This is a genomic window from Actinokineospora pegani, assembly GCF_009745975.1.
GTDB lineage: Bacteria > Actinomycetota > Actinomycetes > Mycobacteriales > Pseudonocardiaceae > Actinokineospora > Actinokineospora pegani.
Window position 1 is genome coordinate 1 of the sequence record NZ_WHOL01000072.1, and the last position, 53,358, is coordinate 53,358.

The window sequence follows — 53,358 nt, forward strand, 5'->3', positions numbered from 1 at the left end:
CGGCGTTGTTCTGCAGCACGAGCATCACCTGGAACAGCGGGTGGTGCGCGGTCGAGCGGGCCGGGTTCAACTCCTCCACCAGCAGGTCGAATGGCAGGTCCTGGTGCTCGAACGCGGCCAGGTCGGCGTCGCGCACCCGGGCCACCAACTCACCGAACGTCGGGTCACCGGAGACATCCGTGCGCAGCACCAACGTGTTGACGAAAAACCCGACCAACTCGTCCAACGCCTCATCCAGCCGGCCCGCGACAGCGGCGCCCACCGGGACGTCCTCGCCCGCGCCCATCTTCGACAGCAGCAACGCGAGCCCGGCCTGCACGACCATGAACACCGTCGCGCCGGTCGCCGAGGCCAGTGCCCGCAGCCTGGTCAGCGCGACCGCGTCGAGCACGAACGGCACGACGTCACCGAGGTGCGAGGCCGCGGCGGGCCGCGGCCGGTCGGTGGGCAGGGTCAGCACCTCGGGCGCCCCGGCGAGCGCTGCCCGCCAGAACGCCGTCTGTGCCGGGCGCAGGCCGGCGAGCAGGTCGCGCTGCCAGAGCGCGTAGTCGGCGTACTGCACCGGCAGCGCGGGCAGCCCGGCCTCGTTCCCGGCGTAGGCGGCGGCCAGGTCGCGCAACAGCGGCGCCATCGACCAACCGTCCCCGGCGATGTGGTGCACCAGCACGACCACCACGTGCTCACCCGGCGCGACGCGCAACACGGTGACCCGCACCGGCAGCTCGACACCGAGGTCGAACACGTGTCCGGTCGCGGTGTCCACAGCGGACTCCACAGCGTCCGGGGCGCAGTCGCGCACCTCGACCACCGAACGCGCCCGCTCCACCGGCACCACCACCTGCACCGGCTCGCCGTCGACCGACGGGAACACCGTGCGCAGCACCTCGTGCCGGGCCACCACCCGCTCCACCGCCCGCGCCAGCGCGTCGACGTCGAGCCCGCCGGTCACCCGCAGGACGGTGGAGGTGTTGTAGGTGTGGCTGGTCCCCTCCAGCTCGGCCAGGAACCACAGCCTGCGCTGGGCGTACGACAGCGGCAGCACGTCCGGCCGGTGCTGTCGGACGAGCGCGGGCCGCACCGGCGCACCGGACAGTTCCGCCACCCGCGTGGCCAGCCCGGCCGCGGTCGGCGCGCGGAACAGGTCGCGCACGCCCACCTCGACGCCGAGCATGGCCCGCACCCGGCCGATGAGCCGCACCGCCAGCAGCGAGTGGCCGCCGACCTTGAAGAAGTTGTCGGACGGCGCCACCGGGTGGCCCAGCACCTCGGCGAACAGACCGCAGAGGATCTCCTCCCGCGGCGTGCGCGGGGCACGGCCAGTGGCGGCGAGCTCGGACTCGGGCAGCGCACCCCGGTCGAGCGTGCCGTCGGCGGCGACCGGCATCCGCGCCAGCGGCACCACCGCCGAGGGCACCAGGTGCTCCGGCAGGGCCCCCGCCGCCCAGGTCCGCAGGTCGCGGCCGACCACCGTCGAACCGGGCCGGGCCACGACGTAGGCCACCAGTGCCCCGGTCCGCCTGGCCACCACAGCCACCTGGGCGACATCGGGGTGCCGCGCCAGCACGGCCTCAACCGCGGCGGGCTCCACCCGGAGCCCGCGGATCGTGACCTGCTCGTCCGCCCGCCCCACAAGGTCCAACACCCCGTCGGCCGTCCACCGCGCCAGGTCCCCGGTGCGGTGCATCCGCTCACCGGCCGCACCCAGCGGGTCAGCGATGAACCGCTCCGCCGTCGCCCCGGGCCGTCCGGCGTATCCACGTGCCAAGCCGCCGCCGAGGTAGAGCTCGCCCACGACACCGGGGGCCACCGGCCGCAAGTGCGCGTCGAGCACGTAAACCCGCTTGTCGACCACGGCCCGGCCGATCGGCACGGCGCCGTCGACATCGGCGGGAACGGCGTGGGTCGTGGTGAGACCCGCCGACTCGGCAGGCCCGTACGCGTTGGCGACGCTCAGACCCGGGTGCCGGGCCAGGATGCGGGCGACGTGTGCGGCGGAGACCGCCTCGCCACCGGTGAAGACCGTCCTGACGCCGTCGAACGCCTCGGGGCACTCGTCGGCGAACTGGTTGAACAGGCTGGATGCCAGGTGGAGCATCGTCACACCGTGGTCGGACACCAGTCGCCGCACCACCGCGGGCTCCGGCCGCTGCCCCGGGTACAGCACGCACGTGCCACCGAAGGCCAGCGCGCCCCAGAACTCCAGGGAGAATGCGTTCTGGGCCACCGGCGAGGACTGCAGGAACACCGCATCCGGCCCGAAGGCGGCGTACTGCTGTCCAAGCAGGCTGCCGACCACCGTCCGGTGGGTGGTCAAGACCGCCTTCCCGGAGGCGACCACGACACAGGCGAGGTCGTCCGGCGACAAGGGCAGGTTGAGATCCGCCTCGGACAGCTCGGGCACCTGCGCGATGTCCACGGTCCTCGGCCCGCGCACCCGCTGCGCCAGCGTGGCGTCGGTGACGACCACACCGAGCCCGGTGTCGGCGACCAACTGGTCGGACAAGCCCGGGTCGAGCACCGCGTATCCGGCGCCCGCCTTGACGACCGCGACCACCGCGACGGCGAGGTCGATGCCGCGTTCGATCAGCACGCCGACCACGTCGCCGCGCCGCACGCCCTGGTCGAGCAGGTGCCGGGCCAACCGGTTGGCCCGGGCGTTGAGCTCGGCGTAGCCCAGTCGCCCGTCGCCGGACACCAGCGCGTCGCCGACCCGGTGCCGCTGCACGAGGTCGACCAGCGTGACCCCGCCCAGCTCGACCGCCGCCGGGTTCCAGCCCGTGACGACCTCGTGCCGCTGCGCGGGGGTGAGCGCCTCGACCTCGGTGACCGGCCGCGCCGGGTCGGCGGCGACCTGTTCGAACAGGTGGGCCAGCGCCGCCGCGAACCGCTGCGCGGTGGTCCGGTCGAACAGGTCGGCCGCGTACTCGAGCACGCCCTCGACGCCGTCGGGGGTCTCGTGCACGGCCAGGGTGAGGTCGAACTTGGCCGTGCCGGTGGTGAACGGCTCGTCGGTGGCGACCAGGTCGGCGAAGGCGGCGGGCGCGGGCGCGTCGTTGAGCAGCAGCATCACCTGGACCAACGGGTGCCAGGCCAGTGAGCGGGTCGGGTTCACCGCCTCGACCAGCGCCTCGAACGGCAGGTCCTGGTTGTCGAACGCGGCCAGGTCGGCGTCGCGCACCCGGGCCACCAGCTCGGTGAACGTCGGGGCCCCGGAGACGTCGGTGCGCAGCACCAAGGTGTTGACGAAGAAGCCGACCACCTCGTCCAGCGCGGCGTCGGCGCGCCCGGCGACCACGGTGCCGATCGGCACGTCGTCGCCCGCGCCGAAGCGCGACAGCAGCAGCGCCAGCCCGGCCTGCAGCACCATGAACGGGGTCGCGCCCGCCTCGGTGGCGACCCGGCGCAGGGCGGCCTGGGTCGGCGCGTCGAGGGTGAACGGCACCGCGTCGCCGCGGAAGGTCGGCGCGGACGGCCGGACCCGGTCGTGCGGCAGCGCGAGCACCTCGGGGGAGCCGTCGAGCGCGGCTCGCCAGAACTCCGTCTGGGCGGGGCCGATCTCGGCGAGCAGGCCCGCCTGCCACAGCGTGTAGTCCGCGTACTGCACGGGCTCCGCGTCCCACTCCGGGGCGCGCCCGCGCCTGCGAGCGGCGTAGGCGGTGGCGAGGTCGCGCAGCAACGGGCCCATGGACCAGCCATCGGTCGCGATGTGGTGCACCATCACCACGAGCACGTGCTCAGTGGGGCTGACCACGAACAGCCAAGCCCGCACCGGCAGGTCGGCGGCGAGGTCGAAGGTGTGGGTCAACGCGCAGGCCACCTCGGCGGGCACGGCCACCGCCGGGCAGTCGCGCACGGCCAGCTCCGGGACCGCGTCGACGCGGATCTGCTGGCGTGGCTCGCCGTCGATCGCCGGGTAGACGGTGCGCAGCGCCTCGTGGCGGGCGACCACGTCGCCCAGGGCCGCCGCGAGCGCGGCGGGGTCGAGGGCGCCGGTGAGTCGGCGGACCACCTGGACGTTGTAGGAGGTGCTCGGCCCCTCCATGCGGTCGACGAACCACAGCCTGCGCTGGGCCGAGGACAGCGGCAGCACCTCCGGCCGCTCCCCGACGACCACGGCCGGGCGGACGGGCGCGCCCGCCAGCTCGCCGATCCGGATGTCCAGCCCGGTGGGGGTCGGGCTGGCGAACAGGTCGCGAACGGCGACCTCCACGCCCAGCACCGACCGGATGCGCGACACCAGCCGCACGGCGAGCAGCGAGTGCCCACCGACCTTGAAGAAGTTGTCCGATGGGGCGACCGGGTGCCCGAGGGTGTCGCCGAACAGCCCGGCGAGGATCTCCGCCCGCGGCGACACCGACGCGGCCGCGGTGTCCACCTGGACGGTTTCGGCCTGGCGCGGGGCGAACCGGGAGCTCTCCTGCGCTGTCAGCGGCGCCAGGGAGTCCACGGTGGTCTCCACATCTCCCATGGCTGTCAGAACCCGTAGGTAGAGACCGGCGATCGCCTCGACAGTGGGGGCGTCGAACAGGTCGGTGGCGTATTCGAACCACAGAGCCAGCCCGGCGTCGGTCTCGGTCGCCGACAGGGTCAGGTCGAACTTGGTCGAGGTCAGGTCGACCTGCTCCATCGCCGCGGGCACACCACCGAGCGCCAGTTCGGCCTTGGCGGTGTTCTGCAAGGTCAGCATCACCTGCACCAGCGGGTGCCAGGCGGGCGACCGGTCCGGGTTGACACCCTCGACGAGCAGGTCGAAGGGCAGCTCCTGGTGGTCGAACGCGGCCAGGTCGGCCTCCCGCACCCGGGCCAGCATCGCGCCCACGGTCGGGTCGCCGGAGGTGTCGGTGCGCAGGACGACGGTGTTGACGAAGAACCCGACCAGCTCGTCGAGAGCGCTGTCGCCCCGCCCCGCCACGGCGGTGGCGATCAGGACGTCGTCACCCGCGCCGAGCCGGGACAGCAGCACGCCAAGCCCCGCCTGCAGGGCCATGAACAGGGTCGCGCCCGCTTCGGCGGCGACCGCGGCGAGGCGCGTTGAGGCCGCCGAGTCGAGCGTGACCGCGAGGCCCTTGCCCGCGTGGGTCGGCGTCCGCGGCCGGGGGCGGTCAGTGGGCAGCGACAGCACGGTCGGCGCGCCGTCGAGAGCCGTGCGCCAGAAGTCGAGGTCCGTGGACCCGGCAAGCAGGTCACGCTGCCAGAGCGCGTAGTCGGCGTAGTGGACCGGCAGCGGCTCCCAGCGCGGGGCCGCGCCGAGACGGCGGGCGTCGTAGGCGGTGGCCAGATCACGCAGCAGCGGGCCCAAGGACCACCCGTCGGCGGCGATGTGGTGCAGCAGCACGACCAGCGTCGAACCGGTCAGCAGCGCGCGCACCGGCGGTTCGGTCGCCAGATCGAACGGGGTGTTGGCGAACTCGTTGACGTCCCCGGCCCGGACCAGCTCAGGCCGGACATCAGGGAGCACGACCTGGGCGGGCTCACCGTCGACCGACGGGTAGACGGTGCGCAGCACCTCGTGCCGGGCGGTGACGTCGGCCAGCGCGGACTCCAGCGCCACCGGGTCGACCGGCCCGCCGAGCCGCAGCACCACCGGGACGTTGTAGGACGAGCTCGGGCCTGCCAGCCGGTCGACGAACCACAGCCTGCGCTGCGCGTACGACAGCGGCAGCGGGTCCGGCCGCCGCACCGGGGCCAGTGCGGGCCGCGCAGGCGCCCCGCTCAGCTCCCCCACCCGGGCGTCCAACCCCACCACCGTCGGCGAGCGGAACAGGTCGCGAACCCCCACCTCCACCCCGAGCACGGCCCGGACACGGCCGGTGAGCCGCACCGCGAGCAGCGAGTGCCCGCCGACCTTGAAGAAGTTGTCGGACGGCGCCACCGGGTGTCCCAGCACGTCGGCGAACAGACCGCTCAGGATCTCCTGCCTCGGCGTCAGCGCGCGGTCTTCTCCCCCACTCTCCTGCGCCGACAGCCGCTCCACCACCGCCAGCGATTCCGCGCGCACCGCGGCGCGGTCGTCCACCAGCAGCAGGCGCTCCTCCTCGGTGAGCACGCGCAGGTCGGCCATCGTCGCCTCCGGCGTGGCGGCCATCGCCGCGAGGACGCGGCCGAAGACGTCGGCGAGCAGCTCGACGGTCCACTCGTCGAACAGGTCGGTCGCGTACTCGAACCAGGTGTCGAGCCCACCATCGGCGTTCTCCACGCAGGTGACCGACAGGTCGAACTTGGTCGACTCCAGCCGCGAGGGCTCCTCGACCGCGGTGAGGTTCGCGAAGTCGAGTCGGACGGCGGCGTTGTTCTGCAGGACGAGCATCACTTGGACCAGCGGGTGCCAGGCCAGCGACCGCGCCGGGCTCAGCGCCTCGACCACCAGGTCGAACGGCAGCTCCTGGTGCTCGAACACGGCGAGGTCGGCGTCGCGGACCCGGTCGAGCAGCCCGGCGGCGCTCGGGGCGCCAGAGGTGTCGGTGCGTGTGACCACGGTGTTGACGAAGAAGCCGACCAGGTCGTCGAGGGCCTCGTCACCGCGCCCGGCAACCGCCGTGGCGATGGGGATGTCCTGACCCGCGCCCACCTGGTCCAGCGTCACCGCGAGACAGGCCTGCAACGCCATGAACAAGGTGGCGCCACGCGAGCGGGCCAGCTCGGCCACCCCGCGGCGCACCTCGGCGCCGACGCTGTGGATGACCCGGCCGCCCCGGCCGGTGGGGTTCTGCGGACGAACCCGGTCCACCGGCAGCGGCAGCACCGGCGGTGCCCCCGCCAGCGCCGCACGCCAGAACGCCGCCTGCGCCCCGGCCAGCGACAAACCATCCTCTTCGGACTCCAGGACTTCGCGCTGCCAGAGCGCGTAGTCGGAGTACTGCACCGGCAGCGGCTCCCACCCCGGGGCCGCGCCTGCCAGCCGCGCCGCGTAGGCCTGCGCCAGGTCCCGCAGCAGTGGCGCCATGGACCAGCCGTCAGCGGCGATGTGGTGCAACAGCACGACGAGCACGTTCTCCTCGTCGCCCACGCGGAACACCCGGGCCCGCACCGGGAGGTCCGAGGCGAGGTCGAACGCCTGGTTGGCGAAGTCCGCCACCTGCCGCCCGACCTCCGCCCCGTCGACCACCTCGAACTCCGGCGCCGTCACCGGGAGCACGCGCTGGACCGGCTCACCGTCCACCGCCGGGTAGACCGTGCGCAGCACCTCGTGCCGGTCGACCACGTCGGTCAGGGCCTCGCGCAGGGCGGCGAGGTCCAGCGCCCCGGTCAGCCGCAGCACGACCGGGACGTTGTAGGCGGAGTTGGGTCCTTCGAGCCTGTTCACGAACCACAGTCTGCGCTGCGCGTACGACAAAGGGAACATGCCAGCCTCCGGCTGTGGATAAGTGGACGGCGACCCGGAAACAGTTATGCCTGAATGGTTTCGATGACCCGAGCCAGGTCACGCAGGCGGGGGTTCTGGTAGACCGCCTTGACCGGCAGCGCCACCTTCAACTCCGCCCGCACCCGGGCCACCAGCTTGATCGCCAGCAGGGAGTGCCCGCCCAACTTGAAGAAGTTGGCGTCGGCGGACAGGCCGTCGACACCGAGCACATAGGACCAGACCTCGGCGATCAACCGCTCCGCCGCGCTGTCCAGGCCTGAACCTGCTGTCTGCGCTGGAGTCGTCTCGGGCAGCGGCAGAAGTTCTCGATCGAGCTTGCCATTAACCGTTCGAGGGAAAGCGTTCACCTGAACGAGGACCGACGGGACCATGTACCTGGGCAGGACATCGGCGAGCCGACCAGCGAGGGCGTCGGCGGAAACGCTTGCGGTGGCACGGTAGTAGCCCACGAGCGCCGTCCCGCTCGGCAGGTCGTCGCGCAGCAGCACGGCCGACTCGACCACGTCGGGGCAGCGGGTCAGCGCCGCCTCGACCTCGCCGAGCTCGATCCGGTAGCCGTGCACCTTGACCTGGTTGTCACGACGGCCGATGTACTCGATGTCGCCGTTGGAACGCCTGCGCGCGAGGTCACCCGTGCGGTACACGCGCGAACCGTCCGGCCCGGCGACGAATCGCTCAGCGGTGAGACCCGGTCGATTGCGGTATCCGCGGGCGACGCGCGCGCCCCGAAGGTGGATCTCACCGACTTCGCCGTCCTCGACCTGGCTGAGCTTCTCGTCGAGCAGCAGCAGATCGAGGCCGGGCAGAACGGTGCCGATGTGGGGGCTCTCCCCCTGCGCGATCCAACCTGCGGTGGCGTCGACAGTGCACTCAGTGGGCCCATAGAGGTTCACCGCCCGCACGTTCCGCAAAGACGCCATGCGCTCCCACAACGAGGGGCTGATCGGCTCGCCCCCTACAAGCAGCGTCAGCGGGCTCTCCAACTCGGTGAGCAGCGGAACAAGCGCCTCCGCGTGCGACGGGGTGAGGTCGAGGTCCGTGAGCCGCTGTTCGACAACCAGAGCGGCCATCAGCGCCGGGTCCGCGCGGGTCGCGTCGTCCAGGACGACCACCGCGTCACCCCGGCACAACCGGGTCCACTGCTGCACTGACGCGTCGAACGAGGCCGAGGCGTTCCACCCGACCCGCCCACCGTCGGTGGCCGAGATCCCAGCCTCCTCCAGGGCCTCGACCAGCAGGGCCGCGCTCCCCCGGGTGATCTCCACGCCCTTGGGCAGGCCCGTGGAGCCGGAGGTGTAGATGACGTACGCCAGGTTCCCCGGGCTGACCTCGACCGGGGTGAACTCCGCGCTGTGCCCCGCGCCGAGGTCGACGACGCTGACCGCCTCGACCTCACCGGCGGGCTCGCCGATGAGCAGGTCGGCGCGGGCGTCGGCGACCAGGTAGCGGCGGCGCTCGGCGGGCAGCGCCGGGTCGACCGGCAGGTAGGCGGCGCCCGCGGTGAGCGCGCCGAGCAGGGCGACGACCAGGTCGGTGCCGCGCGGGAGGCTGATCGCGACCAGGCTCTCCCGGCCGATGCCCCGCGCGGTCAGCGCGCCCGCGATCCTGGCGGCCTCGGCGCGCAGCTCACCGAAGGTCAGCTCGCGCCCATGGGCGACGAGGGCGGGCCGGTCCGCGGGGACGGCGGCGAGTCGGGTGATGAGGTCCATGTCAGGCCCCGTACCGGGTCGTCGAGGGCTGCGCGGTGGGCGCGCAGTCGGCCAGCGCGACCGGGTCGCCCATGCCGACCACGATCTTGCGGGCGCCGGTGAAGGCCTCGCGGCCGTGCGCGCACAGGATGTTGTCGACCAGCAGGAGGTCGCCCGCCTGATAGGTCTCGCGCATGGTCACCTTGTTGTAGACCTCGTTGAGCGCTTCAGCCTCCTCACGCGTGAGCGCGGTGCCGTCACCGACATAGGTCGCGAACGGGAGGCCGTCCTCCCCGTAGGTCTCCACGAGGACATCGCGGATGTCGGGGTCCAGGCTCCAGGAGTTCCAGAAGGCCATGTGGTTGAACCACACCCGGTCGCCGGTGACAGGGTGGGTCACGACCGCGGAGCGGCGCTGGGTGGTGCGGAAGGAGTCCTCGTCCACCCACTCGTAACCGATGGTGTTCTCCGTGCAGTAGGCCTCCGCGACCGCCTTGTCCTCGGTGGCGAAGGAGGTCTGCCACGGCAGGCCGGCCATCTCGGAGTAGTTGCGCACGAGCAGCCAGCCCATCTTCTCGCAGCGCTCACGCAGGTCCTCGGGCAGCAGCGCGAGGGCCTTGCGCATGTCGCCCACGGTGGTGGCGCCGCCGGTCTCAGGGGCGATGAGGCAGCCGAACAGCAAAGCGCCGGGGAAGTCCAGGGTGTAGCTGTTCTCGTTATGCAGGCGGATCGGCTGGACCGCGGGGAGGTCGGTGGAGGAGAAGACCCCGTCCCCGAAGTCGGACCGCGGGGTGGCCTTCTCCTTGTAGTTGGCGCGCTTGGGGAAGAGGACGTCACGCACCGCCGCGAACGCCTCGTTGGTGGTGACCGGGAGACCGCGCAGCATCAGGCAGCCGGAGCTGAGCAGCTCGGCGCGGATCGCGGGGAGGGCGCCGGTCACCCAGCGCACCGCCTCGTCCAGGTCCGCGGTCACGGGGGCGGTGGCGATCGGGGGCTTGCCGGGTTCGCGGCTGACCTCCAGCGCACGCACCGAGTTGTCGAGGGATGTCATCGTCTTGTTCCTCTCCTGGGTCAGCCGAGCAGGCTCTGGACGACCTGGCCGACCCGCGCGAGGAACGGGGGCAGGTCCTGCTGGAAGTAGAAGTGGTCCCCGGCGAACATCTCGACGTGCGCCGACGCCGAGGTCGAGGTGGCCCACTGCGGCAGCGTCGCCACCGGGACGATCGGGTCGGCGTCGCCACCGAACACGGTGACCGGGCAGGTCAGCGGGGTGGTCGGGCCGGTGTAGCGGTAGACGTCGTCGATGCCGAAGTCGGCCCGGATGGCCGGGACGATGATCTCCCGCAGCTCCGGCTCGTCGAGGATCTCGTCCTGGGTGCCGCCGCGGGCCTTGATGGCCGCCACCAGCTCGTCGTCGTCGAGGCGCTCGGCGCGCACCGGGGCGGGGTTGGCCAGGTGCGGGGCGCGGCAGGCGCTGACGATGAGGCCCTTGGGCGGGGTGCCGCGCTCGGTGAGCAGCCGGGCCACCTCGAAGGCGACCAGGGAGCCCATCGAGTGCCCCAGCACCACCAGGTCGCCGGTGTCCTCGGGCAGGCAGTCGACGACTGGGCCCGCCAGGTCGGCCACGCTCTCGGGCAGGTCGTCGACGAAGCGGGCGCCCCGGCCCGGGTATTGGCCGATGAGCAGCCGCAGGCTCTCCGGCAGGTGCTCCCGCCACTCGGCGTAGGCGTGGGCGTTGCCCCCCGCGTGCGGGAGCACGAGCAGGTCCGCGGTACCGGTGCCGAGTGCCCAGACCACGTCTTCGCGGTCGGCCATCGTGGGCGCGCTCATGGTTTCGCTCCATCTGGTCCAGGGTCACTGTCTGATGCGGAAACACTATGTGCGGCAATACTTTGCGAGAGGCACTCGCAGCGGCAGTTAGCGGCGGTATGGGCACTGCCGGTCCCGATACGCGCGGAGACCCCGCCGAGAGGTTCTCGACGGGGTCTTCCCGTAGCGGTTCAGATGGTTGTCTGCGTCCTGCGGCGGAGCATGGGCCTGCGCGTGGGCTTGCCCTTCGTGTCGATGACCTCCGCGAGCTGCGCGACGGTGGGGGCCTTAAAGATGTCCCGGATCGTCAGCTCGACGTCGAGTGCGTTGCGGACCCTGCTGATGAGGCGGGCGCCAAGCAGTGAGTGGCCCCCGAGGTCGAAGAAGCTGTCGTCGATGGTGGGGGTCTCTATGGACAAGAGTTCGGCGTAGAGCGCGCACAGGACTGTCTCGCGCGGGGTGCGGGCCGCACGCCCCCCGGCGTTGCCGTGCAACTCGGGTTCGGGGAGGGCTTTGCGGTCCAGCTTGCCGTTGGGGGTGATGGGGATGCGGTCGAGGACCGTGATGGCGGAGGGCACCATGTGCTCCGGGAGCCGGTCCGCGGCCCAGGCGCGAAGCTGCCTGCCGGTCGTGCTGCCGACGACGTAGGCGACCAGGCGGGCCGGCCCGTCGGAACGCCAGGCGAGGACGGCAGCCTGGGTGGTGCCCGGGTGGGCGGTCAAGACGGCCTCGACCTCGCCGGGTTCGACCCGGAACCCGCGGATCTTCACCTGGTCGTCTGCCCGACCGACGAAGTCCAACACCCCGTCAGCAGTCCACCTGGCCAGGTCACCCGTGCGGTACATGCGCTCACCGGGCGCGCCCAGGGGATCAGCCACGAAACGCTCAGCCGTGATCCCTGGACGCCCCGCATACCCCCGTGCAAGACCGACGCCACCCAGATAGACCTCTCCGACGACACCGGGCTGGACGGGGTGCAGCCACTTGTCGAGCACATAAGCGCGCTTGTTGGCGACAGCGCGCCCCACGGGAACAGGCCCCTCGATGTCCGCGTGCGCGGTGTGGGTAGTGGTGAAACCCATCGACTCGGCGGGCCCATAGCCGTTGGAGACGGTGAGACCAGGGTGTTTCGCGAGGATGCGGGCGACGTGGACCGCAGAGGCCGCCTCTCCGCCGGTGAAAGCGATGCGCAGCGGTGCGAACGCTTGCGGGCACTCGTCGACCAGATAGTTGAAGAGGCTGGACGACACCTGCAGCATCGTCACCCCATGCTTGCCCACCAGGTCTGCGACCACCGCGGGCTCGGGCCGCTGCCCCGGGTGCAGGACACACGTCCCCCCGAAGGCGAGGGCGCCCCAGAACTCGAGCGAGAACGCGTCCCACGACACCGGCGAGCACTGCAGGAAAACCTCATCCGGCCCGAAGGTCGCGTACTCCTGGCCCAGCAGCGTGCCCACGAGCGCGCGGTGTGGAGCGACCACGCCCTTGGGGCGGCCAGTGGACCCGGACGTGAACATCACGCAGGCGACATCCGCGGGCGAGATGTCGATGTCGAGATTCGCTGTCTCGCCCTCGCTCGGTTCCAACACTGGCTCGACGGTGACCCGCCCCTTGAGGCCCTCGGTCGTGACCACCACCCCCACCCCGGTGTCCGCGACGACCACGGCGAGCCGGTCATCCGGGAAATCGGGGTCCAGCACGGTGTACCCCGCTCCGGCCTTGACCACCGCGACGACGGCGACGGCGAAGTCGATGCCCCGCTCGACGAGCACGCCGACGACATCCCCTCGTTTCACACCTCGACCCATGAGATGCCGGGCGAGCCGGTTCGCCCTGGCGTTGAGCAGCCGGTAGGACAACTCCTCGCCGTTGAACACCAGCGCCGTCCGGTCGCTGTCGGCCACCTGCTCGAACAGCTCAACCACCGTGGCGTCAGCGATGTCGACCGGGGCGGGGTTCCATTCCCCGACAACGATCCCGCGCTGTGCCTCGTCGAGCACGACGACCTCGCCCACGCGCCGCCCCGGATCATCCGCGACCTGGTCGAGGACGCGGGCCACCGTGGCGGTGAGGCGCTCGACGGTGGGGGCGTCGAAGACGTCGGTGTTGAACACGACCACGCCGGTCATGTCCTCGCGCAGCAGGAACTCCAGGTCGAACTTCGCCGAGCCGGTCTCGGCGTAGGCCATGCCCTCGGGCGGCGTGCCCTCCAGCGCGAGGCAGACCTGGAACAGCGGGTGGCGGGCTAGCGACCTGGCCGGGTTGACCGCATCAATCACCCGATCGAATGGGATCTCCTGGTGGGAGTAGGCGTCCAGCCCGGTCGAGCGGACCCGGCGCAGCAGTTCGGCGAAGGTCGGGTCGCCGGAAGTGTCGGTGCGCAGAACTAGCGTGTTGACGAAGAATCCAACCAGATCGTCCACGGTGGACTCGGGACGACCGGCGACAGGGGAACCGATGGGGATGTCCTCGCCCGCACCCAAGCGGGTCAGCGTCAGCGCGAGCACGGCTTGCGCGACCATGAACGGTGTGGCGCGGTGCGCTGCCGCCAGCGCGGCGACCCGCTCCGCGTCCAAGGCGAACGGGATGGTCGCGCCCCGGTGCGAGCGGACCGGTGGTCGTGGCCGGTCGAAGGGCAGCGCGATCGCTTCGGGGAGGTCGTCGAGCGCTTTCCGCCAGAAGTCGAGACCGCGCGCGACCACGCTGCCCGGATCGTCCTCGGAGCCGAGGAGTTCGCGGTGCCACAGCGTGTAGTCGACGTAGGAGACGGGCAGTTCGGCCCACTGCGGCTCGTCACCCCGGCAGCGCGCCGCGTAGGCCGTGCGCAGGTCTTCCAGCAGCGGGCGCACCGACAGGCCGTCGGTGGTGATGTGGTGCAGCAGGATCAATACCCGGTCGGGGAACAACGTGACGCGGATGGGCGGTTCCACCGCCAGGTCGAAGCGGTGCTTGGCCGCGTCCTCGTCCTGCTCGCTTACCTGGAAGACGGTTGGGCCAGGCTCCGGCAGCACATGCTGGAACGGCTCGTCCCCGGCCATGGGGAAGACCGTGCGCAACGGTTCGTGCCGCATGGCGACGTCCCGGACGGCGGCGGCGAGCGCGTCGGTGTCGACCGGTTCGGTGAGCGGGAAGAGCATCGGCACGGTGTAGGCGGCGCCCGCTCCGTCGAACCGGTCGAGGAACCACAGCCTGCGCTGGGCGGCGGACAGTGGCGGGCGCCGTGGTCGGTCGGCGCGCACGAGCGCGGGCCGGTCCTGGGCGGTGACGTTCAGGTGCGGGTCGAGCGCGGCGACGGAGGGCGACTGGAACACGTCCCGGATGGTCAACTCGACGCCCAGGGCCTCGCGCACTCGCGCGACGAGCCGGGCGGCCATGAGCGAGTCGCCCCCGAGGTCGAAGAAGCCGTCGTCAACGGTCACCGCGTCGACCCCGAGCACCGCGGCGAAGAGACCGCAGAGGATCTCCTCACGCGGAGTGCGTGGGGCGCGGCCCGTGCAACCGGCGGTGAAGTCGGGCGCGGGCAGGGCCCGCCGGTCGAGCTTGCCGTTCGGGGTGAGCGGCAGCCGGTCCAGCACGACGACGGCCGCGGGCACCAGGTGGTCCGGCAGCCGAGCGGCCGACCACTCGCGCAGGGTCGCCCCGTCGACCGCACCCACGGCGTAGGCGACGATCCGGTCCGGGTCGCGCTGGACGACGATCGCGACCTGGGTGACCTCGGGGTGGCGGACCAGGACGGCCTCGACCTCGGCAGGTTCGACCCGGAACCCGCGCACCTTGACCTGGTCGTCCACCCGCCCGACGAAGTCCAGCACCCCGTCGGGGGCCCACCGGGCCAGGTCCCCGGTGCGGTACATCCGCTCCCCCGGCACGCCGAACGGGTCGGCGACGAACCGCTCGCCGGTCAACCCGGGCCGGGCAGCGTACCCCCGGGCCAGGCCGACGCCGCCCAGGTACACCTCGCCCACCACTCCGGCCGGTGCGGGGCGGAGGCGGTCGTCGAGCACGTAGGCCCGCTTGTTGACCACCGCACGGCCGATCGGGACCGCCCCTTCGACGTCCGCGGGCACGGTGTGGGTGGTGGTGAAGCCCATCGACTCAGCGGGCCCGTAGCCGTTCGCCACGCTCAGCCCCGGGTGCGAGGCGAGCGCCCGCGCGACGTGCACGGCGGAAGCAGCCTCACCGCCGGTGAAGGCCAACCGCACACCGTCGAACGCGCTCGGGTACTCGTCGACGAGGAAGTTGAACAAGCTGGACGAGACCTGGAGCATCGTCACCCCGTGCCGTCCCACCAGGTCGGCGATCACCCCGGGGTCGGGGCGCTGGCCGGGCTGGAGCACGCAGGCGCCGCCGAAGGCGAGCGCTCCCCAGAACTCGAGCGAGAACGCGTCCCACGACACCGGCGAGCACTGCAGGAACACCTCATCCGGCCCGAAGGTGGCGTACTCCTGCGCGGCCAACGTCCCCACCAGGGCGCGATGCGGGGCCAAGACCCCCTTGGCGCGCCCGGTGGAGCCGGAGGTGAACATGACGCACGCGACATCGTCGGCGGTGGCGACCATCCCCGGGTTGGTCCCGTCCCGGCCCTGGTCGACCACCACGACGGCAGAGGCCAACCCCTCCGCGCGGTCGCACTGCGCCGCATCGGCCACGATGAGCCGCACCCCGGCATCGGCGACGACGACACCCAGTCGCTCGTCCGGGAACTCCGGGTCCAACACCGCGTACCCAGCGCCTGCCTTCACAACGGCGACGACCGCGACAGCGAAGTCGATCCCGCGCTCGGCGAGCACACCGACCAAGTCCCCACGCTCGACCCCGGCCGCGCGCAGTCGCTGGGCGAGGTGGTTGGCGCGGGCGTTCAAGTCCCGGTAGGAAACCCGATCGGCGCCGAAGACCAGGGCGGTGGCGTCGGTGTCGGCCACGCGCTCGAACAGCTCGACCAGGGTGACGTCCTCGGCCGGGGCAGGCCGGGGGTTCCACTCGCGCAAGACTGTTTCCTGCTCGGCGGCTGTCAGGGCGTCGATGTCGGCGACGCGCACGTCGGGGTCGGCCGCGAGCGCGCCGACGATCTCGCGGAACGCGCTCAGGTGCGCCCGGAGATCGACCGGCAGTGCCTCGTCGACGGAGAACTCCACCCGCAAACCGCCCGCGAACCGGGTCACCATCACGGCCATCTCGTCACCGGTGCCGCCGATGGCGACGACCCGCGCCCGTGCCGCGACACCGTCGAACTCGATGCCCTGGGCGTCGGTAAGGATGTTGACCACCGGCCCGAACTGGCGGCGGCCCAGCTCCCGCAACAGCACGGCCGGGTCGAACCGCTGGTGCCGCTGCACCAACCGCACCTCGCCCGCCACGGCCGCGGCGAGGTCCGCGGCCCGGCAGGCGGGGTCAACGGGCACTCGCAACGGCATGACGGTCGACGACATCCCCGCCGCCGACCGCGCCCGCGCCGACCCCCGAATGCTGACCGGCAGGCTGAGCAGCACATCCCTGTCACCGGTCCACAGGTAGCGGTGCAGCACAGCCGCCGTGACGATGGCCTGCCGCCACGTCACTCCCGCGCGCTCCGCGAACGCCCGCAGACCGGCGAAGACCTCGTCGCCGAACTCGGCGCCCACCCGCGTGCTGCGGCCGCTCAAGGGCTGCTCGCCCCACGACACCGCCGCAGGCGCGTCGGCCACCCGCCGTCGCCAGAACTCGGCGTCGGCGGCCTGCTCGGCCGACCCGTCGTACTCGTCGTAGTCGTCCAGCACATGGGCGAAGGTGGCGATCGGCTCGCCCTCACCCCGGTACACCTCAGCCAGCCGCCGCCACATCAGCAACTGGGAGTGCCCGTCGTGAACGGTGTGGTGAAAGCGCTTGTGCCAGTAAACCCGGTCATCGGCGAGCCGGAGGAGGCAATGTCGGAACCGCGCACCCGCCCCGGTCTCCAAGTCGTTGAGCATGAACTCGTGCGCGGCCGCCGCCGAATCCGCCTCGCCCCGCAGGTCGATCACCTCCGGCTCGGCACCCACCACCACCCCGAACTCCTGCACCGGCTCCCCATCAACCTCTCGGAAGCGCAACCACAAAGCGTCGTTCTCCGCCGCGACCACCCTCGCCGCTTCCCGCAGCCGCCCCAGATCCACGGCCCCCCGCACCTCGAGGTACCCGCCGACGTTGAACGCCGGACTGGCCGGATCAAGCCGCTGCGCGAACCAGATGCCCCGCTGAGCCGGAACAAGCCGCCGCCCTGCCATGAGAACCCTCCGCTGCTCAAAGTCGGCGCCGGCCCACAAACCAGTCGGCGCCCCGGTCAACCCGCATTCGCGGTCGGATATCAGGACCACAGCCCTGCGCCGCCCCAGTGAACCGTCCCCCAAGCCCCCCAACCGGCAGTCCCACCGGCACTTGACAGGCGGCTCAAGCAGCCTCAAACCGCCCACCCGCTCCACGCCCGACCCGCCCAACAAGCTCAAGGAAGCCCAACAAGCTCACCCATCCACGCAGCCAAACCATGCCCACCCCGGCTGCAAGCAAGCACCATGCCGACACTTGCAGCCAACACCACCCGCAACACTCAAGACCCGCGAACCTCACACCAAGCCGACAATCGCCCACCGCACGCAGCGACACCGCATCCCACACAACCGTCCGACAATCGCTCCCGTACTCATGAGCACCACGCCGACAGCTCGAGCAGCACTGATCGCGACACCTGCCAACCATCCACCACCCGCAGCAACACCACATCCGCCGAAGCAGGCCGCGCCCCAACAACCCAGCCGCAAGCACCGAACCGACAACCCCAACCGATATCGCCCGCACAACCCAACACGCGGACGCCACCCACCACACGCGACCAGAAGCAGTCGCGCACCAACCACCCCACTCAAACAGCCACAACCACCAGATCAACAACCTGACCCAACACCACCCGCACAAGCCCCAACACCCGGAAGCCGTCCACCTCACGCGCCCGCACCACACCCCGCAGAAGGAGACCACGCACCACACGTCCGCACTCGGGCAGGCTCAACCCGCTGACCGCCACCACGTCGTCGAGGGTGAACTCGGCGGGCAACCGCCCGAGTAACCGCGGGTCGGGTAACTCCCGCACGCACCGGGAGACCCCCTCCCGAACCCCCGACGGGTTCAGCACACCTTCGACGTGGCCAAGCAGGTCGTCCCGCAAGGCGGTCTGCAACATCTCCACCCCATACACCGCCAACCACGACGCGGCCGCGATGACCGCCGCAGGCACCCCGTCCACCAGGCGACAGATCTCCGTCACCACGCTCCGGTCAGCCTCAGTCAGCACCCGCTCACCCCGCGCGCAGTGTTCAAACAGCTCTACAGCCTCCGCGTCACTCAGCGGCGACAACAAGAACAACCGCTCCCCAGCCACCTCCACAGGGGCAGGCGACGTGACCAGCACCCGCAGCCCCGGGCACTCACGCATCAGCCCCCGAACCCGCTCCTCATCGAACGCAACCCCCGGGTCGTCAACCACCAGCAACGTCCGCCGCCCCGCGATGACCTCAACGAGCTCACCCAGCGCTTGGCCATCCCCGCCCCGCCCCAACCCGGCAACCCCGGCCGCGACAACACCGGCAAGCACCTCATCCCGCATCGGGCACTCACCCCCAACCCACAGAACCGGCACGCCATCCCCGTGTAGCCGCCCAGCAACCTCAGCCACCAACCGCGTCTTACCCACCCCACGCAACCCCACCACGGTCACCAACCGCGCGCTCTCCAGCTCCCCCATCAACGAGGCAACTTCCCGCTCCCGCCCCACAAGAACCCCATCCACCACCGGCGCCGGAGCCATCTCCACCGGGTAGTCCGCACCCACGGTGACCCCCGCCCGCCCCTGATGCGCGGCCCTCTCCAACTCCCCCCGCGCTTGCACCCCCAACCGCAGCGCGTCAGACACCAGCCGCACCGTGTCCTGCCGAGGCTTCCGGGCCCGCCCCTGCTCCAGATCCCGAATCGCCCGCACGCTCACAGTCGACAGGTCAGCCAACTCCCGCTGTGTCAGACCCACCCGCGCGCGGTGCCCGTGCAGCAACCGACCGAACCGGGAAGCCCCACCATCGACCTCGGACACGACAGCTCCCTTCCGCGAGACCACAGCCCCGCAATTCCTCTTACCCCTCCAATACTCAAAATCCCGCTATCCCCTCGGCATCACCCAGACAACCCCTCAGCGATAGCTACAAAACCCCAGCTCAACCCCACCCTCCAGCTCACGATAATCCACCCGCCCCCCGTGATAGCGCCGCGATAAAGCCGGAGATAGCCCCGAGATTAGACAGCCACATAACTTTTTCCTCAGCACCCCGAAACACCCCAGCCCCCGAGCCCACGGAGCCCCAATGCGCACCCTCGCCACCACCGCCGCCCTCGCCACCACCCTCTTCCTCGGCATCACCGCCCACGCCGCCGCAGACACCACCCCCATCCCGTCCCCCGCCCCCACCACGACCACCACCCCGCCCTCCACCACCGACAGCAACCCCTGGGACTGACCCACCCCCACCGCACCAAACGCCAACCACTCCGCCGAGTCGACGCCCTCACCCACGCGACCACCGGGGCCCCGCAGCTTGTCACACGATCGAGCGCCCAGTCGGAAAGCCAAGGTCCCGAACCGCCGATCCCCCCACCGGCCACACACGAAACGCGCTCAACCGACGAACACAACGGCGGACTCCGCCCATCGGCCGTCGCGCCCCTGGCGGCAAGCACCATCATCCTCGGCGCATCCCTCTGGCCGGACATCCGATCCGAGTGCGTTCGGCGAGGCGACTCGCGAACCCCGCCTCGCGCCCGCACACAAGCAGGAGCGCAGTGGCCGCACCACATTGCCGCCGCTCGTAGCATTCGACGCCCACAGCGTTCGACGCCCAGCCCACTCAGCCGGCGCAGCCCCGGACCGTGTCACGGATCGGGCGGGGCGGGGCGGGGCATCGGCCCGCGAGCACGAGGTCGGCACAAGGCGGCAGGGGTACAGAGCTGGTCGCGCAACAGAGCGGGGCGCTCGCAAGGGGGCTGGAGGCGTGTCCGCAGGAGCGAGCCGAATTCGGGTTCTGCACACCCCGGGCATCGGGCTCACCGACCGCGGCACCGTCCACATCCCACAGGCCACACCAGACCTGGGCAGCCAGAGACCTGAGAAACCCGACCGCCCACTGCCTTCGCGCGCCATTCCGAATTCAGGCTACCAGAGACCCCCGACAATTCCCGTTCCAAGATCCGGAGTTGTCCACAGCCTCACCCGGCCACCACAACCGATGGTACCGAACCCTCCCCACGGATCGAGGACCCGATGGAGGAGTTGATCGCAGCGAGCGGGGCGGGAGGCAGGGCCGCCAGGTCGGACTGGGCGGCGGCTTGGTCTCGGGACAGGCCCCGGTCGGTGAAGGTGGTCAGGGCTTGTTCCAGGAGGAGGCGGGCTTGGGGGTGGTGGCCGGTGGTGGTGAGGAGCCGGGCCAGTTGGTGGCGGGTTCGGGCGGCGCCGGTGTGGTCGAGGATTGTCTCTCGGACGGAGAGGGCTTCTTCGTAGTAGGCGCGGGCTTTGGTGGGGTTGCCCGCGGCGGACCAGACTTCGCCGAGGTTGCAGAGGAGGTGGCCTTCGCCGATGACGTCGCGGGTGGTGCGGACCATGGTGAGGACCTTGGTCATGGTCTCGGCGGCGGCGGTGTGGTCGCCGGATTGGGATTGGACCTGGCCGAGGCGGCGGAGGGTGTGGGCCATGCCGTGGGTGTAGCCGACCTCGTGGTAGATGGACATGGCCTCGTCCAGGTGGGTGCGGGCTTCTGCCATGCGGTCGCGGCGGGTGAGTATGTGGGCGCTCTGGGTTCGGACGATGGCTCGGCCGACGATGTCGCCCGCGCGGTCGAAGTAGGACAGGGCTTTGTCGTAAAGGGACAGTGCGGTGTCGTCGTCGCCGGATTGGCGGCTGAGCAGGGCCAGGTCTCGGTGGCAGAGGCCTAGGCCGACGGGGTGGTCCAGGGCTAGGAACTCGGTGAGGGCGGCGCGCAGGGTCTGGTCGGCCCGGGTGGGGTGGCCGCGGTTGATGTGGAGGGTGCCGAGGGAGCCCAGCAGTGCCGCGGCGCCGAGGCGGTTTCCCGCGGTGCGGCAGGCGGTGAGGGCTTCCTCGTGGGTCTTCTCCCAGTCGTCGAGGTAGCCGCGGGCCTCGAAGAGGGTGGCGACGGTGACGGCGAGGTCCCAGGCGGCCTCGTGCAGGCCGCAGCGGGCGGCCTGGGTGATGGCGGCGCGGAGGTTGGCCTGTTCGCTGTCCATCCACTCGAGGGGGTCGGTGAGGACGGCGGTGACGTAGTCCTCCGGTGGTTGCCAGCGGGGTGCGGCGCCGTGCAGGACGGTGAAGTCGCCGCCGTAGATGCGGCGGTGGGCTTGTTCGGCGATGGCGAGCCAGCCGCCGATGACGCGTTCGACCGCGGGGGCGACGGGGTGGGGCAGCGTGGCGGCTTGTTCGCGGGCGAAGAGGCGGACGATGTCCTGGAAGCGGTAGCGGAACTCGCCGGTGGTCTCGACCGAGGCGACGTCGAGCATCTGCACGTCGACGAGGGGTTCGAGCAGGTCGGAGGGGAAGGGGCGGTCGTCGTCGAGGACGGCGCCCGCGGCCCAGCCGGGCAGGGTGGGGCCGTCGATGGCGCTGAGCAGGCCGAAGAGGGTGCGGGCGGCGGGGTCGAGGCCGTCGTGGGTGAGCGAGAGGCTGGCGCGGATGGTCATCTCGCCGTGGGCGAGTTCGTCGAGGCGGTGCCGTTCGCTGGCCAGGCGGGTGACCATGGAGGCCAGTGACCAGTGCGGGCGGGCGGCGAGCCGGGCGGCGATGATGCGCAGGGCGAGTGGGAGTCCGCCGACGGTGCGGACGAGTGCGGTGGCGGCCTCGGGCTCGCGGGCGACGCGCTGGTCGCCGATGACGCGGCGGAGCAGTTCGAGGGAGCGGGTGGGGTCGAGGGAGTCCAGTTCGATCTGGCGGGCGCCGGGGACGCCGGTGAGGCGGGTGCGGGTGGTGACCAGGACGGCGCAGCCGGAGCTGCCGGGCAGCAGCGGGATGACCTGGCTCTCGGCGACGGCGTCGTCGAGGACGACGAGGACGCGGCGGGTGGCGAGCAGGGTCCGGTACATCTCGCGGCGCTCGTCGAGTCCTTGCGGGATGACGGGTCCGGGGATGCCGAGGGCGACGAGGAAGCGGCCGAGGATGTCGGCGGCGGCGCCGGGTTCGCCCCGGGTGCCGCGCAGGTCGCAGTGCAGTTGGCCGTCGGGGAAGTGGTCGGCGGCGAGGCGGTGGCCGATGTGGGTGGCGAGGGTGGACTTGCCGACGCCGGGGCGGCCGACGATGACGACGACGCCGACGGCGGGGCCGTCGCCGGTGAGGGCGGTCTCGGCGGTGGCGATGAGGGCGGCGTCGCCGAGGAAGTCGGCGGTGTCGGCGGGCAGTTGGCGGGGGGTCTCGACGCGGTGCGGCGGTGCGGGTGGGTCGACGGGTTCGCGGGGCGCGGGGGCCTCGGTGGCGGGGCCGGAGAGGGCGGGGTCGCCCGCGAGGATGGCGCTCTCGAGCTTGCGCAGGTCCTCGCCGGGTTCGAGGCCGAGTTCGTCGATGAGCAGGTCGCGGCCCGCGCGGTAGAGGTCGAGGGCGTCGGCTTGGCGGCCGGAGCGGTAGAGGGCGAGCATGAGTTGGGCGCGGAGGCGTTCGCGCAGCGGGTGTTCGTGGACGAGGCGGGTGATCTCGCCGACGAGGTGGTGGTGGCGGCCGATGCCGAGTTCGAGTTCGAGGTAGGTCTCGGTGGCGGCGAGGCGTTCCTCGTCCAGGCGCAGGGCGCGGGTGCGCAGGGCGCGGTGCGGCAGGCCGCTGAGGCAGGGGCCGCGCCACAGGCCGGTGGCCTCGCGCAGGAGGCGGGCGGCTTCGGCGGCGCGGCCTTCCTTGGCCAGGACCCGGGCTTCGGCGACGGTGCGGGTGAAGTGGTGGACGTCGAGGGCGGTCTCGTTCACGCGCAGGAGGTAGCCGGGTGGGCGGGTCTCGATGGGGACCGCGAGGCCCGCGTCGCCGAGGCTCTTGCGGAGGCGGGAGACGCAGATCTGGACCTGGGTGCGGGCGGTGTCGGGTGGTTGGTCGTCCCAGAGGGCGTCGACGAGGTGTTCGGTGCTGACGACCTGGTTGGCCTCGACCAGCAGGCAGGCGAGGATGACCTGTTGGCGGCCGGGCGGGATGCGGACCTGGCCGCGGGGTCCGCGCGCCTCCACCGGGCCCAGCACGCGGAACTCGGCCCCCGTCACCGTGTCGATGGGGCACCTCCGCGTCGGTCACCGGGCAACGCGCTGAGCGTAATCACCGTTAATCCCCGCTGTATATCCGTCGGATGCCAGCGGGTTTCCGCCGTTCGGCGCTCGCGGGCGAGCGCCGAACGCAGGCACCGGGCCGGTTTGCGACGGTGGGCGACAGGTCGCTGAGCTGCGATGACGCTGGGTGCGCGGGTGTTGGCCAACGGCGGGATAGCGCGCGGATAGCGTTCGGTTAACCGATGGCGACAACCTCGTTGTCGGGCCCGGTGGTTTCCCGGTCCGGGCCACTGCTGGGAGGGAAGCCATGGTGGTCGAGGCGGTTCCGAGCGCGGCGGTGCTGGCTGTGGCGGTCGACCACGTCCGGCTGTCGTACCTGTACCTGGACGGCGGGGACCTGGACGGTTATGGGTCGTTGTTGCACGCTGACGCCCAGTTCCGCAGGCCGGACGCGGCGGACGCGCGGGGGCGGGCGGAGGTGTTGGAGATGTTGGCGGCGCGGCGGGTGGTGGGCGCGCATGAGTTGTTCAAGGTTGTCGCGGACGGGGACTGCGTGGCGGCGGTTGGGCGGCACGCGGGTGTGGATGGCGTGGGGGTGGAGTTCGCGGACTTCTTCACCATTGGCGATGACGGGCTCATCCTGGGGTGCAGGCGGTTCTATTACCTGTCCCCGTGACGCGGGGAGGGTTACGGCAGGATGGAGTCGACGTAGCCGCCGTCGACGCGCAGGGCTCCGCCGGTGGTGGCCGAGGCCAGCGGGGAGGCGAGGTAGACGCACATGTTGGCGATCTCCTCGGGTTCGATGAGCCTGCCGAGCAGGGACTGGGGGCGGTGCAGGCGCATGAACTCGCGCTGGGCCCGCTCCCACGGCAGGGACTTGTCGACGAGGCTGTAGACGAAGTCCTCGACGCCGCCGGTGTGCGTGGGGCCCGCGATGACGGAGTTGACGGTGACGCCGGTGCCCGCGGCGGCCTTGGCGAAGCCGCGGGAGACGGCGAGCAGGGCGGTCTTGCTCATGCCGTAGTGGATCATCTCCGCGGGGGTGGCGATGGCGGAGTCGCTGGCGATGTGCTGGACGCGGCCCCAGCCGCGCTCGGTCATGCCGGGCAGGTAGGCGCGGGTGAGGCGGACGGCGCTGAGGACGTTGACGTCGAAGTAGCGGCGCCACTGCTCGTCGGTGATGGACAGTGGGTCTTGGGCGCCGAAGATGCCGAGGTTGTTGACGAGGATGTCGACCTGGGGCAGGGCGCCGACGACGGCGGCGGCCCCGTCCTCGGTGGCGAGGTCGCCGGGGGCGGCGACGAACTCGGTGTCGGCGGCGGCGGCGAGGCGGTCGATGGTGGCGGAGACCTTGTCGGCGGTGCGGCCGTTGACGGCGACGCGGGCTCCTGCCGCGGCCAGTCCGGCGGCGATGGCCTCGCCGATGCCCTGGGTGGATCCGGTCACCAGGGCGGTGCGGCCGCCGAGGTCGAGTCGCATGTGTTGTTCCCGTCCCGTTCCTGGGCCGGGCCCGGTACCCGTCCCCCGTCGGCCATCCTGGCCCATCCGGGCGCTGCCCGCTGGGGTCGGGGCGTGGCCTCGGGGTGGCCGGCCAGGGTGGCTGCGTTGGCACCACTGGGCACAGCGGTCAGACGGCGGTCAGACGGCGGCGGCGGTGTGCCGGAAGTACGGGTCGAGCGACTGGTCGGCGCGCAGGATCGCCTGTTGCAGTGAGCGCAGCATGCGGCAGGGTTCGAGGCCGAGTTCGTGGTTGAGGGTGCTGCGGAGCTGGGAGTAGACGCGCAGGGCCTCGGACTGCCGCTCGGAGCGGTAGAGGGCGATCATGAGCTGGCGGTAGAAGGCCTCGCGGAACGGGTGCTCGCTGACCAGGGTGAGCAGTTCGCCGATGAGGTGGCGGTCGCGGCCCAGGGCCAGGTCCGCCTCGACGCGCATCTCGATGGCGGAGACGCGCAGCTCGTCGAGGCGGATGGCGGCGTTGCGCAGCACGGAGCTGTCGTGCAGGCCGTGCAGGGTGGCGCCGCGCCAGTGGCCGAGTGCGGTGGACAGCGTCTCGGTGGTGGCGGTGTGGTCCTCGGCCTCGAGCAGCCTGCGGCCCTGGCCGATGAGGCGTTCGGCGCGGAAGGCGTCGATGCCGTCCGGGTCGGCTTCGAGCAGGTAGCCGCCCGCGCAGGTCTTGACCGGGCTGGTCTCCGCCCCCTGCTCGCCGAGGAACTTGCGTAACTGGGAGATGTAGACGTGCAGCGCCGTGCGGGCGCTGCGCGGGCCGTGGCCGCCCCACATGGACTCCTGGAGCTGGTCGAGCGAGACCACCTCGTTGGCGCGCACGAGCAGGGTGGCCAGCAGTGTTTTGACCTTGGCCGCCTTCGGCGCGAACGCTCCGGCCGCGGTGGCGACCTGTAACGGTCCGAGAACTCTGTATTCCATTTCTCCGCACCCCGATTTCGACAGGAAAATTGGCGGATCAACCGCGATCCCGACCCCCTCGGCCCCGCTGGATCGCGCTCGTTTGATGTTTTCGGGTGCCCGATCCACTCCGGCGATCCCCTTAGCGCGCTGGCTAATGCCACTAGTCTGCACGTGATCCACCAGCACCGTAATCCGCCGACCGGCCTAACCTGAGTCGTACGCGGAGCGGCTAGATCTTGTTTTACACGCAGCTAACAGTGAGCGCAGCCCAGTGCTCCGGATTCGGCGCAAAACCCCTATCGGTTGCCAACAACAAGCAAGGGGAACCCCTACCGAACCCCCAGGGGCGGCCCCGACAAAGGAGCCGCGCGGCCGCACAGTCCATTCACGACGAAGAGATTAGAGCGTTACTTGTGATGTGTCCCGCACTTGCCGACGCGACGAGGCCGCCGCCCCGGGTCGGTGACCCGGGGCGGCGGCCTCGGTGGTGCTGGTGGTCCACCCGGTTTCAGACGGGCGCACCCGCGGGGTGCAACTGGTCGGCCACGGCGGCCCAGAGGGAGCCGGGGCTGGCGAAGGCGTCGGGGGTGAGCACGTCGTCGGAAATGGTCACGCCGTAGGCGTTCTCCAGCAGCACGAGCAGCTCCACGGTGGCCAGCGAGTCCAGGCCCGCCGCGCGCAGGCTGGTGTCGGCGGCGACGGAGGCGGTCAGGCGGGGCAGGGCGGCGCGCAACTGCGCCTCGAACTCGGTGTCCCACGGCATGGGCTGGGTTCCTTTCTCGGTGAGGGGTTCGCGCGCGAGGCGCAAGCGGGACGCGTGCAGGACCTGGTCGCCGCGGAGGAGGACCTCGGCGGGGGCGGGCCTGCTGAGGAAGCCGATGAGGCTGGCGGTGAGGCCGTAGGCGCCGACGTTCGGGATCTCCAGCAATTGCCCGGGTTCGGCGGGGGGAAGGGTGGCGTGGCGGTTGACGATGTCGGCGGGGGTGCACAGCGGGCCGACGAGGGTGGTGGTGACCGGGTCGCCGGTCGCGGGGGTGACCGGGCGGGCGGTCATGGGGCGCAGGCGGCCGATGCCGGAGAGCCCGCCGAGGTGGTGGATGCCGGTGTCCAGCACGGTGTAGGTGCCGGGGCCGCTGGCCTTGACCTCGGTGACGGTGCACAGCAGGGTGCCGCTGTCGCCGACGAGGTAGCGGCCGGACTCGAAGACCAGCTCGAAGCCGGGTGAGCGCCAGGCCGGGAAGTGCTCGTCCAGCGCGGCCTCCAGCGGGGCGCGCAGCGTGGTGTAGACCGGCCGCCGCCCCGGCCCGGCGTACGGGGTGGAGAAGCCGCCGCCGAGGTCGAGGTGGGTGACCTCGAGGCCCCACCTGGCGGCGAGGTCGGCGGCGACGCCCACGCTGCCGAGCAGCTCGGCGCGCAGGGTGTCCTCGTCGGGGCTGTTGGTCAGCGGGTAGAAGTGGAACCCGCGCACGGTGGCCCCCGGCACGGCCAGGTCGGCGCCGGTGACCTCGGGGTTGGCGGCGATGTCCAGGCCGAACTGGGAGGGCTGGCCGGTCATCCGCAGACCGGCGCCGCCCGCGTTCGACGGCGGGTTGACCCGCAGCAGGCAGGTGGCGTGCGCGTCGAAGCGCAGCGCGACCGCGCCGACGCGGCGCAGGTCGGCCAGCGACTCCACGGAGAAGGCGCGCACGCCCGCGGTGAACGCGGCCGTCAGCTCGGCGACGGTCTTGCCCGGTCCGCCGTAGAGGCAGTCGGCCCCGGCGAACCCGGCGGTCAGGGCGCTGGCCAGCTCGCCTGCGGAGGTGAGCTCGACCCGGCAGCCCGCGCCGCGCAGCACGCGGACCAGCTCGGGGTGCGGGTTGGCCTTGAGCGAGTACATGACCACGGCCCCGGTCGGCAGCGCGGCGCGCAGGTCGGCGGCGGCGGCCTCGACCTTCTCGGCGCGGTAGAGGTAGAGCGGGCTGCCGTAGCGGTCGACGAGGTCCTCAGCGGTGAGCACTGGCGTCCTCCCAGTCGGCGAGCAGGGCCTTCTTGTCGAACTTCCCGTTGGGGGTGAGGGGGAGGGTGTCGCGGACGAGGCACACCGGGGGGACCTTGGCCTGTTCGAGGCGGTCGGCGACGCCCGCGAGGACGACCTCGGCCGCGGTGGCGCCGGTGACGACGAGGACCATGTCGCGGTCGCCGTCGGGGGGCAGCAGGGCGGCGGCGGTGACGCCGGGGACGTCGGCGGCGGCGGCCTCGATCTCGATGGCGCTCATCCGGGTGCCGTGCCGCTTGAACTGGTCGTCGCGGCGGCCGGCGAAGTAGAGGTGGCCCTCGGCGTCGAGCGAGCCGTGGTCGCCGGTGTGCAGGCGGCGCCGCCCGGTCGGGCCGGTGCGGAAGCGGGCGGCGGTCAGCTCGGGGGCGTTCCAGTAGCCGGCCATGACGTGCGGGCCCTCGGCGACGATCTCGCCGACCTGGCCCGCGGGCAGTTCGGCGCCGTGCTCGTCGAGGACGAGCACCCGGGTGCCGGGCAGGGCGGGGCCGACGGAGCCGGGCTTGGCCAGGTCGCCGTCGGGTTCGCAGATGGTGACGCGCTTGCACTCGGTGATGCCGTACATGGGGACGACGGCGGCGTTGGGGAACGCCGCGCGCAGGCCCGCGGTGGTGGGGGCGGTGAGGGCGGCGCCGGTGTTGGTGAGCAGCCGGACGTGGGCGGGGGTGGCGCCGCGGCGGACGAGGCGGGTGAGCATGTCGGCCAGCGACGGCACGACGGGGACCACGGTGGCGCGGGAGGCGCGCAGGGTGGCCATGAGCGCGACCGGGTCGGCGGCGTCGGCCAGGCGCAGCTCGGCGTGCGCGAGGGCGGCGAGGAGGACCTGGTAGAGGCCGTAGTCGAAGGACAGCGGCGGGGCGGTGAGGATGGTGTCGTCGGCGCGGTAGCCCAGGCGGGCGGCGATGGCCGAGGCGGCGAAGCGGACCGCGCGGTGCGGGCAGACGACGCCCTTGGGGGCCGAGGTGCTGCCGGAGGTGTAGATGAGCAGCGCCAGGTCGTCGTCGCTGACCGCGGGCAGCTCGGTGGTCGCGGTCGGGGCGAGGACCTCGTCGGCGGTGGCGAGGCGGGCGGTCCCGGCGCAGCGGGCGGCGGTCTGGTCGTCGGCGGGGGCGACCACGAGGCGCGGAGCGGCGTCGGCGACGACCTGGGAGAGGTGGTATCCGCGCATGGCCGGGTTGACCGGGACGACCGCGGCGCCCGCGCGGAGGGCGCCGTAGAGCAGGGCGACGAACTCGCGGGTGTTGCCCAGGCGCAGCAGGACCCGGTCGCCCACCTCGACCCCGGCGGCCCGCAGCCGGTGCGCGGCGGAGGTGGCGGCGGCGTCGAGTTCGGCGTAGGTCCAGGCGCCCGTGGCGTCGGACACCGCGGGCCGGTCGGGCGCGGCCGCCGCGGCGGCGTCGAGCAGGGCGGCGACGGAACCCGTGTCCGGGGGTGCGCTCGCCGCGCTCAGCACAGGGGTCATGTCAGCACTCCGTCTTGTCGCGGTTTTCTGCCGCCACTTTCGACGAGCGGGCTAGGACGCTCCTTAAGCGCGGCCTACGAGCCGCCCTCTTTGCCGCGCAACGCTTTCCGAGCCGCTGCCCGCGGTGGGCATCTTGACAAAACCTCACCCAGCTATTCTACTTAGCCAAAGAGCTATGACCAATATCAAACCAGCCGGGGGTCACGAGCCATGCCCAGACGAGGCCTGTCGACGGCGTCGGTCGTGTCCGCCGCCGCGGAACTGGCCGACGCCGACGGGTTGGGCACGCTGACGTTGAGCAAACTGGGCGCGCACCTGGGCGTCCGGGTCCCCTCGCTGTACAAGCACATCGACGGCATCGCCGACCTGTTCCGCCGCCTCGCCGCCGACTCGACCAGCGAACTGGCCACCATCCTGCGCTCCGCCGCGGCGGGCCGCTCCGGCTCCGACGCCCTCGCGGCCACCTGCCACGCCTACCGCGAGTTCGCGACGACCCGACCGGGTCGGTACGACTCGATACAGCACCCGGTGGAGGTGTCGGACGAGTTGCGGCTGGCGCAGGGGGTGATGCTGCGGGTGGTGGCGGAGACGTTGCGGGGGTACCGGATCTCCGATGAGGACGAGTTGGTCTCGGCGGTGCGGATGCTGCGCAGTGTGCTGCATGGGTTTGTGTGCCTGGAGCGGGGGGCGGGCTTCCAGTTGTCGACTCCGTTGGGGTTGACCTTCGACGAGCTGATCGCCATGGTGCACAGCTCGCTGGCCGAGCGGGCGGGCGATGTCGCGGTGGCGCGGAACAGGCCCTAGAGAGCGGGCGTGTCCACGATCTCCACGACAGCGCAGGTCGCGGTGAAGCCCGCGCCGCCGCCGACGAGCAGGACCTTGTCGCCGACCCCCACGATGCCGGTGGCCAGCGCGTGGTGCAGGCCGGCGAACTGGTCACCGGCGCCGAGATGACCCGCGACCCGGCCGAAGGACCAGCTCGTCCTGTCCTCGGGGACGCCGATGAGCTGGTGAAGCTGCCACTGGAGCTTGGCTCGACCGCTGGCGGGGATCACGGCGTGGGCGATCTCGGAGATGTCGGTCTTGCCGTCGATGAGGGCCTGGTCGACGGACTCGCGGACGGTGGCGCCGAGGCGGGTGGCGGCCGCGCGGACGGCGCGCATGCCGCCGGGGTAGGCGGCGATGCGCTCGCCGATGGCGACCGGGCGGGCGCCGGGGGCGTCGTGCCAGTCGGGGCCGCGGACGACCTGCTCGAGGGAGTTGTCGGCGGTGGTGGCGGTCGACAGGAGGCGGGCGAAGCCGCGGTCGTTGCTGAGCAGGAGGGCGGTGGCGCCGTCGCCGTAGAGGATGCCGCTCTCGCTGCGCCAGCGGTCGATGCCGGGGGCCGCGAAGCGGTCGCCGGTGGTGATCAGGGCGGTGGTGGGGGCGGTGCGGGCGCAGAGCTGGGTGGCGGCCAGTTCCAGCGCGCCCATGCCGCCGTTGCACTGCTGGAGCACCTCGAAGGCGGGGACGCGGTCGTTGACGGCGTTGCGCGCCACGTAGGAGGCGGCCGGGGCCATGTCCACGCCCTGGAACCACAGGCTGGCGTGCAGCACGAGGGCGCACTCGTCGGCGGGGCGGCGGGCGGCGGCCAGGGCGGCGGCGCCCGCGCGGGCGGCCATCACCGGGGCCGGGTCGTCCCCGACCAGGACCGAGACGATGCCGTTGGCCTCGTGGTCGACGGCGTCGTAGTGCCCGTCGGCGACGGCCTGGGCGGCGCTGCGCGGTTCCGGGAGGTCGACCCCCAGCCCGGCGATGTAGGTGCTCTCCCAGTACATGGCTGGTCCCGCTTTCTTCAGTGGCTTCCCAGGCGAGGGTTCCCCGGGTGGTTCAGGGTGCTGCGACGGGCTGGGGCTGGTCCGGGGCAGGCAGGCGGGCGCTCGGACCGCGACCGGGCAGCCGGGTGGGCAGGGTCGCGAGGGCGAACAGCGCCCCCGCGAACACGACCGCCGCCGCCACGGTGAGCCCGAGGCCCACCGCGTCGGAGAAGGCGGCGGCGGCGCGGGCGGCGATGTCGGGCCGACCGTCCTGCTGGGACAACTGGGCGGCTCCGGCCAGCGACAGCCTGGCCTGTTCGGGCAGGTCGGCCAGCGAACCGGTGTAGAGGCGGTGGAAGACGGTGCCGACGACGGCGACGCCGAGGGCGTAGCCGAGTTCCTGCATGGTGTCGTTCATCGCCGAGGCCATGCCGCCGCGCTCGTCGGGGACGGTGCTGAGCATGGCGTCGGTGGCCGGTGCGAGCGAGACGCCGAAGCCCGCGCCGACGGCGATCAGCCCGGCGAGCACCTGCCCGTAGCCATCGGCCCAGGCGATGGTGAGGATGCCCGCCGCCGAGCAGGCCAGGCCGAGCGCGACGGCGAGGCGGGTGCCGAGCCGGTCGGTCACCGGGCCCGCGAGGCCGGAGGCGAGGATGGTGGCCACCGCGGTGGGCGCGACGCCGAGCCCGGACTCCAGCGGGCTGAACCCGAAGGCGAACTGCAGTTGCTGGGCGAGCACGAACAGGGTTGCGGCCAGGCCGAAGACCACGAGCAGGTTTCCGACGCTGGCGCCGAGGAAGGTCTTGCTGCCCAACACCCGCAGGTCGATCAGCGGGTGCTCGGCGCGGCGCATCCGCACCGCGAACCCCACGCCCGCGGCCGCGGTGGCGACGAGCGAGCCGAGCACGGGGGCCGAGGCCCAGCCCTGGGCGGGGGCCTCGATGATCGCGAAGACCAGCGCGCAACTGGCGACGGCGCCCAGCAGCGCGCCGGGCACGTCGACCGGGGTCGCGGCGGGGTCGCGCCACTCCGGGACGGTGGCCAGCCCGATCGCCAGGGTCACCACGACCAGGGGGATGTTGAGCACGAACACCGACGCCCAGCCGAAGGAGCCGACCAGCAGGCCGCCGACGACGGGGCCGATGGCCACGCCGAGCGCGGACACCCCGCCCCAGACGGCGATGGCCCTGGGCCGCTCGGGGCCGTGGAAGACCTGCGCGATGATCGACAGCGTGCCGGGCATGACGAACGCGGCGCCGAGCCCCATCACCGCGCGGGCCACGAGCAACTCGGTGACCCCGTCGGAGAACGCCGCCAGCACCGAGCCGAGGCCGAAGACCGCCAGGCCGCCGAGGGTGTAACGCTTGCGCCCGAAGCGGTCCGCGACGGCGCCCGCGGCCAGCAGCAGGCCCGCGAACACCAGGGAGTAGACATCGGCGATCCACTGCACCTCGGTGGTGGTGGCCCCGAGGTCGGTGATGAGCTGGGGGATGGCGACGTTGAGGACGCTGTTGTTCAACACGATCGCCAACAACGACAACGACATCACCGCGAGTATCCAGTGGCGCCGGGGGTGTGGTGCGCTGTCCACGACGACTCCTCGGGTGTGGGGTGCGCCCATGACAGGCCACACCGCTTAAGCAGGGCTAAGCGCCCGGTTGGCCCTGGCGGTGCGGGAGGGGTTCTCGTCGTGGTGATTGACACCGCCCCGGCCGGGGGGCACCATGGCTACTGTTGTTAGCTGCGCGGCTAGCCCTCCCGGCGAGAGGACTCAGGAGCATGGACCGGAGCACCTCGGCGGGTGTGCGCTTCCTGGACCGGCCGGGTGGTCGCCTGGCCTACTCGGTGCGCGGCGAGGGGCCCCTGGTGGTGTGCGCGCCCGGCGTCGGCGACCTGGGGCGGCGGGGGTTCACCGCGCTCGCCGACCGGCTGGTCGCCGCCGGGCACCGGGTCGCGGTCGCCGACCCGCGCGGGCACGGCCGCTCCAGCGCGGACTGGCCCAGCCACACCGAGAGCGACGTCGCGGGCGATCTGCTGGCCCTGGCCCGCCACCTCGGCGCCGACCGGGTGACGCTGGTGGGCAGCAGCTTCGGCGGCTCGGCCGCGGTCGTGGCCGCCGCCACCGACCCCGGCCTGGTGCGCGGTCTGGTGCTGCTCGGCGCGTTCGTCCGCGACCAGCCCCGCACCCCGCTCGACCGCGCGGGCACGCTGCTGCTGTCGGCCCCCTGGCTGGGCAGGCGGGTGTGGACGGCGTTCTGGGGTTCGCTGTTCGGACCGCGGCCACCGCTGGACCCAGGTCGTGTTTCGAAAGCCGCTGTCCGCGACAGCCGCGCCGGAGCGGCCCCTGACGGCACGGGGTGGAGGCACCGGTACAACACCGGTACCGGCACCTCCACCCCGCACCGCCAGGAACCACCCCGATCACGACTCTCATCGAACGGACTTCCGAAACACGACCTAGCCGAGCGCAAGCGCGAACTGGCCGCCTGCCTCGCCGAACCGGGTCGGATGGCGGCGCTGCGGGCGATGCTGGGCAGCGACCACACCGCCGCCCTGGCCGCGGTGGGCCAGGTGCGCTGCCCGGCGGTGGTCGTCATGGGCGAGCTCGACCGCGACTTCGCCGATCCGGCCGCCGAGGCCCGCTTCACCGCCGACGCGCTGGGCGGGGCGCCGACCGTGCTGGCGCCGGGGGCCGGGCACTACCCGCACGCCACCCACCCGGACCTGGTCGCGGGCGCGGTCCTGAACGTGCTCGACCGCGCGCGGCGGCCCGCATGCCGCGACTAGGGCTCAACACCGAGAAGGTGGTCCGGGAGGCGGCGGGCATCGCCGACGCCGAGGGTCTGGAGACGCTGACCCTGGCCCGGCTGGCCGGGTCCCTGGGCATCCGGGTCCCTTCGCTGTACAAGCACATCGACGGCCTGGGCGACCTGCACCGGCGGCTGGCCACCATCGCCAACGAGGACATGGCCGCGGCCATCCGCGACGCGACGGTGGGCCTGGCCGGGAGCGACGCGCTGCGGGCCTGCTGCCGCGCCTACCGCGCCTACGCCTGCCAGTGCCCGGGCCGCTACGCCGCCGCCCAGCGGGCCCCCGACCCCGACGACCCGGACCAGGCGCGGCTGCGCGAGACCGGCGCCGAGCTGACCTCGCTGGCGCTGACGGTGCTGCGCAGCTACTCGCTGGCCGGTGAGGAGTCCATCCACGCCGCCCGCATCCTGCGCAGCGCCATGCACGGGTTCGTGAGCCTGGAGCTGCTCGGCGGGTTCGGCCTGCCGACCGAGATCGAGGCGAGCTTCGAGCGCCTGATCGACCTGCTGGACAAGGGTTTGCGCTCAATGGGGAGCGCTCCTACCGCATAACCCACCCCCTAGACAACCGCATACCGGCACCACCCAGCCACCTCAGCACCACCGCGACGCGCGGCGGTGCTCCCCCGCCGTGACCGGAAGGCCACCGATGAACCCGCTGTTCCCCACCCGCACCGACAAGCCGTCCACCGCCAGCCGCGTATGCTGGGGCGCCGGAGGGGCGTTCCTCGCCGCGTTCGGCGTGTTCGAGATGGTCAAGCACGGCGGCGGCACCTGGGTCACCGGCCTGATCGGCGCGATCGGCCCGGATCTGGCCCTGTTCCTCGGGATCACCGCCAAGGGCCTGGCCCCGCGCCAGCTCAGCCCCAAGGCCGTCGCCGCCTACAACGCCACCCACCACTGGCTGCCGCCCACGGCGGTGCTGGTGTGGTTCACCGTCGTGCCGGAGACCAACGTGCAGGCCGCGACCGGGTTCACCCTGGGCCTGACGTGGCTGGCGCACATCGGCATCGACCGCGCGGCGGGCTACTGGCCGCGGGCGCGCGATGGCTTCCAGCGCTGGGAGTCCGCGCCCGCGGCGGCGCCGCAGCAGGTGTAGGCGGCGCTTAAGGGGCGGGCTAGGGCGCCGGTCGAGACTGGGTGGGAGCACCAGTGACGACACCGATCGGAGCCCAAGTGGACACCGCAGCCGAGCCCCGCGTGCCGCAGACGCAGGTCGCCGAGGAAGGGGTCGCCGAGGCCGCGCCCCCCGCGGGGAAGTGCCCGTACTCCTACCCCTTCCACCGACCGTCGGCGGTCGAGATCCCGCCGCTGTACGACAAGCTGCGGGCCGACGAGCCGGTCGCGAAGGTCTCGCTGCCCAGCGGGGACGAGGGCTACATCGTCTCCCGCTACGACGACGCCAAGGTGGTGCTGTCGGACCTGCGGTTCAGCCGGGCGGCGACGGTGGAGCCCGGCGCGCCGAAGCTGACCCACGTGCCGATGCCGCCCAACAGCCTGTTCACCCTCGACCCGCCGGAGCACACCCGGCTGCGCAAGCTCGTGGCGAAGGAGTTCACCAACCGCCGCATCCGCGAGCTGCGCCCGCGCGTCCAGGAGCTCACCGACGAGCTGCTGGACCGCATGGCCGAGCAGGGCGGTGTCGCCGACCTCAACGAGGCGCTGGCGTTCCCGATGCCGGTCGCGGTGATCTGCGAGCTGCTCGGGGTCCCGTTCGAGGACCGGGAGAAGTTCCGCAACTGGTCCAACGCCATCGTCGCGCTGACCACGCTGACGCAGGAAGAGATGATGGCCGAGCGGCTGGCCATGGCCGGCTACATCTGGGAACTGGTCCAGGTCAAGCGCAAGGAGCCGGGCACCGACCTGCTCAGCGCGCTGATCACCGCGCACGACGACGAGAACACCCTCGACGAGGGCGAGCTGGTCATGATGGCCATGACGCTGCTCGTCGCGGGCCACGAGACCACCGTCAGCATGATCGGCGCGTGCGTGCTGACCATCCTGCGCGAGCCGCGCCTGCGCGCGATCGTCGACGAGCAGCCGGAGAAGATCGGCGCCCTGGTCGAGGAGCTGCTGCGGGTCAACCCGATCGGCGACGGCGGCCCGCTGCGCATCACCCTCACCGACGTCGAGATCGCCGGGACGGTGATCCCCAAGGGCAGCGCGGTGATGGCGGCGGTGGCCTCGGCCAACCGCGACGAGCGCCGCTACACCGCGCCCGCCGAGGTCGACGTCGACCGGGAGAACTCCCAGCACCTGGCCTTCGGCAACGGCGTGCACTTCTGCCTGGGCGCCAACCTGGCCCGCCTGGAGCTGGAGGTCGCGATCGCGTCGGTGTTCCGCAAGTTCCCCACCCTGCGCCTGGGGACGGAGGTCGACCAGCTCCGGATGAAGAGCGGCATGCTGGTGCACGGCCTCGAGTCCCTGCCGGTCGCGTGGTGAGCCCAACCCCGTCTAGGAGAGGCTGATGAGTCCTGTGGCAGTGGATGTCTGCGTGGTCGGCGGCGGGCCCGCGGGGCTCGCGCTGGCCCTGGAGCTGGCCCGCGGCGGCGTCGAGGTCGCCGTGGTCGAGCAGAGCGGGCACTTCAACCGGTCCTTCCGCGGCGAGTCGGTGTCCCCGGACGCCGTGCTGGTCCTGGACCGGCTGGGCGTGCTGGACAAGATCATGGCCGAGGGGGCCCTGGTCACCACGCGGCTGGAGATCACCGAGGCCGGGCGGACGGTGCTCGACGCCGACTTCGCCGACTTCGACTACCCGCACCGGTACCCGTTGGAGCTGCCGCAGCCGACGCTGCTGGGCGTGCTCGACACCATCGCGTCCGGGTTCGACAACTTCACCATGCACCGGCAGTCCAAGCTGGTCGGCCTGCTGGAGGAGGACGACGCGGTGGTCGGCGTGCGGGTGAAGACGCCCGACGGCGAGAAGGAGATCCGCTCGAAGATCGTCGTGGGCGCGGACGGCCGGTTCTCCAAGACGCTGGAGATGTCGGGACTGGCGCACGAGCGGGTGCCGCTGGAGCGCGACGTGGTGTGGCTCAAGCTGCCGCTGCCGCCGGAGTGGGACACCGAGACCTACCGGGTGCGGATCAACGGCGACCGGCACGGGCTGTTCATCCCGACCTACCCGGACATGGTGCGGGTGGGCTTCAACATCCCCAAGGGCGGCCTGCGGGACCTGCGCAAGCAAGGGATCGGGGCGCTGCACGAGAAGATCGACGAGCTGGCCCCCGAGCTGTCGGACCTGGTGCGGGAGCGGGTGACCAGCTACTCCGACACGTCCATGCTGGACATCTTCACCTCCGTGGTGCCCCGGTGGTCCCGCGACGGGCTGGTGGTCATCGGCGACGCGGCCCACACGCTGACCCCGATCCTCGGCCAGGGCGTCAACCACGCGCTGATCGACGCGGTCACCCTGGCGCCGATGCTGGCCTCGGCGCTGGCCCAGGACGACCAGCGCGCGGCGCTGCGCGCGGCGACCGCCGAGTTCCAGGCCGTCCGCGAGCCGGAGATCAAGCGGTCGCGCGGGTTGCAGCTCCGGCAGGAGCGGATGTTCACCTTCGGCAGCAAGGCGGGCGTCCTGCTGCGCAGCACCCTCTACCGGGCGATGAACGCGAGCGCGTTCCTGCGGCAGCGGGTGCTGGCCGACGCCTACTTCCGCCTGCAGCGCAAGGAGAAGGGCGCCTGAGAGCGGTGCTGGCGCGGCCCCGGGCTCAGTCGGGTCCGGGGTCGCCCAGTTGGGCGGTGGAGACGTACCCGGTGACCAGGTGCACGATCTCGTCCAGCAGTTGGGCGCGGTCGGCGCCGGGCTCGTCGAGGACCCAGCGCAGGGTCAGGTTCTCGATGGCCAGGACGATCACCCACGCCTGCACGTCCGGGGAGCGGCCGGGGTCGCCGGGGCGGGCGGTGAGGACAGCGGTCAGCAGTTGGCGCACCCGCTGCTCCAGGGCCCGGCGCTGTGCGGCCAGGCGGCGCGGGGGCAGGTCCTCGTGGATGACGCGCAGCAGCGCGCGGTCGGTCTCCAGGGCGGCGAGGGCGGCCGCCGCGGTGGCGCGGACCATGGCGGGCCCGGTCTCCCCGACCCGGTCGGCGAGGGCGGCGGCGACCCGGTCGGCGACCTCGTCCCAGTAGCGGTCGACGATGACGTCGAGGACGGCGGCCTTGTCGGGGAAGTACTGGTAGAGCGAGCCGGGGCTGATGCCCGCGGCGGCGGCGACCCGGTTGGTGGAGAACGCGTCGTAGCCGCTGCCGACGAGCACCTCGCGACCCGCGGTGACGATGCGCTCGACCATCCGCCGGGAGCGTTCCTGCCTGGGGACCTTGCGCATGAACGCGAATTGTATGCGAGCTATCGCTCGCGTCACAGTGGAGGGCATGAGCGCAGAGCCGACGACCCGCACCCCGCCCACCCGCTTCCGCGAGGCCGAGGCCAGGGGCAGGCGGCTGGGCCGGGCGTTGCGGGTGCTGGGCCGGGTCCCGGCCGAGGCCGACGAGGCGCTGCTGGCCCGGCTGGGCGCGGCGCTGCTCGAGCGCGACGAGCCCGGCGCGGCCCTGGCCGAGGCGATGCGAACGCGAGTGGTCTCCCGGGCGGACCTGGGAGCGGCGCTGGCCGGGGACCTGCCCGCGGACGCCGCCCCCGCCCTGGCCGACTTCGTCGCCGAGATCTCCGCCGTCCCGGACTGGGTCGACTGGGACAAGGTCGACCACGGCACCCGGGTCTTCACGCGCCTGGGCCGCACCGCGGCGGACGTGCTGCTGCAACTGTCCTTGATCGGCGGATACCGGTTCGGCGGGCCGACGGACCTGCTCGTGCGGACCGGCGCGCTCACCGGCGGGCAGACTTTGCGCAGGCTCGGTGAGACGCAGCGGTGGGCGTTGTCGCTGTCCTCCGCGCGGGCGCTGCGGCCGGGCGGTGAGGGATGGCGGCTGACCGCGCACGTGCGGGCGATGCACGCCCTGGTCAACGCCGCCGTGGAGCCCACGTGGGATGTCGAGCGGTGGGGCCTGCCGATCAACCAGGCCGACCAGGCGGGCACGCTGGGGTTGTTCGACGGCGTGCTCCTGATCGGCTGTCGGGCGCTGGGGGTCCGCATCCCGGCCGCTGACGCCCACGCCGTGATGCACCTGTGGCGTTATGTGGGCTGGTTGTTGGGCGTGCACCCGGATTTCCTCACCGATGACGAGCACGAGCGCCACCGGATCAACTACCACGTCCTGTTGGCGGCGCCGGGTCTGTCCCCGGGCTCCGGGCCCGCGCTCGCCCAGGCCGCGGTGGGGGCCCAGGCGGAGCGGTTTGGCCGGGTGCGGGGGTGGGTGGAGCGTGAGCGCGTGTTGAGCATGTTGACCGGGTTCCTGGGGGCGCGGGGGATGCGGGAGTTCGGGTTGCCGGTGCGGGTGCCCTGGGCGTTCGGGTACCTGCTGCCGTTGAACCTGGTGCGGTACGGGGTGTTGGGGCGGACGGGGTGGGGGAAGCGGTGGTTGGAGGCCAGTGGTGGGCGGGTGCGGGATCGTGTTGTCGCCAGTCACTTCGTCGGCGTTGAGCAGGGGGTGGCTGAGTTGCCCGATTGACTGGCGGTTGTGGGGGGCTGTCCCGGTCGAGGCCCAGGATGACCGGCTGGGTTCGTGGGGTGTGGTGGTGGAGGGCTGGGGTAGGGGCGCTTAAGGAGTGGCCAAGCGCGATCTTTAGGCGTCAGGGGAACAGTGGTCTCCACACGAGCCGGACAGGGACGACAAAACGGGCTTGAGAGGGATCACCGTGAGCGAGCGCAGCGATTTCGTGGGCCACTTCCGGGACCGGGTCAGCGAGCAGGGGCCGAAGCAGGCCCTGGTGTTCCTCGCCGACTCCGGGTCCGGGGTGACCGAGCAGTCCTACGACTACATCGAGCTGGACCGGCGGGCGCGGCGGGTGGCCGTGTGGCTGGGTGAGCGGACCGAGCCCGGGGACCGGGCGATGCTGCTGTTCCTGCCCGGGCCTGAGTTCATGGTCGGCTTCCTGGGGTGCCTGTACGCGGGGGTGGTGGCCGTTCCGGCGCCGATGCCGGACTCCAACGGCCGGGGCATCACGCGGCTGGCCGGGATCGCCCGGGACGCCGACGTGCGCGCGGTGCTCAGCGAGAGCGCGGTCGAGCAGGCCATCGATGCCTGGATCACCGCGTCCGAGCTGACCGGCACGGTCGCGCACGCCGCTGTCGACACGCTGCCCGAGGGCGGCGAGGACGCGTGGGCCCCGGTGCCGTTGTCCGGCGAGTCGGTGGCGTTCCTCCAGTACACCTCCGGGTCGACCAGCGACCCCAAGGGCGTCATGGTCACCCACGCCAACCTGCTGCACAACGAGGCGGAGATCCACCGGGCCGTCGGGTCCACAGCGGACACCGCGGTGGGCTCGTGGCTGCCGCAGTTCCACGACATGGGGCTGATCGGGCAGCTCCTGCACCCGCTGTACCTGGGCAGCACGTCGGTGTTCATGTCGCCGCTGACCTTCCTCAAGCGGCCGTACCTGTGGCTGTGGGCGCTCAGCGAGTACAAGGTGCCGATCAGCGTCGCCCCCAACTTCGCCTTCGAGCTGGCGGTGCGCCGGATCACCGACGAGCAGCTCGCCACCCTGGACCTGTCGCACGTCAAGTGGATCCTCAACGGGTCCGAGCCGATCAACGCCGCGACCCTGGACGCCTTCACGGAGCGGTTCGCCGCGGCGGGTCTGCCCCGCGGCGCGGTGTTCCCCTGCTACGGCCTGGCCGAGACGACGTTGTTCGTCACCGGCAGCCGCGGCGGCCGGGTGCACACCGACATCGACCCGAAGGCGCTGGAGGCGGGCGAGGTCCGCCGCAGCTCCGAGCCGGGCGCGCGCACGCTGGTCAGCTCCGGCACCGCGGGCGGGCTCGAGGTGCGCGTCGTCGACCCCGAGACCCACCAGGTGCTGGCCGAGGGCCGCACCGGGGAGATCTGGGTGCGCGGTGGCAGCGTGGCCGCGGGCTACTGGAAGAACCCGGAGAAGACCGCGGAGACCTTCAACGCCGCCGCGATCACCGAGGACGGCGCCACCGCGGGCTACCTGCGCACCGGCGACATCGGCGCCCTGCTCGACGGGCAGCTCTACGTGACCGGGCGGCTCAAGGACATGCTGATCGTCAACGGCCGCAACCTCTACCCGCACGACCTGGAGCTCACCGCCCGCGGCGTGCACCGGGCGCTGCACAGCGGTGTGGGCGCGGCGTTCGTGGTCGAGGGCAAGCCGGAGAAGCTGGTCGTGGTGCACGAGGTCAAGGCCTCCGAGCTGGACGGCTCCACGCTCGACGACATCGCCAAGGCCGTGCGCGCGGAGCTGCGCGCCGAGTACGACGTGCACCTGCACGAGCTGGTCCTGCTGCCGCGCGGCGGCGTGTACCGCACCACCAGCGGCAAGGTGCGCCGCGGCACGATGCGGGACAAGTACGTCGCGGGCGCCCTGGAGCCGCTGCTGGTCGGGGCGGCCCGATGAGGTACGCGGCCTTCGGCGACGCCGAGCGGCTGGAGGGGGTGCTCGGCGACCCCGGCGACCCGGACTCGGTGTTCTCCCACCGGGCGTGCGCCGCGTACGACGACGCCGACGCCTTCCCGGCCGAGATCTGCGCCGAGCTCGACGGGTTCGACCTGGCCTCCCGGTACGTGCCGACGGCGTTCGGCGGTCGGCTGGCCGACTACCAGGACTGCGTGCAGACGATGCGGATGGTGGCGCGCCGCGACGTGACGGTCGCGGTGGCGCACGGCAAGACCTACCTGGGCGCGGTGAGCGCGTGGGTGGGCGGCAGCCAGGAGCAGGCCGAGCGGGTGGGCGCGCTGGTGCGCTCGGGCACGCCGATGAGCTGGGCGCTCACCGAGCAGGCGCACGGCAGCGACCTGCTGGCGGGCGGGGTGACCGCGACCCGCACCGAGACCGGGTACCGGCTCGACGGCGAGAAGTGGCTGATCAACAACGCCACCCGGGGCGGCGCGCTGTGCGTGCTGGCGCGCACCGACGTCAACGGCGGGCCGCGCGGGTTCAGCGTGCTCATCGTGGAGAAGGACAAGCTCGACCCCGCTTCGCACACCCCGGTGCCCAAGCAGCGCACGCACGGCATCCGCGGCGCGGACATCTCCGGTATCGCCTTCGACGGCGCGCTGGTCGGCCACGACGACCTGGTCGGCCGCGAGGGCACCGGCCTGGAGAGCGTCCTCAAGGGACTCCAGCTCACCCGGACCCTGTGCTGCGCGCTGTCGCTGGGCGCGAGCGACCACGCCCTGGGCATCGCGACCCGGTTCGCCGGGCAGCGCCGCCTCTACGGCCGCGCCCTGGCCGGGCTGCCCGCCGCCCGGCACGCGCTGGCCACCGCCTACGCCGACCACCTGCTCATCGAGGCGGTGTCGGTGGTGGGGTCGCGGGCGATCCAGGCGCTGACCGGGGAGATGTCGGTCATGTCGGCGGCGGTGAAGTACCTGGTGCCCACGCGCACCGAGGCGACGATCGCCGCCCTGCGCAAGCTGCTGGGCGCCCGGTCGCTGCTGCGCGACGTGCACGAGGACGGGGCGTTCGGCAAGAACGAGCGCGACCACCGGATCGTGTCGCTGTTCGACGGCAACACCCTGGTCTGCCTCAACGGGCTGGTCAACCTGTTTTCCATCCTCACCCGCACCGCCGAGCAGGGCGCCGTCCCCGACGCCGGGGGCCTCGCGCTGGCCGCGTCGGTCACCGAGCCGTTGGAGCCGGTCGACCACAAGAAGCTGTCGTTGCTGCCGCGCAGGGGTTCCAGCGTGCTGCTGGCGCTGCCGTCGGCGGTGGCCGAGGTCGAGGCCATGGCCGTCCTCGACGCGGACCTGGCCCCGCTGGCCGCGGCCGCGCGGTCGCTGCTGGACACCCTCGACGGGGTGTACGCGGCGATGCGCGGGCTGCCGCCCGCCCCGGTCAACGTGCCGCCCGCGTCGTTCGCGGTGGCCCGGCGGCTGGCAGCGTGCCTGGGCGGGGCGGCGGTGCTGCACCTGTGGCTGCGCAGCCACGCCGCCGCGCTGGCCGAGCCCGGCCCCAGCACCCCGCTGTGGCGCGGCGGGGTGTGGCCGACGCTGGCCCTGGACCGGCTGCTGGCCATGGCGGGCACGCCCACCCCGGCACCCGCCGCGTTCTACGAGACCGCCTGCGCCGTGCTGACCGAGCAGGTCGGGACCGGGCGGCTCACCTCCCTGTTCGACCTCGACCTGGCGGAGGCGCGATGACCACCCTGGAAGAGGCGTTCGGCGACCCGTACGACGACGGCAACCCGCTCGGGCACCGGTCGGTCCTGGCCGCCGACGAGCGGGCCGCGGTCGCCGACGGCGCCGAGGCCGTGCTCGACGACTACGGGCTCAACGCCGAGTTCGTGCCGGAGCGGCTCGGCGGGCGGCTGGTCGAGGTGGACGAGCTGGTGCGCCGCCTGCGCCCGGTGTTCCGCCGCGACGCCGCGCTGGGCCTGGGCTACGGCGTCACCTCGCTGATGGCCGGGCTGAACGTGTGGCTGGGCGGGTCGGACGTGCAGCGCAAGTGGCTGGCCGACCTGCTGCTCGGCGGCGGCAAGGCGTCGGTGGGCTACCACGAGCTCGACCGGGGCAACGACCTGAGCAACAACGCGTTCACCGCCACCCGCACCGACGACGGGTTCCTGCTGTCGGGGCGCAAGGAGGTCATCAACAACGCCGCCCGCGCCGACGCGGCGGTGCTGTTCGCCAGGACGGGCGAGACCGGCGGCGGCCGTGACCACTCGCTGCTGCTGGTCGACCTGCACCAGCTCGACCCCGACCGGTTCCGCAGGCTGCCGCGCTACCGCACGCACGGGCTGCGCGGGGTGGGCCTGTCCGGGTTCGAGTTCGACGGCTGCGCGGCGCCCGACAGCGCCCTGGTCGGCGACCTGGGCGCGGGCGGCGACCTGGCGCTGCGCTCGTTCCAGGTCAGCCGGTGCGTGATGGCCGGGACCGGGCTGGGCATCCTCGACGCCGGGCTGTTCGCCACGCTGCGGTTCGCCTTGGAGCGCAAGCTCTACGGGCAGGCCGTGGCCGACCTGCCGCACGCGCGGGCCACCCTGGTCGACGCGTTCACCGACCTGCTCACCGCCGACGCGCTGGTCACCACCGCCACCCGGGCGCTGCACGTGCTCCCCGCGCACGCCTCCGCCTACGCCGCCGCCACCAAGTACCTGGTGCCGACGCTGCTGGAGGAGGCGATGAACTCGCTGTCGGTCGTCCTCGGCGCCCGGTTCTACCTGCGCGAGGGCGCCTACGCCGGGTTCGGCAAGCACATGCGCGACCTGCCGCCGCTGGGCATCGGGCACGCGGGCGGGGTCTCCTGCCAGCTCACCCTGCTGCCCCAGCTCGCCCGGCTGCTGCGCAAGCGGGCCGACCCCGCGCCCGTGGAGCTGTTCGCCGCGGGGGCGCCCCTGCCCGACCTCGACCTGGCCGGGCTGCGGCTGTTCGCCCCCTCCGGCGACCCGCTGCTGGCCGAGCTGGCGGGCACCCGGATGGCCCCGCACCTGGCCGACCTCACCGCCGAGGCCGCCGCCCTGCCCGCCCGCGACACCGGCGTCGCGGCCCCACCGGCCGCGCTGGGCCTGACCGACCGGTACGCGGTGCTGCTCGCCGCCGCGGCCGTCACCGGGTACGCCCGGCACAACCCCACCCCCGGCGGCTGGGCCGACCGGGCGCTGGAGCGGCTGGCCGACCGGCTGGCCCCGGCCCCGGCGCTGCCCGGCCCGGCGAACGAGGCGCTGTTCGCCGACCTGCTCGACCGCGCCACCACCGGTCACGGCCTCGGCCTCGACCGCGACCCCGTCACCCGCACCCTCGCTTAAGGACGCCCGCCATGACCGCCACTCAATCCCAATCAGACACCCGCATCCCGACCGACATCGCCGACTGGCTGACCGAGCGCGTCGCGTCCTACCTGGACACCGACGCCGACAGCATCGACCGCGACCTGCCGCTGGCCGAGTACGGCCTGGACTCGGTGTACGCGCTGAGCCTGTGCGGCGACATCGAGGACACCCTCGGCCTGGTCGTCGAGCCCACCCTGGCGTGGGACTACCCGACCGTGACCGCGATGGCCGAGTTCCTGCGCGCGGAGGTCGGTGCCTGACATGAGCGACGACCAGCGTGCCCCGGGGGCGGCCGAGCCGATCGCTGTCGTGGGGATCGACTGCCGCTTCCCGGGCGCGGGCGACAAGGACGCGTTCTGGGACGTGCTGGTGCGCGGCGAGCACGGTGTCTCCCAGGTGCCCGCGCAGCGGTGGGACAGCGCCGACTTCCACGACGCGGGCGGCGGCGCGGGCAAGACCAACACCCGGTTCGCCGGGTTCATGTCCGACCCGGACGCGTTCGACTTCGAGTTCTTCGGCATCTCCCCCCGCGAGGCCGCCGCGATGGACCCGCAGCAGCGGATGCTGCTGCAGGCCGCGTGGCGGGCGGTGGAGGACTCCGGGCAGGACCCGGCGGCACTGGCCGGGTCCGGCACGGGGGTGTTCGTCGGGATGATGTCGAGCGAGTGGGCGACCCTGCACATGTCCGACTACGCCGGGCTCACCGCGCACCGCGGGTCCGGCAACGGCTACTGCATGGCCGCCAACCGCATCTCCTACCACCTGGACCTGCGCGGGCCGAGCACGGCGGTGGACACCGCGTGCTCGTCGTCGCTGGTGGCCGCGCACCTGGCGTGCAACGCGATCCGGGTCGGCGACTGCGACCAGGCGGTGGTGGCCGGGGTGAACCTGCTGCTCACCCCGGCGCTGTCGATCTTCTACACCCAGGCGGGGCTGTCCGCCCCGGACGGCCGGTGCAGGCCCTACAGCGGCGACGCGGTGGGCATCGGGCGCGGCGAGGGCGTCGGCGTGGTCGTGCTGCGCAGGCTGTCGGACGCGCTCGCGGCCAAGCAGCCGGTCTACGCGGTGATCGAGGGCAGCGCGGTCAACCAGGACGGGCGCAGCAACGGCATCACCGCGCCCAGCCGGTGGTCGCAGGAGAAGGTCCTCACCGACGCCTACGCCCGCGCGGGCGTGTCCCCCGGGGACCTCAGCTTCGTCGAGGGCCACGGCACCGGCACCACCCTGGGCGACATGATCGAGGTCAAGGCGCTCGGGGCCGTGCACGCGGGCGCCAAGCGCAAGCAGCCGCTGCTGCTGGGCTCGGTCAAGGGCAACATCGGGCACGCCGAGGGCGCGGCGGGCATCGCCGGGCTGATCAAGGCGTGCCTGGCGCTGGACAAGCGGGTGCTGCCGCCGACCCTCTACGCCGACACCGAGAACCCGGGGCTCAGGCTGGCCGAGAACGGCATCCGGCTGGCCCGCGGACCGGTGCGGCTGCCGCGCGGGACCGTGCGCGCGGCGGTGTCGAGCTTCGGACTCGGCGGCACCAACGCGCACGTGGTGCTGGCCAGCGCGCCGAGCGCGCGCAGGCCGGTCGAGCCGGGCGGGGTCGGGGTGCTGACCATCTCGGCGAACACCCTGGCCGGGCTGCACCGCAACATCGCCGCCGTCGCCGAGGTCGTCGACGGGGCGGTGCAGGACCGGCTGGGGCAGCTCTGCCACAGCACGAACCTGGTGAAGTCGTCGCTGCGCCAGCGCGTGGCCATCGCCGCCACCTCCGTCGAGGAGGTGCGGAGCGAGCTGCGCAGGCTGCTGCGCGACGGCTCCGGGAATATCACAGCGCTCGACCGGGGGAAACAGGCCAAGGCGGGGCGGCCCAAGGTGGCGTTCCTGTTCACCGGGCAGGGCGCGCAGTACGCGGGGATGGCCAAGGCGCTGCACGGCGCGTGCCCGCCGTTCCGGGACCGGCTGGCCGAGGCGGACGCGGCGCTGCGCCCGCACCTGGGCGCGTCGATCACCGCGATCGCCCTGGACGGGGCCGCGCACGACGGGCTCGACGTGGACGAGACCGCGCTGACCCAGCCCGCGCTGTTCGCCGTGCAGTACGCGCTGGGCATGGCGTTCGCCGACCTGGGCGTGCGCCCGGACTCGGTGCTGGGCCACAGCGTCGGCGAGTTCGCCGCCGCGGTCGTCGCCGGGGTGCTGACCCTGGACGAGGCGGCCCGCCTGGTCGCCGCCCGGGGCGCGCTGATGCAGGCGCTGCCCCGCGACGGGGCGATGATCGCGGTGCAGGCGTCGGAGGAGCGGGTCGCCGGGCTGCTGGCCGACGAGCCGCTGGTCTCGATCGCCGCGGTGAACGGGCCGGAGAGCGTGGTGGTGTCGGGAGCGGCCGAGCCTGCCCGCCGGGTCGCCGCCGCACTGGCCGCCGAGGGCCTGAAGACGACTGAACTGGTGGTGTCGCACGCCTTCCACTCGCCACTGATGGAACCGGCGGCGCGGGAGTTCCGGGCTGTCGCCGCGGACATCCCGGTGCGCGAGCCGCAGGTCGCGTTCGCGTCCACCGTGCACGGTTCGTTCGCGGCGGGCATGGACGCGGACTACTGGTCGCGCCAGGTCACCGCCCCGGTCCGGTTCACCGGGGCCATGGCGGCGCTGCTGGCCCGCAAGCCCACCCACCTGGTCGAGATCGGGCCCAAGGGCGTCCTGGTCGGCATGGCCGCGCGCGGCGGGCTCACCGGCGGCGCCCGGCGGCTGACCCCGATCCCCGGGGACAAGGCCACCGGCGCCGAGTTCGCGGCCACCCTGGCGGCGCTCTACACCGACGGCGCCAACCCGGACTGGGCCGCGCTCTACCCGGTGGGCCAGCGCACCCCGCGCAGGCTGCCCGGCTACTCCTTCGCCGACACCGAGCGGTTCTGGGCCAGCGCGGCCACCGTGCGCGGCACGGTCGCCTCGGTGGTCACCAAGGAGCAGACGGTGGTCGCGCCGGTGGCGGCGGAGCCCAAGCAGGTCGCCGGGGACGTCGGCGGGGTGCTGGCGCTGGTCGCCGAGATCGGCGACTACGACCCGGCCGACCTGGACCGGGAGGCGAAGCTGCACGAGGACCTGGGCTTCGACTCGATCATGGTCATGCAGTTGGGCGACCGGCTGACCGGGGCACTGGGGCTGTCCGAGCCCATCCCCGTGGAGGAACTGCTCCCCCGCGTCGCCACCGTCGGCGAGCTGCTGGCGTTCGCGGGCGAGGTACTGGCCGAAAAGGAGAGGAACCGATGAGCACCGACGAGACGTTCGTCCTGTCGACCGGCGCGGCGCTGCCCGGCGACCCGATCGACAACACCGCGCTGGCCAAGCGGTTCGGCGTCAACGCCCAGTGGGTGGAGCTGTTCGTCGGCACCCGCACCCGGCACTTCGCCGTCGACCTGGACACCGCCGCGCAGACGCACACGCTGACCGACCTGGCCACCGCCGCCGCCGAGCAGGCCATGGTCCGGGCGGGCGTGGAGGCCGCCGACGTCGACTTCGTGGTGCTGGGCACGGCCACCCCGGACATGCTCATGCCCGCCACGGTCAACCTGGTCGCCGACCGGCTCGGCCTCGACCAGGTGGCCACCTACCAGTTGCAGTCCGGCTGCGCGGGCGCGGTGCAGGCGCTCGACCTGGGCCGCCGCCTGCTCGACGGCGGCGATGACACGGGCAACCGGACGGGAATCGTGATCGGCGGCGACGTGTGCGCCAAGCACCTGGTGCTCGACCGCGACACCACCGGCCAGCCGCCCTCGGAGCTGATCAACTACGTGCTGTTCGGCGACGGGGCGGGCGCGGTCGTGCTCAGCGCCGAGCCCGACGGCGCGCGGATGCGGCTGGACTCGGTGCTCAACCGCTTCACCGGTCTGGGCCGCGACCCGGCGCAGGTCATCCACTGGTGGGGCGAGACCGGCCCGGCTGAGGGCGTGCAGGCGGTCACCGAGGACTACAAGGCGATCGAGGAGCGGGTGCCCGGCATGGCCGTCGAGGTGCTGCACGAGCTGCTCGACGCGCGCGGCTGGGACAAGTCCGACCTGTCGTTCCTGCTGCCGCCGCAGCTCTCCGGGCGGATGACGCAGAAGATCGTCAAGGAGCTGGGGGTCGACGGCGCGGCCGAGGTCAGCGTGGTCGCCGACACCGGCAACAACGGCAACGCGCTGCCGTTCCTGCAGCTCGACGCGCTGGCCCCGCTGCTGGGCGCCGGGCAGCGGGCGGCGGCGGTCGCGATCGAGTCGAGCAAGTGGCTCAAGGGTGGATTCACCGTGGAGGGGCTGTGAGCCTGGACCGGCTGAGGGAGCTGTCCCGCGCGGGCGGGCTCGCCGAGAACTACACCGAGGTCGCGCCGCTGCTGGCGGGCCTGGACGACACCGGACTGCGCCGCGCCGGGATGCTGTTGTCCAAAGTAGACGCATCGGTTGTCGACGGGCCGCGGTTGACCGTGGCGGTGGTGGGGTCGTCGGCGCTGCAACCGATCGAGGCCCCGTTGACCGCGCAGCTCGCCCGGCACGGGTTCGTCCCGGACGTGCGGCTGGGCGGGTACGGGCAGTACGGCATGGAGCTGCGCGACCCGGGCAACCCGCTGTGGGACGTCGAGCCGGATCTGACCGTGTGCGTGCTCGACGCCGACGAGGTCTTCGACCACCTGCCCACCCCGTGGACGGTCGACGACGTGCGCGCCGCCCTCGACGAGCACGTCGCCCAGGTCGAGTCGCTGGTCGCCGGGTACCGGGGCGACCACGTCGGCGCGCTGGTGCTGACCACCCCGCCGCTGCCCCGGCACTGGGCGGCGCAGGTCGTCGACCTGCGCGGGCGCGCCGAGCTGGGCATCGCCTGGCGCGGGTTCGAGTCGCGGCTGCTGGGCTTGGGCGTCGAGCACACCGGCGTGTTCGTGGTGGACCTCAACCCGCTGGTCGGCGAGCACGGCCCGCTGCGCGACCACCGACTGGCCGCCTACACCAGCGTCCGCTTCACCGACCCGGTGCTGACCGCGCTGTCGCGCGAGGTCGGGCACATCGCCCGGGCGCTGCGCGGCAAGACCAGCAAGGTGCTCGTGCTCGACCTGGACAACACCACCTGGGGCGGGGTCCTGGTCGAGGAGGGCCCACTGGGCATCACGACCGGCGCGGGCCCGGTCGGCGAGGCGTTCACCGCCGTGCAGAAGGCGGCCAAGCAGCTCGCCTCACAGGGCGCGCTGCTGGCGGTGTGCAGCAAGAACGACGAGGACAAGGTGCGTGAGGCCTTCGCGACCAACCCGGACCTGACCCTGCGCGAGGACGACCTGGTGGCGCTGGTGGCCAACTGGGGGGCCAAGCCGGACAACCTGCGCCAGATCGCCGAGCAGCTCAACCTGGGCGTCGACTCGCTGGTGTTCATCGACGACTCCCCCAGCGAGCGCGGCCTGGTCGCGGCGAACCTGCCGGGCGTCCCGGTGATCGCGGTCGAGGCGGGCGAGCCCGCCTTGCACCTGCACCGGCTGCTGGCCGACGGCTGGTTCACCACCCAGCGGGTCACCGACGAGGACCGGGTGCGCGGCGAGCGGTACCGCACCGAGCGCAGGCGGTTGGAGTTCAAGGAGCGCGCCGACTCCCTCGGCGACTACCTCGCCCAGCTCGGCACCGAGGTCGAGCTGTTCGCCCCCGGGCCGGGCGAGGTGGGCCGGATCGCGCAGATCACCCAGCGCACCAACCAGTTCAACCTGACCACGGTCCGCCTCGACGTCGCGGCGGTCACCGGGGCGCTGGCCGACCCGGGCCGCGAGGTGCTCGGGGTGCGCTGCGCCGACCGGTTCGGCGACCACGGCGTCGTCGGCGCGGTGTTCACCTCGACCGAGCCGGACGGGGCGCGCCGGGTGGACAACTTCCTGCTGTCCTGCCGGGTGCTGGCCCGGGGTGTCGAGGACGCCGTGTTGCGCGAGCTGGTGCTGGGCGCCCGCGACGCGGGGGCCACCGAGCTGCGCGCCGCCTACCGCCCGACCGCCAAGAACGGCGCCGTGGCCGGGTTCTACGCCAAGGGCGGCTTTAGCCTGGTCGCCGAGGATGGCGGTGCCAGGGAGTTCGCGCACGACCTGGCCGAGGCGCCCGCCGAGATCCCGCACGTCGTCGTCCGCGCGGCGACCACAGTCTGAGGAGACCGCCATGACCGAGAACGACTTCGCCGAGCTGGTCGAGGCCGAGACCGGCCTGCCGCTGACCGCCGACGACCTGGCCACCCGGTTCGACGACCTGCCCGGCTGGGACTCCGTGCACCTGCTCAAGGTGCTCTCCGCGCTGGAGTCCGAGCACGGCATCACGCTGCGGATCGCGCACCTGCTCGACGCGACCAGCCTGGCCGACCTGTACACCGCCGCCGCGGTGCCGGCATGACGGTCGAGGTCGTCCCCGTCCCGGCGGCCCGCAGGCAGACGCTGCACTTCCTGCGGTTCGCCGAGGCTGCGGCCCCGGTCCACCTCGACACCGAGGTCGACGCCACCGCGCTGCTCGCGCACCGGGTGCGGGGCCGCCGGTACTCCGTCGTCAGCTACGCCATGCGCGCCCTGGGCGAGGTGATGCCGGGGTTCCCCGAGGCCAACGCCGCGTTCGCCGGGTCGCTGCGGCCCAGGGTCGCCCGGCACGCCGCCGTGGACGTGAAGCTGACGCTGGACAAGAAGGTCGACGGGACGCGGTCGGTGCTGTCGGTCGTGCTGCCCGACGTGGACGGCTGCACCCTCGACCACCTGCAGAACGCCGTCGAGCGGCTGCGCGACACCCCGGTCGGCGAGATCCGGGAGCTCGACGGGGCCCGCGCGTTGCAGAAGCTCCCGCTGCTCGTGGGGCGGCTGGCGTTCGCGCTGGCCAACCGGCTGCGGGGCAGGCACACCCGGATGGGCACGGTGGCGCTGACCTCGCTCGGGCACGCCCCGGTCCGCCGCTTCTTCTCCCACGGCGGGACGACGGTGACCATCGGCCTGGGCCGCATCGCCCCGACCCCGGTCGTGGTCGACGGCGAGGTGGTCGTGCGGCCGGTGCTGCCGCTGAGCCTGACCTTCGACCACCGGGTGATCGACGGCGCGATGGCCGCCGACCTGCTGACCGCGCTCAAGACGACCTTGGAGGCCACTGGTGCGGGGGACGTGGACGGTGTGGGCGCGGGCGACCGCGCAGGAACCGCCTGACCTGCGGGACCTGCTCGGCGCGGAGTTCGACCGGTACGCGCGGGCGACCGACGCGGGGTTCCGGGCCCGGATGCTCTCGTCCCGGGTGCTGGCGCTGCGGCTCGCCTCCGCCGTCGTGGGCGGGCCGGTGCGGCTGGTCAAGGACGCGCTGGGCAACCCCGGCCTGGCGCGGCCCGACGGCGCCCCCGTGCGCGGGGTGGACGTCAGCCTCGCGCACACCGGCGGGGTCGTGGCCGCGGCGGTGTCGGTGGCCGGGCGGGTCGGGGTCGACGTGGAGCCGCTCGGCCGCGACCTGGGCGCGGCGGGCGACCGCGCGTTCCACCCCGAGGAGTGCCGGGCCGACCCGGTGCGCGGGTGGACGGTGAAGGAGGCCGTCGCCAAGGCGGTCGGCCGGGGACTGCTGCTGGACCTGCGCACCGTGCGGGCGGACGCGCCGCCGCCGGGGTGGCGGGTGCGATCGGAGGCCATCGGGGCCTACCGGCTGACGACGGCGCTGGGGCCGTGGGAGGGGTGCACACCGTGACAACGGTTGAGAAATCCTATGTGGACGAGGTCGCTGACCTCGTGCTGCTGCACGCCCGCGCGCAGGGCATGACGCCCGCGCAGGCCCAGGCGGTGTTGGCGGGGGTCGACCGGATCGACTCGGACGGGCCCGGCTCGTGGTCGCACGCCTGGACCGCCGCGGGCGACGCGGCGCTGGCCGCGGGCGACCCGCTCAACGCCTGCCGCCGCTACAACCTGGCGCGCTTCCCCTACCCGGCGACCGACGGGCAGCGCGTCGCGCTCGCCTCCTGCGTCGCCGCGTTCGATGAGTGGCGCGCGGCCCAGGGCGGCATCGAACGGCGTGAGCTGGACGTGCTCGGGGTGACGCTGCCGGTGTGGGCCGGCGGCCTGGACACCACCCGCCGCAAGCCGCTGCTGCTGATCACCGGCGGGATCGTGTCGATCAAGGAGCAGTGGGGCCAGTTCCTGGTGGCCGCCCGCAGGCTCGGGATGGCCGTGGTGGTCACCGAGATGCCCGGCGTCGGCGAGAACCCGTTGCGCTACCGCCCGGACTCGCACCGGATGCTGGCCGCCGTGACCGACGCGGTCGCCGAGATCACCCCCATCACCGACGTGTACTCGGTCGCCATGAGCTTCGGCGGCACCATGGCCCTGGGCTGGGCCGCCCGCGACCCCCGGGTCAAGGGCGTGCTCACCGTCGGGGCGCCGGTCCGCCCGTTCTTCACCGACGCGACCTGGTGGCCGGGCGTGCCCGAGACCACCAAGCGCACCCTGGCCCACGTCACCGGCCGCCCCGACATCACCGACGCCCTGCCCGCCTACGCCCTGACCCGCGACGAACTGGCCGACGTGCGCGCCCGCGTCGGCTACGTCGTCAGCCGCCGCGACGAGATCGTCCCCGCCGCCGACAGCACCCTGCTCGCCGCCTCGGTCCCCGACGCGGCCCTGCTGGCGTTCGACGACGTGCACGGCTCGCCCGCGCACCTGACCGACACCAAGCTGTGGATCACCAGGTCGCTGCTGACCTGGAGCAAGGGCCCCAGCGCTGTCACCGCCGCGCTCGGCCTGGTCTCGAAGCTGCGGAACAAGGGCCGCTCAGGCCGTGTTTCGAAAGCCGCTGTCCGCGACAGCCGCGCCGGAGCGGCCCCTGACGGCACGGGGTGAAGGCACCGGTACAACCCCGGTACCGGC

At 72.8% G+C, this 53,358-nt stretch carries 34 protein-coding genes; 20 read left to right on the top strand and 14 right to left on the bottom strand.

Annotation, left to right across the window (positions count from 1 at the left end; translation table 11 throughout):
* The 6 genes from GCL84_RS10860 to GCL84_RS10885 form a co-directional block, all read right to left on the bottom strand.
* On the bottom strand, positions 1-7,303 hold a 7,303-nt coding region (locus GCL84_RS10860; RefSeq protein ID WP_235926146.1), incomplete at its 3' end, for a condensation domain-containing protein.
* Positions 7,304-7,386: 83 nt separating this feature from the next.
* Complete coding sequence (locus GCL84_RS10865; protein WP_156755301.1) at positions 7,387-9,072, bottom strand: non-ribosomal peptide synthetase; 1,686 nt, start codon at positions 9,070-9,072, stop codon at positions 7,387-7,389.
* Between the two features lies 1 nt (position 9,073).
* The gene (locus GCL84_RS10870) at positions 9,074-10,102 is read right to left on the bottom strand and encodes a TauD/TfdA family dioxygenase (protein WP_156755302.1); all 1,029 of its coding nucleotides are present in this window, start codon (positions 10,100-10,102) and stop codon (positions 9,074-9,076) included.
* A 20-nt stretch (positions 10,103-10,122) separates the two neighbouring features.
* On the bottom strand, positions 10,123-10,881 hold the full coding sequence (locus tag GCL84_RS10875) for a thioesterase II family protein (protein ID WP_156755303.1): 759 nt from the start codon (positions 10,879-10,881) through the stop codon (positions 10,123-10,125).
* Positions 10,882-11,051: 170 nt separating this feature from the next.
* A complete protein-coding gene (locus GCL84_RS10880; RefSeq protein WP_156755304.1) occupies positions 11,052-17,102 on the bottom strand; it encodes a non-ribosomal peptide synthetase in 6,051 nt (2,016 codons plus the stop codon).
* 632 nt (positions 17,103-17,734) lie between these two features.
* The gene (locus GCL84_RS10885; protein ID WP_156755305.1) at positions 17,735-18,955 is read right to left on the bottom strand and encodes a helix-turn-helix domain-containing protein; all 1,221 of its coding nucleotides are present in this window, start codon (positions 18,953-18,955) and stop codon (positions 17,735-17,737) included.
* A 268-nt stretch (positions 18,956-19,223) separates the two neighbouring features.
* Between GCL84_RS10885 and GCL84_RS10890 the strand changes: the two genes are divergently transcribed.
* The gene (locus tag GCL84_RS10890) at positions 19,224-19,376 is read left to right on the top strand and encodes a hypothetical protein (protein WP_156755306.1); all 153 of its coding nucleotides are present in this window, start codon (positions 19,224-19,226) and stop codon (positions 19,374-19,376) included.
* A gap of 745 nt (positions 19,377-20,121) precedes the next feature.
* Here GCL84_RS10890 and GCL84_RS10895 read toward each other — a convergent pair.
* On the bottom strand, positions 20,122-23,151 hold the full coding sequence (locus GCL84_RS10895; protein WP_235926147.1) for an AfsR/SARP family transcriptional regulator: 3,030 nt from the start codon (positions 23,149-23,151) through the stop codon (positions 20,122-20,124).
* Positions 23,152-23,461: 310 nt separating this feature from the next.
* Here GCL84_RS10895 and GCL84_RS10900 point away from each other — a divergent pair, with 310 nt between their 5' ends.
* Positions 23,462-23,830 carry a nuclear transport factor 2 family protein gene (locus tag GCL84_RS10900; RefSeq protein ID WP_156755307.1) on the top strand — a complete coding sequence of 123 codons (369 nt, stop codon included), beginning with the start codon at positions 23,462-23,464 and terminating at the stop codon, positions 23,828-23,830.
* An 11-nt stretch (positions 23,831-23,841) separates the two neighbouring features.
* Here the strand turns inward: GCL84_RS10900 and GCL84_RS10905 are convergent, their stop codons facing one another.
* From GCL84_RS10905 to GCL84_RS10920, 4 genes are all read right to left on the bottom strand, one after another.
* A complete protein-coding gene (locus GCL84_RS10905; protein ID WP_156755308.1) occupies positions 23,842-24,633 on the bottom strand; it encodes an SDR family NAD(P)-dependent oxidoreductase in 792 nt (263 codons plus the stop codon).
* A 159-nt stretch (positions 24,634-24,792) separates the two neighbouring features.
* The gene (locus GCL84_RS10910) at positions 24,793-25,578 is read right to left on the bottom strand and encodes an AfsR/SARP family transcriptional regulator (RefSeq protein ID WP_156755309.1); all 786 of its coding nucleotides are present in this window, start codon (positions 25,576-25,578) and stop codon (positions 24,793-24,795) included.
* Between the two features lie 490 nt (positions 25,579-26,068).
* Entirely contained in the window at positions 26,069-27,556 is a 1,488-nt protein-coding gene (locus tag GCL84_RS10915; protein WP_156755310.1) for a phosphopantetheine-binding protein, read from the bottom strand.
* Complete coding sequence (locus GCL84_RS10920) at positions 27,543-29,054, bottom strand: class I adenylate-forming enzyme family protein (protein ID WP_156755311.1); 1,512 nt, start codon at positions 29,052-29,054, stop codon at positions 27,543-27,545. Before GCL84_RS10920 ends, GCL84_RS10915 begins: the two co-directional genes overlap by 14 nt.
* Positions 29,055-29,264: 210 nt before the next feature.
* Here GCL84_RS10920 and GCL84_RS10925 point away from each other — a divergent pair, with 210 nt between their 5' ends.
* A complete protein-coding gene (locus tag GCL84_RS10925) occupies positions 29,265-29,858 on the top strand; it encodes a TetR/AcrR family transcriptional regulator (protein WP_156755312.1) in 594 nt (197 codons plus the stop codon).
* Here the strand turns inward: GCL84_RS10925 and GCL84_RS10930 are convergent.
* Both GCL84_RS10930 and GCL84_RS10935 read right to left on the bottom strand, forming a co-directional pair.
* A complete protein-coding gene (locus GCL84_RS10930; protein WP_156755313.1) occupies positions 29,855-30,871 on the bottom strand; it encodes a ketoacyl-ACP synthase III family protein in 1,017 nt (338 codons plus the stop codon). The genes GCL84_RS10925 and GCL84_RS10930 overlap by 4 nt on opposite strands.
* A gap of 52 nt (positions 30,872-30,923) precedes the next feature.
* The gene (locus tag GCL84_RS10935) at positions 30,924-32,441 is read right to left on the bottom strand and encodes an MFS transporter (RefSeq protein ID WP_197523164.1); all 1,518 of its coding nucleotides are present in this window, start codon (positions 32,439-32,441) and stop codon (positions 30,924-30,926) included.
* A 188-nt stretch (positions 32,442-32,629) separates the two neighbouring features.
* Here GCL84_RS10935 and GCL84_RS10940 point away from each other — a divergent pair, with 188 nt between their 5' ends.
* The 5 genes from GCL84_RS10940 (at position 32,630) to GCL84_RS10960 (ending at position 37,345) form a co-directional block, all read left to right on the top strand.
* Positions 32,630-33,637: an alpha/beta fold hydrolase gene (locus GCL84_RS10940; protein WP_156755315.1), complete on the top strand. Its 1,008-nt coding sequence runs from the start codon at positions 32,630-32,632 to the stop codon at positions 33,635-33,637.
* A complete protein-coding gene (locus tag GCL84_RS10945) occupies positions 33,625-34,212 on the top strand; it encodes a TetR-like C-terminal domain-containing protein (protein ID WP_156755316.1) in 588 nt (195 codons plus the stop codon). The genes GCL84_RS10940 and GCL84_RS10945 overlap by 13 nt, the downstream gene beginning before the upstream one ends.
* A 79-nt stretch (positions 34,213-34,291) precedes the next feature.
* Positions 34,292-34,759 carry a DUF4260 family protein gene (locus GCL84_RS10950; protein WP_235926148.1) on the top strand — a complete coding sequence of 156 codons (468 nt, stop codon included), beginning with the start codon at positions 34,292-34,294 and terminating at the stop codon, positions 34,757-34,759.
* A gap of 77 nt (positions 34,760-34,836) precedes the next feature.
* On the top strand, positions 34,837-36,102 hold the full coding sequence (locus GCL84_RS10955) for a cytochrome P450 (RefSeq protein ID WP_197523165.1): 1,266 nt from the start codon (positions 34,837-34,839) through the stop codon (positions 36,100-36,102).
* A gap of 25 nt (positions 36,103-36,127) precedes the next feature.
* On the top strand, positions 36,128-37,345 hold the full coding sequence (locus tag GCL84_RS10960) for an FAD-dependent oxidoreductase (protein WP_235926149.1): 1,218 nt from the start codon (positions 36,128-36,130) through the stop codon (positions 37,343-37,345).
* A 25-nt stretch (positions 37,346-37,370) separates the two neighbouring features.
* On the opposite strand, the gene GCL84_RS10965 is transcribed toward GCL84_RS10960, so the two are convergent.
* Positions 37,371-37,985 carry a TetR/AcrR family transcriptional regulator gene (locus tag GCL84_RS10965; RefSeq protein WP_197523166.1) on the bottom strand — a complete coding sequence of 205 codons (615 nt, stop codon included), beginning with the start codon at positions 37,983-37,985 and terminating at the stop codon, positions 37,371-37,373.
* Positions 37,986-38,031: 46 nt separating this feature from the next.
* On the opposite strand from GCL84_RS10965, the gene GCL84_RS10970 reads away from it, so the two are divergent.
* From GCL84_RS10970 to GCL84_RS11025, 12 genes are all read left to right on the top strand, one after another.
* The gene (locus GCL84_RS10970) at positions 38,032-39,225 is read left to right on the top strand and encodes an oxygenase MpaB family protein (RefSeq protein WP_156755317.1); all 1,194 of its coding nucleotides are present in this window, start codon (positions 38,032-38,034) and stop codon (positions 39,223-39,225) included.
* A gap of 187 nt (positions 39,226-39,412) precedes the next feature.
* Entirely contained in the window at positions 39,413-41,134 is a 1,722-nt protein-coding gene (locus tag GCL84_RS10975; protein ID WP_197523167.1) for a fatty acyl-AMP ligase, read from the top strand.
* The gene (locus GCL84_RS10980; RefSeq protein ID WP_156755318.1) at positions 41,131-42,879 is read left to right on the top strand and encodes an acyl-CoA dehydrogenase; all 1,749 of its coding nucleotides are present in this window, start codon (positions 41,131-41,133) and stop codon (positions 42,877-42,879) included. Before GCL84_RS10975 ends, GCL84_RS10980 begins: the two co-directional genes overlap by 4 nt.
* The gene (locus GCL84_RS10985) at positions 42,876-44,483 is read left to right on the top strand and encodes an acyl-CoA dehydrogenase (protein ID WP_156755319.1); all 1,608 of its coding nucleotides are present in this window, start codon (positions 42,876-42,878) and stop codon (positions 44,481-44,483) included. Before GCL84_RS10980 ends, GCL84_RS10985 begins: the two co-directional genes overlap by 4 nt.
* 11 nt (positions 44,484-44,494) lie before the next feature.
* The gene (locus GCL84_RS10990) at positions 44,495-44,767 is read left to right on the top strand and encodes an acyl carrier protein (RefSeq protein WP_156755320.1); all 273 of its coding nucleotides are present in this window, start codon (positions 44,495-44,497) and stop codon (positions 44,765-44,767) included.
* 1 nt (position 44,768) lies between these two features.
* A complete protein-coding gene (locus GCL84_RS10995) occupies positions 44,769-47,762 on the top strand; it encodes a type I polyketide synthase (protein WP_156755321.1) in 2,994 nt (997 codons plus the stop codon).
* Positions 47,759-48,790, top strand: a complete 1,032-nt coding sequence (locus GCL84_RS11000) for a 3-oxoacyl-ACP synthase III family protein (protein WP_156755322.1) — start codon at positions 47,759-47,761, stop codon at positions 48,788-48,790. Before GCL84_RS10995 ends, GCL84_RS11000 begins: the two co-directional genes overlap by 4 nt.
* Positions 48,787-50,637: an HAD-IIIC family phosphatase gene (locus GCL84_RS11005; protein WP_156755323.1), complete on the top strand. Its 1,851-nt coding sequence runs from the start codon at positions 48,787-48,789 to the stop codon at positions 50,635-50,637. The genes GCL84_RS11000 and GCL84_RS11005 overlap by 4 nt, the downstream gene beginning before the upstream one ends.
* Positions 50,638-50,647: 10 nt before the next feature.
* The gene (locus tag GCL84_RS11010) at positions 50,648-50,875 is read left to right on the top strand and encodes an acyl carrier protein (protein ID WP_156755324.1); all 228 of its coding nucleotides are present in this window, start codon (positions 50,648-50,650) and stop codon (positions 50,873-50,875) included.
* On the top strand, positions 50,872-51,663 hold the full coding sequence (locus GCL84_RS30620; RefSeq protein ID WP_156755325.1) for a 2-oxo acid dehydrogenase subunit E2: 792 nt from the start codon (positions 50,872-50,874) through the stop codon (positions 51,661-51,663). Before GCL84_RS11010 ends, GCL84_RS30620 begins: the two co-directional genes overlap by 4 nt.
* Positions 51,611-52,186 carry a 4'-phosphopantetheinyl transferase family protein gene (locus GCL84_RS11020; protein ID WP_156755326.1) on the top strand — a complete coding sequence of 192 codons (576 nt, stop codon included), beginning with the start codon at positions 51,611-51,613 and terminating at the stop codon, positions 52,184-52,186. The genes GCL84_RS30620 and GCL84_RS11020 overlap by 53 nt, the downstream gene beginning before the upstream one ends.
* A complete protein-coding gene (locus tag GCL84_RS11025; protein ID WP_156755327.1) occupies positions 52,183-53,331 on the top strand; it encodes an alpha/beta fold hydrolase in 1,149 nt (382 codons plus the stop codon). The genes GCL84_RS11020 and GCL84_RS11025 overlap by 4 nt, the downstream gene beginning before the upstream one ends.
* Positions 53,332-53,358: the final 27 nt, after the last annotated feature.

Bases quoted from the DNA above. Each gene is read 5' to 3' on its own strand.
- GCL84_RS10980 (WP_156755318.1), top strand. From the start codon at position 41,131: ATGAGGTACGCGGCCTTCGGCGACGCCGAGCGGCTGGAGGGGGTGCTC.
- GCL84_RS10890 (WP_156755306.1), top strand. From the start codon at position 19,224: ATGCGCACCCTCGCCACCACCGCCGCCCTCGCCACCACCCTCTTCCTC.
- GCL84_RS10945 (WP_156755316.1), top strand. From the start codon at position 33,625: ATGCCGCGACTAGGGCTCAACACCGAGAAGGTGGTCCGGGAGGCGGCG.
- GCL84_RS10930 (WP_156755313.1), bottom strand. From the start codon at position 30,871: ATGTACTGGGAGAGCACCTACATCGCCGGGCTGGGGGTCGACCTCCCG.
- GCL84_RS10985 (WP_156755319.1), top strand. From the start codon at position 42,876: ATGACCACCCTGGAAGAGGCGTTCGGCGACCCGTACGACGACGGCAAC.
- GCL84_RS10925 (WP_156755312.1), top strand. From the start codon at position 29,265: ATGCCCAGACGAGGCCTGTCGACGGCGTCGGTCGTGTCCGCCGCCGCG.
- GCL84_RS10990 (WP_156755320.1), top strand. From the start codon at position 44,495: ATGACCGCCACTCAATCCCAATCAGACACCCGCATCCCGACCGACATC.
- GCL84_RS30620 (WP_156755325.1), top strand. From the start codon at position 50,872: ATGACGGTCGAGGTCGTCCCCGTCCCGGCGGCCCGCAGGCAGACGCTG.
- GCL84_RS10970 (WP_156755317.1), top strand. From the start codon at position 38,032: ATGAGCGCAGAGCCGACGACCCGCACCCCGCCCACCCGCTTCCGCGAG.
- GCL84_RS10880 (WP_156755304.1), bottom strand. From the start codon at position 17,102: ATGGCAGGGCGGCGGCTTGTTCCGGCTCAGCGGGGCATCTGGTTCGCG.
- GCL84_RS11010 (WP_156755324.1), top strand. From the start codon at position 50,648: ATGACCGAGAACGACTTCGCCGAGCTGGTCGAGGCCGAGACCGGCCTG.
- GCL84_RS10995 (WP_156755321.1), top strand. From the start codon at position 44,769: ATGAGCGACGACCAGCGTGCCCCGGGGGCGGCCGAGCCGATCGCTGTC.
- GCL84_RS10900 (WP_156755307.1), top strand. From the start codon at position 23,462: ATGGTGGTCGAGGCGGTTCCGAGCGCGGCGGTGCTGGCTGTGGCGGTC.
- GCL84_RS10960 (WP_235926149.1), top strand. From the start codon at position 36,128: ATGAGTCCTGTGGCAGTGGATGTCTGCGTGGTCGGCGGCGGGCCCGCG.
- GCL84_RS10910 (WP_156755309.1), bottom strand. From the start codon at position 25,578: ATGGAATACAGAGTTCTCGGACCGTTACAGGTCGCCACCGCGGCCGGA.
- GCL84_RS10870 (WP_156755302.1), bottom strand. From the start codon at position 10,102: ATGACATCCCTCGACAACTCGGTGCGTGCGCTGGAGGTCAGCCGCGAA.
- GCL84_RS11000 (WP_156755322.1), top strand. From the start codon at position 47,759: ATGAGCACCGACGAGACGTTCGTCCTGTCGACCGGCGCGGCGCTGCCC.
- GCL84_RS10940 (WP_156755315.1), top strand. From the start codon at position 32,630: ATGGACCGGAGCACCTCGGCGGGTGTGCGCTTCCTGGACCGGCCGGGT.
- GCL84_RS10865 (WP_156755301.1), bottom strand. From the start codon at position 9,072: ATGGACCTCATCACCCGACTCGCCGCCGTCCCCGCGGACCGGCCCGCC.
- GCL84_RS10875 (WP_156755303.1), bottom strand. From the start codon at position 10,881: ATGAGCGCGCCCACGATGGCCGACCGCGAAGACGTGGTCTGGGCACTC.
- GCL84_RS10965 (WP_197523166.1), bottom strand. From the start codon at position 37,985: ATGCGCAAGGTCCCCAGGCAGGAACGCTCCCGGCGGATGGTCGAGCGC.
- GCL84_RS10920 (WP_156755311.1), bottom strand. From the start codon at position 29,054: ATGACCCCTGTGCTGAGCGCGGCGAGCGCACCCCCGGACACGGGTTCC.
- GCL84_RS10905 (WP_156755308.1), bottom strand. From the start codon at position 24,633: ATGCGACTCGACCTCGGCGGCCGCACCGCCCTGGTGACCGGATCCACC.